Raw genomic sequence first — 57,671 nt, forward strand, 5'->3', positions numbered from 1 at the left:
CAGTCAAGCGACAAGGTCTGCACCATGCTGCGCAACTGTCGCCAGGCCAATATCGAAATTTTGAAAAAGCGGCTCGAACGCGGCATTCGCGACGGCGACATAGCCATGTCGGTCAACTGCGAAGCGGTGGCAACCTTTTACGCAACGGTACAGAACGGCATGTCCATTCTTGCGCGCGACGGTGGAACGCGCGCAGACCTTACAGCAGCGGCGCAGGGCGCCATGGCGGCATGGGACAAACTTGTTCCCGGCCAAGCATGATCAGGCGACGAGCCTTAACCCCGGAGCATCATCAAGATAATCCGCCACGATGGACGCTACTTCCGCACTTGCGATGATGCGGCGATGGCCAAGGCCGTCGGCCCAGCGCACCGTGACATGGGAGCCAGCTTTGCCAACCATTTCCGCGCAAATGGCGGGAACTTCCTTATCGTCATGCGCATGAACGACCAGCGTCGGTATCGTCATGCGGCGCAGGAGCACATCGGTATCGAAATCCGTGATCGGACGCGCCGCGATGTAGCGGACCTGCTCCTTCATGGCGTTGCGCGCATCGCGGCCAAGCCCGAGCACTTTGCCGAAACCGTCGAAAACGCCCGCCATCGAGTGCGGAGAGGCAATCGTCACCAGCTTTGCCGGGCGGTGTGACCGGTAGCAACCGACGGAACCCGCCGCCGCATTGATGATGACCGCGCCGCCGAACGAATGGCCTATCATCGCGTCGAACGGGCCGTACTGCCGCCACGCAACATCGACGGCGGCGATTGCCTGTATCATGTTGAGCGTGTGGCCCGCGGATGCACCATGTCCCGGCAGGTCGAGGGAAACGACCCGTTCGCCGCGTGCGACAAGCTCGCGAATGATCGTCATCATGTCGGCAGTGCGCGATCCCCATCCATGGACGACGAGCGAGGTCCTCCCCGCCGGAACCTTCGGCTCGAACAGATAAGTCGCGATCAACCCGCGATCGATAATCAGATCGAGCCGCTTTGCCTGGCCGAGTTCCGTGTTCGCTTGTTGAAGGCGCGCCGCATAGGCCTTCGTCTTCGGCTTGCGGCTTGGCGTCCGACAGAAAATCCTGAATGCCGCGCGGCCCGCCTTCTCGGCATCAATGCGTCCGAGCACACCCAGGCCGAATCGCGTAACCTGCAAAGAGAACGATGTCATGACAGGGCCTCAATTATGTTCAATCCTGAACAAATAATTGTACAAGAATGAACAAAATGCAAGACGAGACTCAAAAACTGCCGTGGGATAATCCCCGCTTCAAGAACTGGATTGCCGTCGCGCGCGCCGGCAAGGCGGTGGAACGCGCCCTCGCCCAAGGGCTGTCGACCTTCGATCTGAAGATCGCGGACCTCGATGTACTGATGAATATCTATCGCCATCCCGGCGAATCCCAGCACGATCTTGCGCGCCGCATTCTTGTCGGGCGTTCAAACATCACCATGCTGCTGCCAAAGCTGGAAAAGCGTGGCTTGCTGGTGCGCGAAGGCGATCCTGCTGACAAGCGTGTGATGCGCCTGACCCTGACCGCCAAGGGCGAAAAGCTGCTGGGACACGCGCTGACGGTCTATACGGAACTGATCGACCGCGTCATGGCGCAGTCGACAGCCGCGCAATGCAACGCGATGGGCGACGTGATGCGCCGCATCTGCGAAATGCTGGAGAAAGAATAGGTCAGCGGTCCCGCTTGAGCCCCTTCCCGGCAAGCTCATCGAGATAGGTTTGCCACAACGTCTCCTTCTCGGAGCCGAGCTTGTGGAGATAGGTCCACGAAAACAGGCCGGTGTCGTGCATGTCGTCGAAAGTTATTCGAACGGCGTAATTGCCGACCGGCTCGACCTTCATGATTTCAACATTGCGCTTGCCGCCAACCGTCACGCGCTGTTCCGGCGAATGGCCCTGCACTTCTGCCGAAGGTGACAGCACACGCAGCAATTCGGCGGTCAGCTCGAATTTCTGGCCATCATCGAATGCCACCGTCAGCAGCCTGCGGTCGTGCGAAACGCGCAATTCGGTCGGCCAGACTTCGCTCATAACCATTCTCCAGCTTGGATATTCGCCAGCTTTGATAGGCCCCGCGTTAAAATATCGCAATAGGCGCGATCATTATTGAAAGAGCTTCGTGCGCGCGAAACTGGACAATGAAGTCCGCAGGTCCTATCTCTAGGGAAACGATGCGGACATTCTTCCGCAGCAAGCGGAAACAACGGCTTATGATACACACAAACCAAGCCCAGCCACTTGTTTCCCCGACTGGACCCATGATCGATCCTTTCGGGCGCGCCGTTACCTATCTTCGCGTTTCGGTTACGGATCGCTGCGATTTCCGCTGCACCTACTGCATGGCGGAACATATGACGTTCCTGCCCAAGAAGGATTTGCTGACGCTCGAGGAACTGGACCGGCTTTGCACCGCCTTCATCGACAAGGGTGTGCGGAAACTGCGACTGACCGGCGGCGAGCCTCTGGTGCGCAAGAACATCATGCACCTGATCCGGCAGCTTTCGCGCCATCTGAAATCAGGTGCGCTGGATGAACTGACCCTCACCACGAACGGATCGCAGCTTTCACGCTTTGCCGACGAACTGGCGGAGTGCGGGATACGCCGTATCAATGTCTCGCTGGATACGCTCGACCCTGAAAAATTCCATCAGATCACCCGTTGGGGCGATCTGCCCCGCGTTCTTGAGGGGATTGAGGCTGCACAGCGTGCGGGTATCCGCGTCAAGATAAACGCGGTCGCACTGAAGGATTTCAACGAACATGAAATTCCTGAACTGATCCGCTGGGCGCATGGCCGCGGCATGGACATGACCCTCATCGAAACAATGCCGATGGGCGAGATCGAGTTCGACCGCACCGACCAGTATCTGCCGCTGTCGCAGGTAAGGGAAGACCTGTCGCGGCAGTTCACGCTATCGGACATCCCGTACCGCACGGGCGGCCCTGCCCGCTACGTCACGATTGCCGAGACAGGCGGGCGGCTTGGTTTCATCACGCCGATGACCCATAATTTCTGCGAAAGCTGCAATCGTGTCCGGCTGACCTGCACCGGGATGCTCTATATGTGCCTCGGCCAGAACGACGATGCGGATCTGCGCAAGGCCCTGCGGGAAAGCGAAAGCGACCTGCTGCTCGGCCAGGCGATTGACGAAGCAATTTCGCGCAAGCCGAAAGGGCACGATTTCATCATCGACCGCGATCATAATCGCCCGGCGGTTGCACGCCACATGAGCCTTACCGGCGGTTGAGCCGCCTATACTTGAAAAGCACAAATCACCCGAAATAATTGTCGCGAGATCGACTTTAAAACGGTATGCAATCCAAGGCTCAGGCCTAAACCGGATTCTGTATCGTGCCGCAATCAGCGAATTTTCGTGCAAGTATTTTCATGCTTCTCGCCATGGGGACCTTCACCATCGGCGATACGATCACAAAATATCTCCTGACCGAGATGAACAGCGGGCAGTATATGCTGGTCCGCGGCATATTCGCGACGGCGCTGATCGGTTTGCTGGCATGGCGCCACGGCGCGTTGCGCAATCTTTCGCTGGAGAGGATGACAATCCTGCGTGTTGTGGGTGAAGTCGTCGCCACGATCACCTATATTTACTCCCTCGGTCATCTCTCACAGGCCTTCTGTTCCGCCGTCTTTCAGGCAACGCCGCTTGTCGTGACGCTCGGAGCGGCGCTCTTCCTGAAGGAAAAAGTGGGCTGGCGTCGCTGGTGCTGTATCCTTGTCGGATTGGTAGGCGTTCTCATCATCATCCGGCCTGGAACGGATGGCGCGGCCAGCCTGGCCGCTGTCGCCGTCCTTCTCGCCAGCGTGTGCTTTGCCGCCACACGAGATATCGCGACACGCCGGGTGCCGGCGCATGTGCCAACTCTCTTTCTGTCGACATTGACCGCAGGCGCGATAACACTGACGGGTGGCGCGCTGACAGTTCCGATGGGCGGATGGCAGCCACTCGGGATGACCGCCGTCGTCGCCATGGCCATTGCCGCCGTTCTGCTTCTCGTTGGTTATCACTTCATCATTCTGGCGATGCGCGAAGGCGAAGTTTCGTTCGTTTCACCGTTTCGCTATTCGAGCCTGCTCTGGGCGATCGGCCTCAGCACTTTGATCTTCGGTGAAGCGCCTGACATATATACGATCATCGGATCGGTTCTGGTGGTCGGAAGCGGCGTCTACATGGTCTATCGCGAAAACGTATTGAAGAAGCGCGAACGCAACAAGAGCACGCTCGCGACGATCCCGACAGGCGTGGAACCGTCATGATTGCAGGGGCCATCATCGCCGGGGGGCTTTCCAGCCGCATGCAGGAAGGTGGCGTTGCGGGCGACAAGTTCCTTCAGCCACTCAACGGCGAGCGCTCGATCATTGCCCATGTCATCACGCGCATCAGCCCGCAGGTCGAAACTCTCGTTGTCAATGCGAACAGCGATGATCCCCGTCTGGCCAATCTCGGCGTACCGATCCTGAAAGACCTGCCTTCAAAACATGGCGGTCCACTTGTCGGCATCCTGTCGGCTTTGATCCATGCGCGGGGGGCTTCCCTTTTACTAACAACGGCAGCCGATACGCCGTTCCTGCCTCGCGATCTCGCCGGACGCCTGCTTTCGCGTCGAAATGAAAGCGGAGCGCGCATCGTTCTCGCCAGTTCCCTTGACCGGGTGCATCCGATTTTCGGCCTGTGGGAAACGGGACTGGCGGATGAACTGTCCGCTTGGCTCTCCGAAACGAACAGGGCGAGCGTGCTTGCGTTCGCTGAGCATATAGGTTTTGAGACCGTCGATTTTCCGCTTGCCTTCGCTGGCGATAGTCCGGAAACATATGATCCGTTCTTCAACATCAATCGGCCCGACGATCTTGTCGCGGCCCGAAAACTGGCTGAGTCGATGGAATGAACCAGAAGCTTTTCGGCATTACCGGCTGGAAAAACTCCGGCAAGACAACAATGACCGAACGCCTGGTGACATGCCTTACCGCCCGCGGATACCGTATCGCCACGATCAAGCATGCCCATCACAATTTCGACATCGACCATGAAGGAACTGATTCCTGGCGGCATCGAAAGGCGGGAGCGGCGGAAGTCGCCATAGTCTCGTCGCAGCGCTACGCGATCATGCATGAGAGCATGGGCGAAGATGAGCCCTCCCTGCGTGAGATTGCCGCCAAACTGGCGCCCTGCGATCTTGTCCTGGTCGAAGGCTATAAGCGCGAAACACACAAGAAAATCGAGCTGCGTCGGCAGGGAAGCCATGACGGGCCCGCGCTTTCTGGCGACGATCCGACCATCGTCGCCATCGCCAGCGACCAGCCCCAACCCGACGAAGCAGTGCCCGTGTTCGACATCAATGATATCGAGAAAATAGCCGATTTTATCGAACGCGAGATGGCGCTTTGAGCAACTCCCTAAATTTTATGGTCAAAATAGCGATTTCCATTATAACGAGACAAAAACATGCAGAAAATGCAGACGAATTCACTCTCAAGAGACACAATTTAATTACACGGACCATCTTGCCAATCGTCTAAAAATGGTGGGAATATCGCCGACAGACCTGATGGTGGAGATGGAAGCGCGAAAAAATATTGCGCATGATCGGCTCAACCATCTATTGGTAGGGATAGGGGGAATCCACTGCCAAACGTGCAATCTAAAGTTACACGGTCGTGAGTGCCCCTTAAGCGGCTGAACCAGAAGAAATAATCAGGGAACCAGCCAAAACAAACGAGAGGACTGAAAATGCGCGTATTGAAGCGTATCGCCACTGCAGCATCGGTCGCAGCACTGGCAATCACAATCGGCAGCATGGCTGCTGGCGTTGCCAATGCAGAAGAACCACTCAAGCTCAAGATCGGCACCGAAGGCGCCTATCCTCCCTTCAACTTCATCAATCCGGACGGCACCCTCTCGGGCTTCGACGTCGATATCGCCAAGGCGCTCTGCGAGGAGATGAAAGCCGAGTGCGAATTCGTTACCCAGGAATGGGACGGCGCTATTCCTGCGCTTCAGGCAGGCAAGTTCGACGCCTTCATCGCATCCATGTCCATCACGGACGAGCGCAAGAAGCAGGTCGACTTCTCCAATAAATATTACAACACGCCTCCCGGCATTGCGGCTCCCAAAGACACCGACATCAAGGGTGTGACCAAGGAAGACCTCGCAGGCAAGACCATCGGCGTGCAGGTTTCCACCACGCACTCCAACTATTCTGAAAAGACCTTCACCGACAGCACGATCAAGGCCTATCCGACGGCGGAAGAATATCGCCTCGATCTCGCCAATGGCCGTCTCGATGCCGTTAACGACGACAGCGTGACGCTGGCCCAGTGGCTGAAGTCCCCAGATGGGGCTTGCTGCAAGATGGTCGGTACGTTCCCGCCAGTTATCGAAATCCATGGTCCGGGCGCTGGCGTGGCCTTCAAGAAGGGCCGCCCCGAACTGGTTGAAAAGTTCAACGCAGCCATCAAGGCCATCCGCGCGAACGGCAAATACAAGGAAGTCAATGACAAGTACTTCGACTTCGATGCTTATGGCGCTGAAAACTAATCCAAATTGATAGACATGCGCCGGTTTGCGTTTTGGCAAACCGGCGCAAAACATTTGTACGGGCATGCCGCACAAGCCTCGCCGGGTTGATGCCCGCAAGGCGATAAAAAACACAGGCAGTTGCCTTCAGGAAAAAGAATAGGCGCATGGAACATTACGCCACTTTGTTGAGTTTCGGCCCGGACGGTTGGGGGGCAAGCATTGCCTGGGGCCTTCTGGTTACCGTCTCGCTGGCCCTCGCAACACTTCCCGTCGGTCTCGCACTTGGATTTCTGGTTGCCGTCGGCAAACAGTCCAGCGAACCCTCGATACGGCTGGCAGCAAACATCTACACGACGATCTTTCGTGGTTTGCCTGAACTTCTGACCCTCTTTCTCGTCTATTTCGGCGCATCGCTGGGACTGCAGCGGCTCTTGAGCCTGTTCGGCGTCGAAGCCAATGTCGAAATCAACGCGTTCGGCGCGGGTATGGTCGCGCTGGGCTTCGTCTTCTCATCCTATTCGAGCGAAGTCTTCCTCTCGGCATTCCGCGCCATCCCGCGCGGGCAATATGAAGGCGGTTATGCCGTCGGCCTGTCGCACTGGCAGACCATGCGCAAGGTCATCCTGCCGCAGCTGATCCGCATCGCCCTGCCCGGTCTGGCCAATCTGTGGCTGGTGCTTCTCAAGGATACATCGCTGGTTTCCGTCATCACCCTGTCGGATATCCTGCGGCAGACTTCCATCGCGGCGCGCGTGACCAAGGAACCGTTTCTGTTCTTCGGCATAGCCTGCCTGCTCTATCTGGTTCTCGCAATCATCTCGTCCTACTTCATCGACCGCATTGCCCGCTGGGCCGATGCAGGCGCCAACCGTTCGCGAGGTGCATGACATGAGTCAGACGGTTTCCAACACGACAGTCCCGGTGATGGCCCCGCCGCCAGTGGTAAAGCAATGGACGCGGATGCGCGTCGCAGGCCACGTCATCGTCGCTTTATGGTTCCTTCTCTTCGCCGGCCTTGCGATCTATCTCTATAACGCATGGCGCGTCGATCTGTTTGAAACCTACGGGCCGCGCTACTGGTCCGGTCTTCTGATCACGCTGAAGCTGGTCGCTGTCTCCATCATCATAGGCGCCCTGCTTTCGCTGCCGATCACGGCCGCGCGCATGTCCAACAATCGATGGCTTCGCGGACTTGCCTTCGGCTATGTCTATTTCTTCCGGGGCACACCACTGCTCGCGCAGACATTCCTTATCTATTACGGTTTTGGCACCTTCCGTCCGTTTCTCGAAAGCATCGGGCTTTGGGTGTTTTTCCGCGACGCGTGGAATTGCGCGATTCTGGCGTTTTCGCTCAATACGGCGGCTTATCAGGCTGAAATCCTGCGCGGCGCCATCCAGAGCGTGGCGCTCGGCCAATGGGAAGGCGCCGCGGCTCTTGGCATTTCAAAGCGTGTGACCTTCTGGAAGGTCATTCTTCCGCAGGCGCTTATCGTGGCGTTGCGCCCTTACGGCAACGAAATCATCCTGATGATCAAGGGATCGGCCATTGTCGCCATCATCACCGTGCTGGACCTGATGGGCGAAACGCGCCGCGCCTATTCGCGGACCTTCGATTTCCAGACCTATCTCTGGGCAGCGGTCATCTATCTGGTGATCGTCGAGTGTCTGCGGCACGTTTGGGATTTTCTCGAACGACGGCTGACACGTCATCTTGTTCGCTAGAGATCACTAAATAGGCATAAGCCAAAATATCGTCCCCGGAAGTCTTGCGACTTTCGGGGACGATCTGTTTAGAATGCATTTTTCGACAGTAATGCAACAGGCTGAGTCATGCTGAAAATCTGGGGTCGTATCAATTCCACGAATGTGAAGAAGGCGCTCTGGATAGCGCGTGAACTTAATCTCGACTATGAGCAGATCGACGTGGGCGGCCAGTTTGGTGGCCTGAAAGACCCCACTTATCTTGCGCGCAATCCGAACGGGCTGATTCCGCTACTGGAAGACGGCGAGACTGTGTTGTGGGAATCCAATACCATCACCCGTTACCTTGCGGCAGTCTATGGCAAGGGAACGTTCTGGATCGAAGACCCGGCCAGGCGCGCGCAGGCTGAAAAGTGGATGGATTGGGCCTCCACCTCCCTCGCCTCCAATTTCAGCGATGTCATCAAGCATCTGATCCGGTTGCCGGAAGCGGAACGCGATCCGGCCATTCTGGAACGCGGTCTTCAGGGGCTGGCTCATTCGATGCAGATTGCCAATGACGGCCTCAAGGACGCCGCCTGGTTTTCGGGCGACAATTTCGGCATTGGTGACATTCCCATCGGTTGCTATGCCTATGCGTGGTTCGAGTTCCCAATTGAGCGCCCCTCTCTCCCACGGCTCGAAGACTGGTATGACCGTTTGAAACAGCGTCCGGCCTATCAGGCGGCCGTTATGACGCCTCTCACCTGATTGCTTACATCTATCCAGAGGAATGAACGAATGACGACACCCGCTAAAGTCGCCTTTCTGGGTTTGGGCGTCATGGGCTATCCCATGGCCGGACATCTCAAGAACAAGGGCGGTCACGACGTCACGGTTTATAACCGCACGACGGCCAAGGCCGAAAAATGGGCAAGGGAATTCGGCGGCAGCTTTGCTGCCACGCCCGCCGAAGCCGTTCGCGATGCGGATTTTGTTTTCGCCTGTGTCGGCAATGACGATGATCTTCGTTCCGTCACCATCGGCCCGGATGGCGCATTCTCGACCATGAGGAAGGATGCGATCTTCATCGACAACACCACGGCCTCCGCGGAGGTTGCCCGCGAACTGGACGCCGAAGCGCAAAAGCGCGGCTTTCACTTCATCGATGCGCCTGTCTCCGGCGGGCAGGCAGGTGCCGAAAACGGTGTGCTGACGGTCATGGTTGGAGCGCCGGAGGCTGTTTTTGAGCGCGCCAGGCCAGTAATCGATGCTTATGCGCGCATGGTCGGCCTCATGGGTCCGGTCGGCTCGGGCCAGCTTGCAAAGATGGTCAACCAGATTTGCATTGCCGGTCTCGTTCAAGGGCTGGCGGAAGGCATCCATTTCGGCAAGAAGGCTGGTCTCGATATCGAAAAGCTGATCTCGGTAATCTCCAAGGGGGCAGCGGGCTCCTGGCAGATGGAGAACCGTTCCGGCACCATGAACCAGGGCAAATATGATTTCGGTTTTGCAGTCGACTGGATGCGCAAGGACCTTGGCATCTGCCTTGAGGAAGCAGACCGCAATGGCGCGCTTCTGCCGGTTACGGCTCTCGTGGACCAGTTTTACAAGGAAGTGCAGAAGATCGGAGGCAACCGCTGGGATACGTCTTCGCTGCTTGCGCGGCTTGAACGGTCCTGAGCCCAAGCGGCATCCAACAAAAAGCCCGGCAACGCCGGGCTTTTTTCGTGTCTTATATGTCGAGCTTAGAACTTGACCTTCGCAGTGAGTGACAGGGCACCAACGAAATCATTTCCGAACTCGCCCTTGGAGCCTGTGGCATTGCGCGTACCACCAATAACGGTATCGTCCAGTTCACCCGAGGAAAGCCAGCCGGCAGCACCCGCCAGACGGACCTCAAACTGATCGTTTGGCTTGTAGTTCGTGCCGAGACCGAAGAGCCAGATGTCTGTCTGTGAAGTCAGGCCCGTGCTGGTGCCACGATCCCAGGTAACGGTCGCAGCAGCCGACCATTGGTCGTTGAACTTGTGACCGACGCCACCGCTAACCGTCCAACCGTCCTGATAGTAAAGGTTCAGGCTGGTGATTTTCGTTCCCTGACGAACGACCCTGCTATCCGCGGAATTAAAGTCCACAGAAGTAATGCTCGACCAGTCGGTCCACTTGACCGAACCGAAAGCAAGCCAGTCTGGAGCGATACCGGTCTGGAACCTGAATTCCACCGACTGAGGTGTAGAAACGTCGCTTTCAACGTTGATCGGTATACCGCGACCTGTCAACCGATCGAGCGCCAGATTGTCGATGGTGCCTTCGAGGTTATATTTGACTTCCGACTGATAAACGAGCGTTGCGCGCATCGCATATTCAGGGATTTCGTAAGCGGCACCAAGACGCCAACCCACCGACTGATCTTCAACATCCAGAGACGCTACGCGGAACGAGCCGCCAAAGGCTGAACCCGGAGGTATCATTCGGGTCTGTTCGCCCTTGAGCTCCTGATAGCTCACGCCACCCAGAATACGAAAATAGCTCTTCTCTCCAGCTGCAAACCGATAGGAGCAGTTTACACCATAATCGTTGGAGGAGATTTTCTGTTCAATCGCGGTGAACATTCGCACGGTATCGACGCCGACATCCGTCTCGATACCCCAAGGCTGGCGATATTGAGCCGCACAAGCAAGATCATTGGTAAGGTCGAACTTCGCCGAAACTTTTGGAACCCAATAGCTCTTCGCTTCATCGACTTCAGTCTCGTAAGGGCGACGGGTAATCGGATTGATACCGCCTGTCGAGGCGCCGACCAAAGAGCCGCCAATATTCTTCAACTTGCGCTGAGGAGCCACAAAAGTGCCGGTCGCCTCGACGGCATTGCCTTGTTCAAAGAGAATATCGAAATCCTGCGAGCCGCGCTCGAAGCCGCCCGCATTGGCAGCGACCGCGCTTCCGAGGAAAGCTGCGACCATCCCTGCCATTTTCACGCGCTGTACACTCATAAATGTCCTCCCACACAGCAACGGTATTAACGTTGACGAAAACGTAAATCAGGAAGGATTCAGCCCGCAAGATGCATTAATTTGGATTAGCGTTATGGAACTTTCAACGCATATGCGGAAAATGGCTAAAACACCGATCATATTGTCGTTTCATTAGTAAAATTAGACCAAGCACATGGCAAAACATGCCTGAATCGGCCAATTTTCGGCCGCTTTTTCGCCTTGTTGCGAAAGCGCAACATTGCTCAAAAACAATCGAAACGCCAGTTCGATCACTCCCTCTGCCGCTTGAAACGCGCCGAATTACGACTAACGCGCAACAAAACACCCGACAGCGGAGGCTGCCGGGTGTTTGATTCGACCGAAATCTGTTTTCTTACGTCAGGTCAATTCAGCCTGCATCACGGATGCGTGACTCGGCCGTTGCCACACGCTGCGCGGCTTCCTTCAGTTCCGCAAGCCGCTCACGCTCCGCTTCAACGACTTCTTCACGCGCATTCGCAACGAATTTCTCGTTGGAAAGCTTTTTCTCGATGCGGTCCATTTCGGCGGCAATCTTGCCAGCTTCCTTGGCGAGGCGTGCGGCTTCCGCCTTCAGGTCGATCAGATTGCCAAGCGGGATGCAGATTGTCGCTTCACCCAGCAGCATCTGTGCCGAACCTTTTGGAGCCTGTGCCTCGAACGAAACATTCTCGACACGCGCAAGACGCTTGATCGCAGCATCGTGACGGGCAAAGCGGTCGATACTTGCCGCATTCGCATCCAGAACGACAACAGGAGCGATCGCCCCAGCAGGCACATTCATTTCTGCGCGAACCGAACGAATCCCGGTGACGAGATCAACCAGCCAGTTGATGTCAGCCGCTGCTTCCTCGTCCTCGAACGACAGTTCCGGCCAGGCTGCAAGCGCCAGCACCGTATCGCGCTTCTGCCCCTCGCCTGCGGTCAGGGTCCAGAGTTCCTCCGTCATGAAAGGCATGAACGGGTGCAGAAGCTTGTAGATCTGATCGAGGCAATAGGCTGCAGTAGCCTGGGCTTCAGCCTTCGCAGCTTCATCGTCGCCCATGAAGATCGGCTTCAGCAGTTCCAGATACCAATCGCAGAACTGGTTCCAGACAAAACGATAGGCAGCGCCCGCTGATTCATTGAAGCGATAGTTGTCGATGCCCTCGGTCACGGCGCGCGTGGCCTTGGTCAGTTCCGTCAGTATCCAGCGATTGACGGCAAGCCTGGCGTTTTCCGGCTTGAAACCGGCGTCGAGCTTCACGCCATTCATCTGCGCAAAGCGCGTCGCATTCCAGAGCTTGGTGCCGAAATTGCGATAGCCTGCAATACGAGCCGGATCGAGCTTAACGTCACGCCCCTGAGCGGCCATGATCGCAAGGGTGAACCGCAGCGCGTCGGCGCCGTATTCATCCATCAGCTCCAGCGGATCGATGACATTGCCCTTCGATTTCGACATCTTCGCGCCATGCTTGTCGCGAACCAGGGCATGCAGATAAACCGTGTGGAACGGGATTTCCTCCATGAAATGGAGACCCATCATCATCATGCGGGCAACCCAGAAGAACAGGATATCGAACCCGGTAACCAGAACGCTTGTTGGATAATAGGTTGCGAGTTCCGGCGTCTTGTCCGGCCAGCCGAGTGTGGAGAACGGCCACAGCGCAGACGAAAACCACGTGTCGAGAACGTCGGTATCACGCTCGAGCGCAACATCTTCGCCATAGTGGGCGCGCGCGGAGGCCTTCGCCTCTTCTTCGCTCTTTTCGACAAAGCATTTGCCGTCGGGGCCATACCAGGCTGGAATCTGGTGTCCCCACCAAAGCTGGCGCGAGACGCACCACGGCTGGATGTTTTCCATCCAGTCGAAATAGGTCTTTTCCCAGTTCTTAGGAACGATCTGCGTGGTGCCGTCGCGAACGGCCGCCATTGCAGGCTTGGCAAGTTCGGCAGCGTTCACATACCACTGGTCGGTGAGATAGGGTTCGATCGGCACGCCACCGCGGTCACCGTGCGGAACGGCGTGCGTGTGGTCCTCGATCTTTTCCAGATAGCCGCGCTCGTCCATCAATTCGACGATGCGCTTGCGAACCGCAAAGCGATCCTGCCCATCCAGCTCGTTGATGAGCGCCTTCAGTTCGGGCGTCAGCTCAAGGCCTTCCAGGAAGTCATTGTTGCCCTTGAGCGTAACTGCGGCCTCGGGCGTCAGGATATTGATGGCGCGCAGATCGTTGCGCTTGCCGACCTCAAAATCGTTGAAGTCATGCGCAGGCGTAATCTTGACCACGCCAGAACCGGCTTCCGGATCGGCATAATCGTCGGCAACGATCGGAATGTGGCGACCGACGAGCGGGAGTACCACGTCGTTTCCGACCAGAGCATGGTAACGCCCGTCCTTCGGGTTGACCGCGACAGCGGTGTCGCCCAGCATGGTTTCCGGCCGCGTCGTCGCCACGACGATGTAAGTGTGCGGGTTTTCCGGGTCGAACGGGACGTTCTCAAGCGGATAACGGAAATGCCACAGATGGCCTTTCGTCTCGCGAGACTCGACCTCAATGTCGGAAATCGCCGTCAGCAGCTTCGGGTCCCAGTTGACCAGGCGCTTGTCGCGATAGATGAGGCCCTGCTTGTAGAGCGAGACGAAAACGTCCAGAACCGCGCGCGAAAGCCCTTCATCCATGGTGAAGCGCTCGCGCGACCAGTCACACGAGGCACCAAGGCGGCGCAGCTGGTTGGAAATCATGCCGCCCGATTCAGCCTTCCACTGCCAGATGCGTTCGATGAACTTCTCGCGGCCCATGGCATGACGGTTTGGTTCCTGCCGTTCAGCCAGCTGGCGCTCGACAACCATCTGGGTTGCAATGCCTGCGTGGTCCATGCCGGGCTGCCACAGCACATTCTTGCCGCGCATGCGTTCGAAGCGAACCATGATGTCCTGGATCGTGTTGTTGAGCGCGTGGCCCATATGCAGCGATCCGGTGACGTTCGGCGGCGGAATAACCACGGCAAACGGATCGGCTCCCGGCTTCGCGCCTGCACCCGCCTTGAATGCACCCGCTTCTTCCCAGCGTTCAGCAATTTTCGGCTCTATCGCCGCGGCGTCATAGGTCTTCTCAAGCATGGAATTATCCGGTCTTTATGCGCGATGAATGAATTGAAGGCTCAATAGCAACTAACAGCTGACAAATCACTTTAAAAGTGACAGCGCCGCCGTCGGTCATTCTAAAAGTGAAAACCCGCCTGCTGCGCAGACGGGTAAGATTTCCACAACTCGGGACGGTACGCTTATCGCTCGCCGCGTACCACGCGTTCGATCTCTTCGCGCACAAGCCGCTCAACGAGCGTCGGCAAATTGTTGTCGAGCCAGTCCTGCAGCATCGGGCGCAGCAGTTCCGCAGCAATATCATCGAACGAGCGGCGCGGTTCGGCCCGGACTGCATGATTCAAATCCTGAAACGCAGCAGCTACCTGACGTTCAGCAATCTGCGACAACATATGGGCAGAAGGCTGCGGCTTTGCAACGGCTTCTGTAACCGGGGCGGCAGCCTTGGGCTGAACAGGAACTTCCTGTTCGATTTCCGCATCGGGTTCCGGTTCCAGCAAGGTATCGACCGCCTTTGCGATCTCCGCTTCAACCGAAAGGTCCATTTCTTCCAGCGAAATATCTGTTGCGGCGGGCTGTTGCGGATGTGCCAGAGCCTCGGGGTTGGAATGATCGTCATTCTCGGCGTTGAGAACAACTTCATCCTCGTCCTCGGCCTCGATTGCCGGTTCGGGCGCCGGTGACACCGGCTCGCTGATCGGGCCGCGCAATGTCGGTTCGTCCTGGAACACATTGCGCATCATTGCGGGCCTCTCCGGCTGCGCAACGGGTTGCTCGGTGACCGGACGACGAAACTCGGCAACCTCTCCGCGAACCTGAGATGCCATGGGCGCGGGCTGGCGGGTGACATCGCTGTCTTCGATGATCCTGCGGATGGACGCGAGAATCTCTTCCATCGACGGTTCACGTGCTGCGCTGGATGTCTGTGCCATGGCTAATCCGCTTTCCTGTATTGCGACATTGTCTGCAAAAGACAGAGAATCAATGGATTAAGGGTAGCGGACGATCCCCCGTTTGAGAATCCCCACGCAGGACACGTGCTCTCAAACTCACAGCTTTATGGATTTGTTAAGGATTGACGAAGCCGCAAGAATCCCGATCGCCGGCAAAATAAAAGGCACCCGAAGGTGCCTTTCAATTCTCATTCAACACAAATGATCAGCGACCGTCCGGCGTGCGCAGGCCGAACCACTTGTCCTTGACGGCGTTGTAGTGCTCTTCCGGCTTGTACTCGGCAACCTGCAGCCCCATCTGGGTGGCGGTCATGCGACCGGTCGCGCTCAGGAGCGCATAGCTGGCAACAACGACGTTACGCTCGGATTCGACCAGAGCGATCTGCGCCGTGATGAGATCGTTTTGCGCATTCAACACGTCGAGCGTGGTGCGCTGCCCCACCTTACGTTCCTCGATGACGCCATCGAGAGCAAGCTGTGCGGCAGAAATGCCGTCCCGATTTGCCTTGACCGACGCACGGGCAGCTTCAAGCTGCGACCAAGCCGAGCCTATCGCTTGACGAACCTGATCGCGAACCACGTCGACTTCGATACGCGCCTGACCAAGCTGCTCCTTGGACTGGCGGACCTGTGCCGAAGTACGGCCACCGGTATAGATCGGAATGCTCACACCAACGCCGATCGAAGCCGAATTACCGTCGGTCTGCGAACCGCCCTCACCGGCATAAGTATCGAGGCGGCTGGCGCTTGCCGTAAGCCCGACGGAAGGAAGCAGAGCGCCTTCCTTAGCCTTTACGTTATATCCGGCAGCGTTGACGGCGTACTGCGTCGCGAGGATGCCCGGATGGCCAGCAATTGCAATGGAGAAGGCCTGATCCGGAGAGGCCGGCAGATTCTTGGCAGCCGCAGCCGCTGCAAGCTTGTCCGGCTGAACGCCGATCACCTGCACGTAGGCTGCTTCTGCCGACTTGACATCCGCACGTGCAGAATTGAGCGCAGCAACCGCATTCGAGCGGCTGGCGTCTGCCTGGGCAACGTCGGTGCGCGTGCCCTCGCCCACGTCGAGGCGAGCGCGGGCTGCACGAACCTGTTCGTTCAGGGCTGCAAGGTTGCGTTCACGCAGGGCCGCGATCTGGCGAGCTCGATAGACATCCATATAGGCGGTCACCGCCTCATAGAGTCTGTTCTGCTCTTCATTGCGGAGGTTCTCGCGCTGGGCAAAGACCTGTGTCTCGGCGGCGGCGACATTGTTCTTGGTTTGAAATCCATCGAACAGCATCTGATTCAGCTCAATGCCGAATGTGCCTGTCGTACGATATCCCCGGCTTGAAGGGGTCTTGCCGCGCCCTACGTTATAAGAACCCGTAATCTGCGGGCGATAACCGGACTTGGCAATCGCCACGCCTTCATCCGTAACGCGGACGCCTGCGCGGGAGTAGTTCAGGTTAGCATTGTTCTTGTAGGCCTTGACGAGAGCGCCGGTCAACGTCTCCGAGAACGCCGCCTGCCCCGTTAAAATGGTGCCAGACAACAATGCTGCGGCCGCTACCAGTCCTTTGCACGTTTTGAACACCGGGTACCTCATTATAAGAACAAACGAATCCAACTATCGAACCGATTGGTTCGGGCAAATCCTAATAACCTCTAAATTCGGTTATTTCCATTGCCCCCGCCAGAGCTTGCACAAACAAATTCCACAGCGTTGCAGAATTGTATCATCCGCTAAAATTAAAACTCGAACTGCGGAATCCGTTCAAAGCCCGGTAGCGGACGAACCGCAGTGTTGAACACACCGCGTCCCGATGCAACACCATTTTCTTTAACGTAAATCCGCGCAACTCCCGCATTCCCGCGCCCTTCAACGGCAACGAGACGTCCGCCGTCCCTCAACTGGGCGAGAAGTGCGTCCGGGATGAAGTCGACAGCGCCCTCAATGACGATCACGTCATAAGGTGCTTCCGAAGGATAGCCTGCCTGCAGTTCGCCCGAAACGATCACAACATTGTCATAGCCCAATTCTGCGAGACGGGCAGTGGCGGCAGCCGACAATACGGAATCACTTTCGAGGCCGATGACCGAACCGGCCAGCTTGGAAAGGATGGCGGCAGAATATCCGGTGCCGCAGCCGACATCGAGAACGACGTCCGTGTTCTTGATGTTTGCGAGCTGCACCAGCTTGGCGAAAGGCGAAGGCTCCATCAGATAGCGGGGCTGCTTGCCTTCGCTTTCGAGAAGCTGGTCTTCGTCAATATAGGCAAGGACCTGCCGGGCCGCCGGAACGAACGCCTCACGCGGGACGGTCAGGAAAGCATCGATCACTGCCAGATCGGTTACGTCCGTCGTGCGGATCTGGTTGTCGACCATCTTTGTGCGAAGATCCTGGAAATCGGCTGCCATAGCCCTAAACCCTTCCTTATCGCGAAGTGCGATGTTTCATGCCATTGGAGCGCCCTGCATCCTGCCGGAGCACCATAAACGAGATTTGCCGTTGATGTGGCAAAAATCGCGGGTCCAGTCAATGAAACACAGCATTTGCGGCATTTATGCTCACTGTTACCGATAACAGCGCCGGTAGGTTTACCGGGCGCGCCCAAGGTCACTCCATATGAGTGCTACGGTGCGTCGGGACATGGAAATGCCGGAAAGCCCTCCGCTTCCCGGCATCTGTTCTCGACGCACAGCCTAGCCGGAACTGCATCATGCTTCCGGGGATGGCTCTATCTTCTGCAGCGCATTGAAACAAGCGCTGCCGAAATCACATTATTGAGCGTTTGCCGCTGGAAACCCGGCAGCAGCCAGGGCGGAGAGCACTCTATCCTGGGGAACGTTGCCGCCGAACTCGACTTCCTTCTTTTCGAGGTCGATCTCGATGGGCGCCGTCGCATCAAGTCCGCGCAAGGCGGCTGTAACACTATCGGCGCAACCGCCACATTTCATCTTGGGAATGGAAAACTTCATCAAATCAGTCACTCCTTCTAGGGATGGCCATAAGATGGAGCTTCCCATCGTGGCAAGGTCAAGGGCCTTTTTGCCATTTCGATTCAAGGCGCTTCGCAGGTCTCCGGCACGCTTTTTTCCAGTTCAAGCGGGGACTTGGTGAGCGAGCCAGTCATGATCTGCATCGGCTTGAAGGGCGGGTCCTCCTGCATGGCCGGATTTGTAAGGTGAATCGTATAGCAGCCTGTAAAGACTTCCTTCTTGCCATCCGTCGTTTCCGCTTCGATGGCCACCGGCTGGCTCCAGTAAATCTGCCCCGCCCCCGGGTCGGGATCGGTCTTCCGCAACGCCACCTTCACGCTCTTGGTGTTTTCATAACCTTTCAGGAAGGTCTTGAAGTCCGGTTCCCGTCCCTCTTCGGAATAGTAGCCATAGGCTCGCGCATATTCCTTGCGGTTGATCGCATTGTAATAGGATTCGATGAGCGCCTGTGGAGTGGAACGATCGTCGCGATAGTCTGGAACCGTCACGCCTCCGGCGGCATCCTGCGTCTGTTCGGAGGGCTTGGTTTCCTGAACTGGCTCGGGAGCATTATCGTGCTTTTCCTGGACGTTTCTCGGCGTTTCTTCAGGCGCGCCCTTCGGCGGATTCTGCGCCAGGGCGCCTCCGGCTGCAAAGCCTGCTACCCCTGCACCCAGAAGGCCGATCACGGCAGCCAGCATGAGAGGTTTCATCCGGTCATTCGACATACGCTTCTCCTCTTCCGAGCAATATTTTGCAGAGCGCTTCGGGACGCTCCCGATTTGGTGTATTGCAGTAATGATGTTACAACACTAACTATAGTGAAAACGTGGCAATCGCAGAGGAAACTCAGCCTGTTGCGACAAGACTGGACGATTCTCCGTCCATAAGCCAGCACGATACCGGAAGAGAGAAAATGGGCCGTTTCGCAGTCATGACGCTAACCGACAAAGCAGCTGATCGCGTCCGCGAGATCATCGCATCGCGGGACGGCGCCCTGGGTATCCGGGTAGGCGTGAAAAAGGGCGGCTGCGCCGGGATGGAATATACCATCGATCTCGTTACCGAAGCCAAGGCTGGCGACGATGTCATCGAAAAGGATGGTGCGAGGGTTTACATCGCGCCGGAGGCCGTTCTTTTCCTACTCGGCACCCAGATGGACTTCGAGGTGACGACCCTGCGCACGGGTTTTGTCTTCAACAATCCGAACCAGACCTCGGCTTGCGGATGCGGTGAGTCTGTTGAAATCAAAGCCGCTTCCCCGGAAAGCCTGCGCCAGATGCAGGGTGCAGCCTGACGCCAGACAAAGGTCCGCCTGCCGATGGATGACGAAGTTCTCCGCGATCTGTTGCAGGACTTTGGTCCCGTCACCATCCGCCGCATGTTCGGCGGCAAGGGCATCTATCATCAGGGCCTGATTTTTGCGCTCGTCGTTCGCGACGAGCTGCTCTTCAAGGCTGACGATGCAACCATTCCTCAATTTATTGACGCTGGCGCGACCCAATGGACCTACGAAGGACGCAAAGGCGGCGAACCTGTCGCCATGCCTTACTGGAGCGTGCCAAGTGAAGCTTTCGATGATCCGAAGTGATGACGCGCTGGGCCCGCCTCGCCTATAACGCGGCCTTGCGAAGCGAAAAAACCAAGCCCAAAAAGAAATCGGCTGCAAAGCGCTCGCTTGCAGCCGATTGAACATTCTCAGTTTTCTTCCATCAGATTCCGGTGGGAATCAGCATGAAGGCAGGGATATCGTTGCCGAAGCCAACAGGCGACGGGCCGTCATCGTCACGATCACGACGGCGCTTCTGTTCATGCTGCGGCTTGCCGCGGCGCTCGTCATTGGAAGCGCGGATCGCATCGCGGCGGTCACTGGTTTCAATGACCGGCTGGGGCTGCTCGGCAGGATCAACGATTTCCGCAGGCTTGGCCTTCGCCTTTTCCTTGCCCTTGGCGTCCTTGCCTTTGCCGCGCGCATTCTTGCCCTTGCGCTGATCGTCCGCCTCGTCGGAGGCCGGCAAGGTGGACAGATCACCGTCCAGCCATTCGATCTTTTCACCGATCATGTCTTCGATAGCAGCCAGATATTTCGTATCCGAAGGCGTCACGATGGTGAAGGCCTTGCCGGAACGGCCCGCGCGACCGGTGCGGCCGATGCGGTGAACATAGTCTTCCGAATGGATCGGAATATCAAAATTGAAAACGTGGCTCACATCAGGAATATCGAGACCACGGGCAGCCACGTCGGACGCGACCAGCAACTGCAGTTTGCCGTCCTTGAAATTGGACAGCATGGTCATGCGTGCGCGCTGATCCATGTCCCCATGCAGGGCTCCGGCGTTGAATTCATGCCGCGTCAGCGAGCGGAACAGCTCCGATACGTCCTTCTTGCGGTTGCAGAAGATAATTGCGTTCTTGAGCGTATCGCCTTCGGCGCGGATGAGATCGCGCAGCACCGCGCGCTTGTCCCAATCCTTCTTGGTGGATTTCACCAGGCGCTGGGTGACGGTCTTGGCCGTCGATGAAGCCTTTGCGACCTCGACGCGCGTGGGAGAATGCAGGAACTGTTCGGTCAGCTTGGTGATTTCAGGCGGCATGGTGGCCGAGAAGAAAAGCGTCTGACGCGTGAACGGGATGAGCTTGCAGATGCGCTCGATGTCTGGAATGAAGCCCATGTCGAGCATGCGGTCGGCTTCATCGATGACGAGAATTTCGACACCGGTCAGCAGCAGCTTGCCGCGCTCGAAATGGTCGAGCAGGCGGCCCGGCGTCGCGATGAGGACGTCAGCGCCGCGCTCCAGCTTGCGTTCCTGGTCATCGAACGAAACGCCGCCAATCAGAAGAGCCACATTCAGCCGCTGATTGATGCCGTATTTGGCGAAGTTTTCCTCGACCTGCGCGGCGAGTTCACGGGTCGGCTCAAGAATGAGCGTGCGAGGCATGCGCGCCCGCGCCCGGCCCTTTTCCAGAAGCGTCAGCATGGGAAGCACGAAAGAGGCCGTCTTTCCGGTTCCCGTCTGCGCTATGCCCAGAACATCCTTGCGTTCAAGGGCTGGAGGAATGGCTCCGGCCTGGATGGGCGTGGGCGCAGTATATCCTGCCGCTTCAACAGCGGCGAGCACTTTCGGGGAAAGACCGAGTTCGGCAAATGTCGTCAATGGAGGCGCAGCTCTCTGGTTTGGAAATGGTTTCCACCCATCCTGTCATTGCAGCCGCGTCATCGGGCGCAGGAACCAAGGCAGAATAAGGCGTCTGCAACGCAATATGCGTTTTCTTGCAGCATCGCCTACGTCTACAGCGTGCAAAAGTCAACTAAAATACCATCGAAAGATATCAAATTGCTTCAATCATGCTGCAACAATCGAAATCAACGTCGAACATGAACAAATTTATTCAAATTATCAAAAGCTAAAAAGCAATCGGCACAGCTCAGGTCGCGCGCCCTTTTCCTGCCAGAGCTAGTGCCTGAACTGTTCCGTCAGGATGCGTTCATCCCATGAATGATTGCGATCGAAAAGAATGGCGACCTGGCTGTTCGGCGCTTCCCGCACCGTGACGGAGCGAACCGATTTGACTTCATTATTATCCGCGACTGCATTGACGGGACGCTTTTCGGTTTCCAGCAGATCCATTCGAACGGTTACATGCTTAGGCAGCAGCGCCCCGCCCCACCGACGCGGGCGAAACGGGCTTACCGGGGTCAACGCCAGAAGCGGCGCCTCAAGCGGCAGGATCGGGCCTTGCGCCGAGAGATTGTAGGCGGTGGAGCCCGCTGGCGTCGCAACCATCACACCATCACAAACAAGTTCATCGAGCCGCACTTTGCCGTCTATCGTTATCCTGATCTTGGCGGCCTGATAGGACTGGCGGAACAGAGAAACTTCGTTGATCGCCAGTGCTTCGAACGATTGTCCGGATTCCGTTTCTGCGACCATGACAAGCGGGCGAATGGTTTCCATCTGAGCGGCCAGAATACGGGCTGGCAGATCATCCACGCTGAACTCGTTCATGAGAAAGCCGACCGACCCGCGATTCATGCCATAGATCGGCGTGCCGCTGCTCATGAAGTCGCGCAGGGCCTGCAACATGGTTCCATCACCGCCAAGCGCGACAATGATGTCGGCATCTTCCGCTGCCACATGACCGTAGCGAGCCACCAGGTCCTTTTGTGCCAGCAGTGATTCTTCGGTTCCTGATGACAGAAAATGCAGCGCGAGCGATTTATCTTCCATGTTTACAGTCCCGAATCCGGCCCAACTCTGACAAGTTTGCCACTGTTTTCCCAACCCGCTATTGGCTATCACATGAAAAACCCGGTTGCCATGACCTGCTTGCGACGAATTTTCGTTTTACAGTCGCTGCATTTGTGCTAATCGGGCGCAAGTGCCCTTATAGCTCAGTTGGTAGAGCACCTGATTTGTAATCAGGGGGTCGGGAGTTCGAGTCTCTCTGGGGGCACCACTTTATCCCTTTAAAATCATTGGAAGCTCTTGCGCTGTAAGGCTTTTCCCCCATATTGACGTCACAAATCACGTCATAAAATGGGTGTGGGAATGGCAGGCAAAGTCAGACATTTCAAGGAACGCAACGGGCGCTATTCGGCCGCGTTCGCATCAAGATAATCATACCTTCCACGGACAAGAATTTAGTGCACTGGATGCGCTGGCGCGGCAAACACTCAGGCGATAGCAACCTCCTTGATCTTGCAAGGTGTGGATGCAAACTGGGCGTCGTCTCGAACATGGTATCTTTACCTTGGCGTGATTACGCCAGATAGGTTTGCAGCTGTTGAGATATATGGCGCACCCCACAACGAATTGAAGGTGGCAGTATAATGGCCCTCAACCCTACCCTCCGCCGGTTGATCGCCGACGCGCAAGCCAAGTATGCAGATCGTCCCACATGCGACGCCGATGACGACCGCGAATCCCTCTCGAACTTCATTGGAAACACGCTCGAACGCATCCACGCCACACCCGGCACGGAACTGGTAGATTATCAGCAGGAAGCGAAAAACCTGCTGGAACAGGTGGAAGCTTGGACTATTGCGCGTCATCCGGACGGCAGTTTGATACTTGCTGGTCCTGCTGACGATGTGAAGCGACTATTTTGATTGGCGTATTAAAATAACGTGGTATGAAGCCCGCCCGTGCTTTTAATCGGGCGGGCTTCTAGTTTATTCATTACTCATCTTTGAGCGGTTAGGAAAAACCCGCCGCAACGCAAATGCAAGCAGAACAGGGGCGAGAGCAACAACAAGCGGATGTGAGGAATACTGAAAGACCTCATCCCACAACAGTTCGAATGTATCCATGGATAACCTCAACGGATAGCTTAAGACGGATTATGAGAAAGTTCCTCGGCAGATCTCCTGCTCACCGAAAGCCCCCTTTCTTAAACCCATTAGGCGAGAGAAAAGGGCCTACAGCTTACAGTTGCGGGGCCAGCTACAGCTCTAGCCCATACATGGGCGTCACCGCATTCCCGTCTTAGCTACAATTCTTGCGAATCGGCATAACCTAGAACAGATTTTATATTTATGCATTGCGTTGATGTCGTCAATAGTTACTTGTAAGCGAGTTAACGACAAAGGGTAGCGAGAGTTTAATTCTAGAGGCCAACGGTAAGCGCACGGCTTTAATGCAATAAGAAGTCGCCAAAAAGTTTAGCGACTTCCTAAAGTTCAATCAGGCAACTGACACGTCTTCGGGATGTTGAAAGACTGGCGCTTCACCCATCAAGCGAAGGGCTGCCTCATTTAGTAGCGATATCCGTTGCTGCAAGAACGAAGGATAGTCGAGTTCCTCAAATCGATCTGGGCAAAGAGCCTCTTTTATATAGGTAGAAATATTATCGTTTCGGAACTCGTTGATGTATTGTGCTGGAGACTTATCCCGAATAGCGTTGTTGTCGGATCGCGTCAGGAAGCATATGTTAGCTAGAACATTTATGTGAGAAGTATTTTCGCCTTCTCTCTCCAAGTGTTTCCTGGGAAAGATGTGGTGATATTCGTGTTTGCTAGCTTTCTTAAGGATTTTAGACGTATCAATTTTAGCTCCGCTCACGAAAGAGTGAGGCTTCATTGAGTTTAATAGCAGAATAAGCGTTTTAGAATTAGCATTCCCTGCCGAAAAATTTCCCATGAAGAAAACCGAATTTTCCGCTTTAGGCATACGGAAGTCATGATTTTCATCCACTTTTAGTTTTCGGAACTCAATAATGTCGTGAGCTTGTCGCTCGTTCACGTCTGACGAAAACCTTCGGGTGAAAAGAGACCGCCAAAACCATTGGGTGATTATTCGCTTCTGCTTATCAGAATAAGCATGCCCCTCCGGTTTTTCTGTCGCAAAGAAAACACTCAACGGAACCATAATCGCGGGAAATGGGAGCAGTTTATATTGTTGAACGTCTAGTTCCCTCTTCAAAAAATCAATAGCGCCTACAATGCCTCGTTCGATCTCCGAAAATCTTTGCCTGATTTCTTCGCCCCGTAGTCCGATGATATCTTTCGGTGTTGTTCTGCCAAGTATAACTCCCGAACAAATCTTAAGTTGTAAATCTTGATCGTTGCAGAGATCTTCATATCCATGTTCAGCAATTTGGTCTTGCAAAGTGTCAAATTTCTCTACAAGGTCAAAATCATCGGACCAACTCCATGCTGTTAGCAGCTCAAAAATTTCGAGTTGGGTTCCCGCTCGGTTGATACGTTCGAAAACTATCGCGACCTTGTTGCGGTCACCAGATTCAAACGTTTCGTTGGGGATCAAATATTCTTTAAATCTATCTTGTAGATTTACAACCTTGTCGAGCTTTTCTTTGGGTAAATTTAACGTTGAATCTCTATAGGCGCTTGCGTCAAATAACGTTTTAACTGGAAAATGTCGATTGACATCAGCCTCAGAACTTTTCATGCAGATAAAAAGGGATTCCTGTATGTCTTCATGCGCCTCCATGTCATAGTATACATCGACAAAATCATCGTTGTCTGGAGTAAGATCTGTTTGGAATACGCTAAATAAACTTGTAATTCTTTGTTGACCGTCTAAAACATAATTTACGGGATAGTCCTTTTGTGGTTCCGGGAGTGTAAACGAACCAAGTTTTTTCTCTGTATTTAACCTATTGTCTGTCTTCCAAAGAATTATTGTTCCTATTGGAAATCCTTTGTAGATACTGTCAAGCAAAAACGCAACCTGATCTGCTTCCCACACGTATTCGCGCTGGAACGCTGGTATTCGGATATCCCCAATCGAAATTCGATTGATCAGTTTACGAATTGTAAGTGGCTCGCCCATAATTCACCCCCAAAAAAGTAAGTTAGTATCTGGGAGCCGATTCCACGTGCGATAGTCAACCGAATATTTCTTCCCTCCATATGATACTCAGCTTAAACTTCAGACGTCACAAAATTTAGTCCGTCACAACGTCACAAAATGCTTTTTTTAGCGCACACTAATAATATATTTATTTCAATAAATTATAAGGTATCATTAAATGAAAATGACAATTCGAGTCTCCCTGGGGGTACCAACATATCCTCATAATCGGAAGATTGTGCTTTTGTTACAATGACATAAGCTGGCAATAACACCTCCCAATTAGATCTTCACCTTAATCATTACTGCGCGCCGCAAGGCGGAGTGTTGATTGTGGAACATCCTCCACAGCTGGCCACATTTTTGATTTCTGGATTCGAGTGCGCCTTCGCTTCGAGCTTGATTACTGCCGGATACACAAGGCCTCCGCGTAGGATTTCCGCGCAATTTCGCTTACTTGACATTGCCCAACTTTAACCACAGTAATACTGCATACTTCTTTATTATATTTCTATTCTCTAAAGTATTTAAATACACCTATAATAGAGATTTATAAATGGAAAAAGTTAGCATCATTATTGCGACCATTACGCGTAATAGACCCAAAATGATTGCAAATCTTTATTTGTCTTTATGCGATATGGACTTTCCGGATTCTTTGAAAATAGAATTTCTGGTTATCGAAAATAATACGGTCAGCACCTTGGATGGCTGGCTTGCCGAAATGAGGCCGAAAATTTACCCATACCCGGTGCTTTATTTGCTCGAAACAAGCATCGGCATTTCGTCTGCACGTAATCGCGCCCTTGAATTTGCTGAACAGGCGGGAGCGGATTTTCTTGTTTTTGTAGACGATGACGAGACTGTCGCAACCGACTGGCTGAAGCAACTGCTGGCCGAGCAGCAGCGCATGGATCTCGATATCCTTGGCTCCCCGGTACGGCCAAGGCCGTTCAATCCGCAACTGAATATCTGGCAAAACCTGATCTGGTCCGGCGTTGAGAAGAACAGCGTCAAAGCTGAACTGCGTGCGCGTCAGAAGTGGCAGGAAAACAAGGCCGACGCCATCAAGGTTGCAACTGGCAGCTGGATGGGAAGGCTCGATTTCTTTCGAAGAACCGGGTTACGGTTTGATTCGCAATTGGGTCTGACGGGCGGAGAAGACTGGAACCTGTGGCTTAAAGCCAAAAAACTTGGCGCCAGGACCGGCTGGGCGCCCGACGCGATTGTCTATGAAACCGTCCCCTGCTGCAGGATAAGCTTTTCTTACCATTTCCGCCGGAACCGGGACCATAATGCGAGTGAATTCGCACTCCAATACAGAGTGAACCGCTGGCGGGCAATACAGCAGTTCCCAGCCAGGTTTCTTAGCCGATTATGGAAACTGCTGAGCGCAACCTTTACCCTGCCCTTCAAGGGGGGACAGGGACTGGTTTCATTCGCTATGGCATTGGGGGGCGTTGCCGGGCTGCTTCAGGCGTGCTGGGGCAAGCAATCCCTGCATTATTCGAAGACAACTGGCTTTTGAAAGCGTTCCTCCCGGAGCCGGCTCTCGACTTCGGGAGGAAGAGAGACTGATTTCAGTACCAGCCGACGGCTACCTGAGCCTCTTCGGACATACGGTCCGCGGTCCATGGCGGATCGAACGTCATGGTGACTTCCACCATTGACACACCTTCGACCGCGCCGACGGCATTCTCGACCCAGCCCGGCATCTCGCCCGCCACAGGGCAGCCGGGAGCCGTCAGCGTCATCTCGATCTTCACGGTGCGATCATCTTCGATGTCGATCTTGTAGACGAGGCCCAGCTCGTAGATATCGGCTGGAATCTCCGGATCATAGACCGTTTTCAAGGCCGCAATGATGTCGTCCGTCATGCGCAGGAGTTCTTCCTGCGGGATGGCGGAGGCAGAAAAGGCGGTTCGATCCTCAGTTTTCTGTTCCATGTCGGTCATCCGAAAAACTTCCTTGCCTTTTCCAAGGCTTCCGCCAATGCATCCACTTCAGCGCGGGTATTGTACAGGGCGAAGGATGCACGGCATGTAGATGTAACGCCGAAGCGTTTCAAGAGCGGCTGCGCGCAATGCGTTCCTGCACGCACCGCGACCCCTGCCCGGTCGATCACCATCGACACGTCATGCGCATGAATTCCTTCAAGCGCAAACGAGATGATGGCTCCCTTGCCCGGCGCATTGCCAAAAATGCGCAAGCTGTTGATGCGTCCAAGCTGTTCGTGAGCGTAATCACGCAAGTCCTCCTCGTGAGCGAGGATCGCGTGACGGCCGATCTTTTCCATATATTCAAGTGCTGCACCAAGACCGATAGCCTGAACTATCGGAGGCGTGCCTGCCTCGAAACGGTGCGGCGGATGATTATAGGTGACGTATTCTTCCGTCACCTCTTCGATCATTTCACCGCCGCCCTGGAAAGGACGCATCTTCTCGAGCATTTCCGAACGGCCATAGAGCACACCGATGCCGGATGGGCCGTAAACCTTGTGGCCGGTAAAGACATACCAATCGCAGCCGAGATCCTGCACATCGACAGGAAGGTGCACAGCGCCCTGGCTTCCATCGACCAGAACGGGAATACCGCGCGCATGGGCGAGTTCCACGATTTGTCTGATCGGCGTAACTGTTCCAAGCGCATTCGACATATGCGTGATCGCGACCAGCCTGGTGCGTTCCGTCAGGCGCTTCTCGAACTCTTCGATGTGGAAGGTGCCTTCGTCGTCCACCGGCGCGAATACGAGCTTCGCCCCCTGTCTTTCGCGAATGAAATGCCACGGAACGATATTGGAGTGATGCTCCATGATCGACAGCAGAATTTCATCACCCTCGCCGATATTCGGCATGCCATAGCCATAGGCGACCGTGTTGATCGCCTCGGTCGCGTTTTTCGTGAAGACGATTTCGTCAACCGAACCGGCGTTCAGGAAGCGGCGCACCGTCTCACGCGATTTTTCATAGGCATCGGTTGCCGCATTCGACAAAAAATGCAGCCCGCGATGAACATTGGCATATTCGTTGGAATAAGCGTGAGCAACCGCGTCGATGACGCTCTGCGGTTTCTGCGCCGATGCGCCATTGTCGAGATAGACGAGCGGCTTGCCGTGCACTTCGCGCGAAAGGATCGGAAAATCCCGGCGGATCGCTTCGACGTCATAGCGCGCTAAAAGCGGATTCTTATGGTCCATGATCGTTCCTCTTGCCGTTTCGGCAGGAAAAGGCGGAGCGCATATTCACACGCTCCGCCTCAATCAATCAGGCATGGCTGGCGAGCCAGTTGGACAGCACTTCTTCCAGTGCCTCAACCAGCGTTTCGTCTTCCAGCTCTTCGATAATCTCGGCAATGAAAGCCTTGATCAGCAGGCCACGAGCCTCGTTTTCCGGAATGCCTCGGGCCATCAAGTAAAACAGATAGTCCTTCGACAATTCGGTAACCGTCGCACCATGGCCACAGGCCACGTCATCGGCAAAGATTTCGAGTTCCGGCTTGGCATCGAACTCGCCTTCGTCCGACAGCAGCAGCGTGTTGCAGGCCATGCGGGCGTCGGTCTTCTGGGCGATCTGCGCAACGCGGATCATCCCCTGGAAGACGCCGCGCGCGCGGTCCTTGACCACATTGCGGACGATCTCGGTCGAACGGGTGTTCTCCACCAGATGGCCGACCGTCATGGTCACGTCGGTATGGCTGTCATCGGCCAGCAGGTTGAGGCCGCGAAGTTCGAAGTCGGAATCTTCTCCGGCCACGTTGACGTGCACTTCCTGACGCACGAGCTTACCGCCCGCATTGATGATGTAAAGCGTCAGGCGGGAACCCTTGCCCATGGTCGCATTGAACTGCGAGAGCTGCGTTGCCTGACCGAAATCTCGCAGGATAACCCAGAGAATTTCAGCGCCATCGCCAACGGTTACATGGTTGACAGAAGTGGAGAAGGCATCGCCCTCACCGCCATTCTGGCGTTCCACGATCGTGGCCTTGACATTGGCACCAATGCGAACCGGGAAACGTGTGTGTCCCTGGCCGGCCTTCTGGATATTCTGGAGTTCCAGCGGAGCTTCCAGTTCGGTGCCATCGGCAATCGAAACCATCCAGCCATCACTGACATAGGCAGCGTTGATCTGGCCAATCGTATCGTCGAAACCCCGTGACCGGAGCTGGGTGACGAGCGAGCCGTCAGCCAGGGCTTCGCGGACCGGCGTCAGCGACACGCCTTGGGGTGCATTCGCAGCAAGAGCAACGCCATTGCTCGCAGCGACAATCGATGAACCGGCAATGAGCGCGGGCAATGCCTGCGTTCCCGCTGAGGTGTCGAATGGGGCCACGCCTTTCAGAAGCGTACGGAAATCCGTGTAGTGCCAGCTTTCAACGCGACGGGACGGAATGCCGTTTTCCTTGAGCGATTCAAGGGCCGCATCACGTGCAACGACAACGTCGCCATTGCCCGGCAGGTCGCCCATGCGGTCGGCAAAGCTGTCGATCAGCGCAGTTTCAGCCGGCGTTCGCGGCTTGGCAGCCGGGGCGGTCTGGATATTCATGATCCATCCCTCCTCAGGCAGCTTCGCCGATTACGTCGGCATAACCATTTTCTTCAAGATGCAACGCAAGGCTCTTGTCCCCGGACTTGATGACCTGGCCCTTGTACAGAACGTGCACGCTGTCCGGAACGATATGCTCGAGCAGGCGCTGATAGTGCGTAATGACGACCACGGCGCGATCTGGCGAACGCAGCGCGTTCACGCCTTCCGAAACGATCTTCAGCGCATCGATGTCGAGACCGGAATCGGTTTCGTCGAGGACGCAAAGACTTGGCTCCAGAAGCTGCATCTGCAGAATTTCAGCGCGCTTCTTTTCGCCGCCCGAGAAGCCGACGTTAAGCGGGCGCTTGAGCATGTTCATGTCGATGTTGAGGCCGCCAGCGGCGTCCTTCACGCGCTTGATGAATTCAGGAATCTTCAGTTCCGGCTCGCCACGCGCCTTGCGCTGGCTGTTCATCGCAACCTTCAGGAATTCCATCGTGGCGACGCCCGGAATTTCCATCGGGTACTGGAAAGCCAGGAAGATGCCCTTGGCAGCGCGTTCGGCCGGGTCGAGTTCGAGGATCGACTCGCCGTTATAGAGAATGTCGCCTTCCGTCACTTCATAGTCCTCGCGACCGGCGAGGATATAGGAAAGCGTGGACTTGCCCGAACCGTTCGGCCCCATGATTGCAGCAACTTCACCCTTGTTCACGGTGAGGTTCAGGCCACGGATGATCTCTGTATCCGTGTCGGCGATCTTTGCATGGAGGTTCTTGATCTCAAGCATGAATGTAAACCTTGTTCTAATGCCAGGAAAAGGCTGGCCAGAAAATCTGATGCGAGATGGAATGGGCGCGTCGGTCAACCGACGCTGCCCTCAAGCGAAATGCCGATAAGCTTCTGGGCTTCGACGGCGAATTCCATCGGCAGTTCCTGAATGACTTCCTTCACGAAGCCATTGACGATGAGAGCGATTGCCTCCTCTTCCGGAATGCCGCGCTGCATCACATAGAACAGCTGGTCTTCCGAAATCTTGGAGGTGGTTGCCTCGTGTTCGAACTGCGCCGTGGCGTTCTTCGCCTCGATATACGGCACCGTATGCGCGCCGCAATCATTGCCAATCAGGAGCGAGTCGCACTGGGTAAAATTACGGGCATTCTCAGCCTTGCGATGGGCCGAAACCTGTCCGCGATAGGTGTTGTTCGACTTGCCGGCCGAAATACCCTTGGAGATGATGCGGCTCGACGTGTTCTTGCCGAGGTGCAGCATCTTGGTGCCGGAGTCGATCTGCTGATGGCCGTTGGAAACGGCAATCGAATAGAACTCACCGCGCGAATTGTCGCCACGCAGAATGCAGGACGGATATTTCCACGTAATTGCGGAACCGGTTTCTACCTGGGTCCACGAAATCTTGGAATTATCGCCACGGCAATCGCCACGCTTGGTAACGAAGTTATAGATGCCGCCCTTGCCATCCTTGTCGCCGGGGAACCAGTTCTGGACCGTCGAGTACTTGATTTCGGCGTTTTCGAGCGCAATCAGTTCAACGACAGCCGCGTGCAGCTGGTTTTCGTCGCGCTGAGGTGCGGTGCAACCTTCGAGATAAGAAACATACGCGCCTTCATCGGCGATGATGAGCGTCCGTTCGAACTGACCGGTGTTCTTTTCGTTGATGCGGAAATAGGTCGAAAGCTCCATCGGGCAGCGAACGCCCTTCGGAACATAGACAAACGAACCGTCCGTGAAGACAGCCGAATTCAGCGTCGCATAATAGTTGTCAGAAACGGGAACCACAGAAGCCAGATACTTCTGCACCAGTTCGGGATGCTCGCGGATCGCTTCGGAAATCGAGCAGAAAATCACGCCAGCCTTGGCGAGTTCTTCCTTGAAGGTCGTGACGACCGAAACGCTGTCGAACACGGCATCAACGGCCACGCGGCCCGACGCATAGACATTATCGGACGGATTGCCGTCGATTTCGCTCGGCTCGCCCTGCTTGCGCACGCCAGCAAGAATTTCCTGCTCGCGCAGCGGAATGCCAAGCTTTTCATAGGTCTTCAGCAATTCCGGATCGACTTCATCGAGCGACTTCGGACCGGACTGGTTTTTCGGCGCCGCATAGTAATATGCGTCCTGGAAATCGATCTTCGGATAATCGACACGAGCCCAGGTCGGCTCTTCCATGGTGAGCCAGCGTTCATAGGCCTTCAAACGCCATTCCAGCATCCATTCCGGCTCATTTTTCTTGGCGGAAATGAAGCGGATGATATCTTCGTTAAGGCCCTTGGGGGCCTTCTCAGCTTCGATCGTCGTCTCGAAGCCATACTTGTACTGGTCCACGTCAAGGCCGCGGACCTGATCAATGGTCTCCTGCACTGCAGGCATCGGCGTTCTCCATCCTCGTCGGGGTCAAGGCCCGACAGTTGCAAACGTCAAGGCGATAATAGTCTTGATTACCGTCTCGATATAGTGTGCGTGGCCCTTCTTTAAAACCTCTCTAAACTGAATTTCAAGCGCCGGGTGCAAATTTGCCCGAAAAAATGCCGATTAAAACAATCAACTTATAAAACTCCCCCGTGAAACCGCGCTTGCAGGTAACATACGTCCCCGGGGCGGAACTTCAATTTCGGCTTGGATCAGGCTCTTTTCGCGCGGCGCTCGACAATTTTGCGGAACACTTCGAGAAACGCATCTACCTGATCGGACGTTGCCGTCGGCTCCAGCGAGACGCGGACCGCCCCAAGACTGTCTCCATATCCCATTGCAGACAGCACATGACTGGGACCGACTTTGCCAGACGAGCAGGCCGAACCCGCTGAAAGAGCGACCCCGCCAAGATCAAATGCGATCTGCACGGTTTCGGCCTTCTGTCCTTCAAGGGAAAAGAATGTCGTGTTCGGCAGTCTATCGACCGATTGGCCATAGATCACCGCGTCTGGAGCAATTGCGGTCAGCCCTGCTTCCAGCCTGTCCCGCATTGCCGGAGACCAGCCATCCCCGTCCAGCCGCGCTTTGGCGACATCAGCCGCAGCCCCAAAACCGGCAATCAGCGGCAGGGCTTCGGTTCCCGCTCTATGCCCCTTCTCCTGCCCCCCACCGCGAACAAGCGCGCGCGGCATCATGAGATCGGAAATGGCAATGATGGCGCCGACACCTTTCGGTCCGCCGATCTTGTGTGAGGAGATTATGAGATAATCACCACAATTATCTGAAATGTCTAATTTAATACGTCCAGCGGCTTGCACGGCATCGACGATGTAAATGCCGCCAGCAGCTTTCACGATAGCGGCAATTTCGGCAACGGGCTGGATGATCCCCGTTTCATTATTGGCAGCCTGTATTGCCACGAGCGGCAGCCCGGCGCTTTTGTCGTGACGGCCGAGGGCAGCCTTCAGGGAATCAAGCTCCACTATGCCGTTTGCGTCGACCGGCAGGACAGTGACATCCTGCGGGGCAAACTGGCCACCGGACAGCATGCATGGGTGCTCCGTCCCGCTCACATAGAGATGCGACAGGCGGACCGGCGACCGCCCCATCATGTAGTGCGGCGTCAGCAGCGTCGAAGAGGCTTCTGTTGCACCTGATGTAAAGAAAACATGGTCCGGCCTGGCATTGACGAGCGCGGCAACGCTGCGACGCGCTGCTTCAACGAGCGCGCGTGCGGCCCGGCCTTCACGATGCACGGAGGATGGATTTCCGGTAATGCCGAGTGCGTTGACGACCGCATCCCGCGCCTCTTCAATCAACGGAGCACTGGCATTATAGTCCAGATAGAGCCTCTTGCCGCTCCCGTTCACCGTACCTATCTCCTAAACAAAATTCTGGAAGCGCAATTTTCTTGAATTTTCAATCAAGAAAAGCCTATTAAGCCCCCATAGGAACTGAAACTCGCTTTCAGTCTGTCGAAATTTCAAACCGGTTCTAGAAGCGGCGTCCAGCAACGTCAAGTTTCGCCGTCCAGATCCGGTCTTCCCGTTACGAGCGGAGTACACATGCCAGAAGTCATTTTCAACGGCCCTGCCGGACGCCTCGAAGGTCGCTATCAGCCTTCCAAAGAAAAGAATGCTCCAATCGCGCTCATCCTTCATCCGCACCCGCAGTTCGGCGGCACGATGAACAACAAGATCGTCTATGATCTTTTCTACATGTTCCAGCAGCGCGGCTTCACCACGTTGCGCTTCAACTTCCGCGGTATTGGACGCAGCCAGGGCGAATTCGACCACGGTGCGGGCGAACTGTCGGATGCGGCAAGCGCTCTCGACTGGGTGCAGGCGCTTCACCCCGACTCCAAGACGTGCTGGGTCGCCGGTTACTCGTTCGGCGCGTGGATCGGCATGCAGCTTCTGATGCGCCGCCCGGAAATCGAAGGTTTCATTTCGGTCGCCCCGCAGCCGAATACCTATGATTTCTCCTTCCTGGCGCCCTGCCCGTCGTCCGGCCTCATCATCCATGGCGATAACGACAAGGTCGCGCCGCCGAAGGACGTGCAGGCTCTGGTCGACAAGCTGAAGACCCAGAAGGGCATCACCATCACCCAGACCACGATTCCGGGAGCAAACCACTTCTTCACCGGTCAGGGCGATGAACTCATCGAGGATTGCGCCGAATATCTTGATCGCCGTCTGGCTGGCGAACTGGTTGAAGCGCGTCCTAAGCGCCTTCGCTAATAAACAATCCGGCAAGTCGTTTTCCAGATTTGCAGCGTCTCATCCGGCGGGTCTCCCGCCGGATTTTTCATGCGATGCTACCATCGCCGCCAAATGATTCGTCCTTTCACATCCATCTCACGAGCGTGACATGCCGGTTTATGCTATCCTCGCTATCGCCATCGTGTCCGAAGTCATCGGAACGCTCAGCCTCAAGGCGTCCGAAGGCTTTACCCGGCTGGGACCATCCATGATCGTCATCGTCGCTTATGGACTGGCCTTCTATTTTCTTTCCCTGACGCTGAAGAGCATCCCCGTCGGTATCGCCTATGCGGTCTGGTCTGGAATAGGCGTGACGCTCGTGGCCCTGATCGGGTGGCTGCTGTTCGGCCAGAAGCTCGACCTCGCCGCCGTGCTTGGCATGGGATTGATCATTGCAGGTGTCATTGTGCTCAATCTGTTTTCAAGCACCGCACAACACTGAGGCCAACGCCAGTTCCCCCCAATAGATGAAGCCAAATTACCGGTTTGCAATCCGCCAATTCGGGAGTTTCCTTGTTATTGGCGGTTGATTGGTGCTAAAGGCGGACTTATCACATGGGTGTAAGCAGCCGCTTGCGACCAGTTTCAACTTCGCCTTATCAGTCAGGGAAAAGGAATGTCCGGTTTCAAATCCGATTTTCTTCGCACGCTTTCCGAGCGTGGCTTCATTCATCAGATTTCCGATGAAAGTGGCCTCGACGAATTGTTGGCCAAGGAAACCGTGACGGCCTATATCGGCTTCGACCCCACGGCTCCGAGCCTTCATGCAGGCGGACTGATCCAGATCATGATGCTGCACTGGCTCCAGCAGACCGGCCACAGGCCCGTCGCGCTTATGGGCGGCGGCACTGGCATGGTTGGCGACCCGTCCTTCAAGGACGAAGCCCGTAAGCTGATGACAGAGGACACGATTGCCGAGAACATCGCCGGCATCAAGCGTGTCTTCGCCAACTACCTTACCTTTGGCGATGGTCCGACCGATGCCCTGATGGTCAACAATGCCGACTGGCTGCGCAACATCAACTATCTGGAATTCCTGCGCGATGTCGGCCGTCATTTCTCGGTCAATCGCATGCTTTCGTTCGATTCGGTGAAGACGCGCCTTGATCGTGAGCAGTCGCTCTCATTTCTCGAATTCAACTACATGATCCTTCAGGCCTATGATTTCGTGGAACTGAACAAGCGCCACGACATTCGCCTCCAGATGGGCGGTTCGGATCAGTGGGGCAATATCATCAACGGTATCGATCTCGGTCACCGTATGGGAACGCCACAGCTCTATGCCCTCACCTCGCCGCTGTTGACGACGGCATCCGGCCAGAAGATGGGCAAGTCGCTTGGCGGCGCCATCTGGCTGAACGCCGAAATGTTGAGTGCCTATGATTTCTGGCAATACTGGCGCAACACGGAAGATGCGGACGTGGAGCGGTTCCTGAAGCTCTACACGACACTTCCGCTGGACGAGATCGCCAAGCTGGCCGCTCTTGAAGGTGTTGAAATCAACGAGGCGAAGAAAATCCTCGCGACGGAAGTAACTGCCATGCTGCATGGTCGTGACGCAGCCGAGGAAGCCGCGGAAACGGCGCGCAAGACCTTCGAGGATGGCGAACTGTCGGAAAACCTCCCGACAGTCGGCGTTCACAAGGCAACGTTGAACAGTGGCATCGGTGTTCTGGCATTGATGGTTCTCGCTGAACTGTGCACGACTAATGGCGAAGCCCGTCGCCATGTTGAAGGCGGCGCGGTGCGCATCAATGACGAGCCGGTCAGCGACCCCCGCATGATGGTCGACGCTGGTGCCCTGAATGATCAAGGCGTCATCAAGCTGTCGCTGGGCAAGAAGCGTCACGTGCTGATCCGTCCTGCATGAGCCGGACTATCATGGAATGAACAAAGCCGGGCCTTGCGCCCGGCTTTGTTGTGAGGGGCATCGTGAAAGCTTGTAGGCGGATCACCGTTCGTTATATCCGAGCAATTGCTTGGTACGTGCTTCTATGACTTCCGCCCGGCAAGCTGGAAACGAAAGCACCTGTCCTTCACGTCCCCAATCGCCATTCGCGTAGAATTTGCAGGACGCTTCCTTGTAGCTGTTCCAAAGGCGCTGTTCGGCCAGCAAATCAGTCTTTGTCTGCCCATCAGCCTGACCGTAGGTCTTCTTCCATGCCGCGTTCAGCGCATTGTCGGCCCGCTTCACCCACGCGCCGCCACACTCCGCCCAAGCGGAGTTTGTGCCATCGGATTGCTGAATGCATTTGTCGTAGAGAGAGTCCGCATTCGCATGCACCGCCGGCAGCAAGAAAGCCAGTGTCAGAAAGAGACGTTTCATCGTGCGCAACCTCGTTCAGATCGGTCGTTTTGCGTTAGAACTCGAATATGGAGCGGAATATGCCGGGAGCGATGACTGAAATCGGGTTGACGATCACCTGGGGCTGCTTGGCGCTGCCAGCAAGCTTGTAGGTGATTCCAATCAAGCCACGGTCGCGTCCGTTGCCGAGCAGCGCACCCACGATAGGAAGTTCGCCGAACAGCCGGTTGACACCGTAAGCGGGCATGAATGTGCCGGTGATGGACATGTTGCCTTGCTGGTCATAGAGCGTTCCCTGGAAGGTCGTACCGACGGCGGGTCCTCGCACAACTCCCTTCGCCAGGTTCAGGTAGCCATTGCCCTTTTCGATCAGCGAGAAACCGCGCTCCACGTCGACACGTGATACGTCGATATCGCGTTTTACGGCCTGATTGAGACTTGTGCCCCCATCCGAGGGTGGACTGGAAACGATCTTGGCCAGACGCGGTTCGTTGATAATGGCAAAGTTGCGTGCGTCGATCTGGCCGCGCAAAGGACCGTTGCCCTGTGCTGCAAGCCCGACCGTGATCTTGCCGCCGCGCATCTTGTCATAGAAGTCGAAAAAGCGAAGAACCGCGCCAGCATCGTTCGACTGAAGCGAAATAGAGCGCGCATCGCCCTGATCGTTGTTCGTCGCCACGAATGATTCACCGGATGATGTAACAGCGTTGACCGATACGCCCGAAACCTTGCTGCCAGCACTTTCATAGGAAACATTGACGTTGCGCAGCGTTTCGCCGTTAAAGCCCCCGACCTCGTCGATCTGGGCGCTTACAACCACGCGTGGGTTGCTGGATTTGCTGCCGCTTCCGCTTTTTCCCCCAAGGTCCGAGACCTGTTTGATCAGGGCGCGCGCATCGAATTGCGAGCCGCGAACATTGACACGATAGCTGTTGCCGCTCTTCGTCGCCTTGACCGCGAGGCTATCGTTTCTGTTCAGGCGTATCTCGCTGAAATTCGCGGACTGGAAGTCGCCTTTCGCGATCGAGAGATCGCCCTTGGCGCCGAAGGCATCCCCGGAAAAAACAAGATTATGGATGTCCATCTTGCTTTTGTCGTCAGGGCTCTGGACCAAATCGAAGGTGGCTTTCGCGGGTATGCCCGCACCCTTGCGCCATCCGAGCCAGGGAAGGTCAATCTGGGTCTTGCCAAGGTCCGCCGAAACACGGCGCTTCCCGCCGTCCTCCATTCCGAGGTCAACCGACATCGGGCCCGAAAAGATGGAGTTCAGCCCCGGAAAGACCGCGTTCCGGGTCTTGTCGTCAATATCCAGCCGGACCTTCTGCTCGCGCTTGACCGGACCGGACCGATCGACCGGCTCGACCAGATTGATCTTTGCAGGAACACCGTCGAGCATCGCATCGGCGGTGATATTGGCGGCTGACTGATCGACCTTGATGCTGCCCGTCGCATCGCTGACGGACGAGCCCGCTATCGGCTTCGAAATATTGAGACCAGTAAAGCCAATATCGGCATTCCAGCGAAGCGTGCCGGGCGGCGGGTCCTTGGACACGGCAAAGTTTACTTTGACGCGCGATTTCACATCGCCAGTCACATCGCCGGGCTGAAAAGGCACACTCTTCAGGACGTCGATGGGCTTGTTCCCGGCTATTTCGGCAATGGCCGCCGCTTCGCCGGAGACACCGAGATCCAATTCGGCGATAACCGGGCGTTGCGGTCCCCACGGAATGATGAGCGTACCGTCCGACACATCAACCTTGCGGTTGTTCGGCGTATAGGCCACGCCTTTCAAAAGCTTGATCGTCGTATAGGCCCCTCGGACCGATATTTCACCCTCGGCGTCCCGCACGGGGGGCAGTTCTCCCACCACATCAAAGCGTGTGTCGACGACCCTGAAATCCGCCTTGATTTCATCGCCCGTCAATGGCGGCGGAAGGCCCGGCCCGTTGAAACGGCCGCCGGCAAGCGAAATATCGATGCGGCTATCCTTGAGCGTTCCGCCGAAAAGGTTTTTGAGCACCCATTCTCGGGCACCGTCCGCAACATCGATGGGCCAGAGATGCTTGGCGTCGGCCACAGGCATCTGGGGAATGCGCAGCAAGAAGATCATTTCCGGCGAACCGGCCCCGAAAGCCATGCTTCCCTGACCAAAGAGCTGTCCGTTCTCCGTCTGCACATCGAGATTTGCAAACTGGATGCGTTGCTGATCAGCCATGTAGCGTCCCGCTATCCGCGTTGCGAAGGATAGCGGCGGATCGGTCGATTCCGACGGCATGCTCGTCGCCGAAGTGGTGAGCACCTCAAAGCGATATGCAGGCCCGCCCGTATTGTTTTCGGTTTCCGGCTCTGGTCCAAAAGCACCGTTGAACTGTGCCTGCAAACCGCCGAGCTGCAGGCGGGATGACTTGATCTCGATTTTACGGCTTCCAACCGCATGCTCAAGATTAAGGCGAACACCCCCGCGCACGTCCTCGACCTTGCCAAGTTGCATATCCAGATCATCAATGGCGAGTTCAGTCGCGAGACGTTCGGGCTTGTCGCCATCTCCAGCTGACCCCATCAGGGACAAGCGAGCCGATGCCTCAAGTTCGAAATGGGCCGGATTGACACGGTTGCCGTTTATGAGGGGAGCAACTTCCGGCGGAGAACCCAGTGCAATGGGAATGTCGCGGATGTTCAGCTCAAAGCCTGCCAGGCTGTTATCGCCTGCATGTTGATCAATCTTGCCATCCAGCGCAATTTTCTTGCCCTTCCAGATGACACTACCGGTGATGCCGATCTTCCCGCCTTCTTCGATCAGGCGGGCCTCCTCGATGTCCAAAACCTGCTGCTCATCGCCAACCTTGAATGCGACGGTGCTGTTGAAAATGCCGATGACATGCGTGTCCTGCGCGCGCAAAAGCTCCAGGCTGCGGCGCATGGCAGCAAAAAGCTCGCCTGAAACCGCGTCGAAATCGAGAATGCCGTTTTGATCGTAAGGCAGCGACTTCCAGAAACCCGGCCCCTCCGTTTCCGGCATTTCAAAGGACACACCATCCACTTCAAGCTGGGCGACGCGCACCTTGCCGGTCAAAAGCGGCAGCGGCGCCAATCCGAGACGCACCGATTTGATTCCGCTGATTTCCACACCCTGCTTTGGATCGGCGATCGACACATCCCGGGCCTCTAGCGCCACATGGCTGTCCTGATCCAGCGACAGCGCCGCGCTACCGATGGAGGCCGATGCGCCTTCTCCGAGAATATGCGTCAGGCTTTTCTGCGCTTCGTCACGCAAAAGATTGCTGTCAACGCCGCTGCGAAGGATGACAAAACCGGCGCCCGTGATGAGAACCAGAAGAATGCAGACCGATAAAACTGCATGGGAACAGCGCGACAGAAATGAGCGGCTCGAACGTGCCGGGCCGGGCAAAGAGCCTCCCTCGCCATCAGCGGCGAGACGCTCGATTCTTTTCATCTCCCGCTTGCTGAAGCGGATCTTCTGCGGTTTCTCTGTCAACAACCCAGCCAGAAAAAGAGTGCCATGCCAAACGATCCCTTAGAATTTACTTTATTAAGTGATCGTAATCACCTGTTTTATAAGCAGTTCGTCACTTGTGCGACATGCATGAACTGGCAGCCTTGAGCATATCAACTACCGTCACGATGACGCCGTGAATGGTTGCACAAGCCTTGCCCGAATGCGATAGCTCAGACTGTAACAGGTGGTTTCCATCCTAATCCATAAAAGAAAGGCGCAGATATGGCTCATCCCCAAGTTGGCGATCCGGCACCCGATTTCACTCTGCCTTCGGATAATGGCGAAATCTCCCTGTCATCCCTAAGGGGCAAGCCGGTGGTCATCTACTTTTATCCGAAAGACGACACTTCCGGCTGCACCAAGGAAGCGATTGCCTTCTCCCAACTGAAGCCGGAATTCGACAAGATTGGGGTTCGCGTCATTGGCCTTTCTCCCGACAGCGCGACGAAACACGCGAAATTTCGCAAGAAGCACGACCTGACCGTCGATCTTGCCGCGGATGAAGACCGGGTAGCACTTGAAGCCTATGGCGTATGGGTGGAAAAAAGCATGTATGGCCGCAAATATATGGGCGTGGAACGCACGACGTTCCTGATCGATGCGCAAGGAAAAATCGCTCAGGTCTGGAACAAGGTGAAAGTAGACGGTCATGCCGATGTGGTTCTCGAGGCTGCACGCGCGCTTTGAACGATGACAAACAAGCCATCTTACGAACAGACGCTGCGTGGCAATGCCATCCGCGCCATATCCGCCAGCGATCTTGACGAAAAGGTCCGGCTGACACGAGAAACTGCCGCCCGCTGGTTTGGCCGCACATTGTCGGTTCGCAGTCCGCTCGATCCGCCTTTGCCCGAGCGTCCCGGACGGCCTGAAAAGCCGGAACTCGTACCTCCGCGGATGTTGAAGAAGCGATCGCTCAACACGGAACACGGGCGCATCGCCTTGATGCATGCCCTCGCCCATATCGAGCTGAACGCCATCGATCTTGCGCTGGACATTGTTGCCCGTTTCGCCGCCAAACCGATACCACGCAGTTTCTTCGACGGCTGGATGAAAGTCGCCGATGATGAAGCCCGGCATTTCACACTGCTGCGTGATCGCCTCAAGTCGTTGGGTGCGGATTACGGTGACATGCCCGCCCATGATGGGCTCTGGCAATCCGCCCACCAGACCCGCAACGATCTCGAAGCCCGTCTCGCCGTCGTGCCGCTTATTCTCGAGGCTCGCGGGCTCGATGTGACCCCATCCTTGCTGGAGAAAATGATCGAGACTGGCGATCATGACACGGCTGCAATTCTGGACGTCATCTACAATGACGAGAAAACGCATGTCGCCGTCGGCGCCAAATGGTTTCGTTTTTTCTGTGCCCGGAACAGAATCGACCCGGTCGCGAGATTTCAGGAGCTGGTGCGTGCAAATTTCCGCGGCGACCTGAAGCCGCCCTTCAACGAACTGGCACGTGCCGAAGCGGGCTTGACCCCGTCCTTCTATCGTTCGCTGTCCCCGGTATCCATCTAGCCCTTATCCCGCCGGTCCCTTCGGTAAAAACAAACCTCGTCGCACGGCCCGCGCAAGCTCCGAATGTAAAGGTCTGTTAACCCTAATAAGTTGTAATCAGGTAAGGGAATCGAGAAGGGGCATGCGGCTGGCATGACTGGGAATCAGGCGAAAACATCCACGAAAAAGGTGTTCGGAGAGCGCAAGGAACCGCCTGTCCTGATTATTGCGCGCGGCGAAAAGATCAGCCATTTCACGTTGCGCCCCTGGATGACAGTTCTTGGCGGCGCGGTGTTTCTCGCTCTCTCGGCAGGATATCTTGGCGCGACGGCTTATCTGGTGCTTCGCGATGATCTCATGAGTGCCGGCATCGCGCGCCATGCCCGCAACCAGCAGCTTTATGAAGACCGCATTTCAGCGCTTCGCACCGAAGTTGACCGTATCACCAGCCGGCAGATGCTGGATCAGCAGGTGATGGAGAACAAGGTTGCTGAACTGATGCAGCGTCAGCAGACATTGAGCGCACGTGACGGCAAACTTGCGCCACTGCTGGAACGGGCTTCGCAATTGCAGCCAATGCCGGAAATGCCTGCGGAAACGGCGCCGGATATTGAGCAGCACAGCCAGTATATCCCCAATGAAGCCCTTGCCGGGCGCGATTTCCCCGGCATCGATCCGATCATCACCGGTCCTGTGCCCGGAAAATTGCCGGCTGGAAAGCCTGATCGCCGTGCGGATGCGGGTTCGGTGGGATTGCGCCTTTCTGGCGGGATTTCGGGTGAATCAACGCTTGAAACTTCCGACAAGATACTTGCCACCATCACCCATAACCTTCATCGCATCGAAAGCGAGCAGAATGGCAAGGTTCGGGTGCTGGCCGATGCCGCCTACGAAAAAGCAGACAGCATTCTCGACACTTTGAACGCCGCCGGATTGCGTATCGAAACGCCCGGCAACGCATCTGTGGCGATGGGCGGACCGCTTATCCCGGTTTCGTCGCCCGGCACAGTCGTTAATGATTTCGACATGCAGTTGCGGAATCTCGATAGCGCGCTTGACCGGCTCGATCAGGTCCGCAAGCGTGTGAGCGCCCTTCCCCTTGCCAATCCGGCTCCAGGGAACCCCTTAACCAGCCTGTTCGGCGTGCGCCGTGATCCGTTTCTCGGTACGGCTGCTTTTCATTCCGGCATCGATTTTCGCGCAGCCTACGGCCAGACCGTAAAGTCCACCGCAGCGGGCAAGGTCGTGAAGGCGGGCCGCTTCGGCGGGTATGGCAATATGGTCGAGATCGATCATGGTAACGGCTTCTCGACCCGTTTTGCGCATCTAAGCCGGGTCCTTGTACGCGACGGGCAGCAGGTTGCCGCCGGAGTTGTTGTCGGCGAAGCGGGAAGCTCCGGACGTTCGACCGGCAGCCACCTGCATTATGAAGTCCGTGAAAACGGACGTGCAGTCAATCCGGTCAATTTTCTCAAGGTCGGAAAACAGATCGAGCCGTTACTCTGAGTTTCTGCAACGAAAAACCCGGCCGAAGCCGGGTTTTGTTTTCTATGCCGTGCAGATAGTGAGCAATCAATCGATATCGTCAATCAGTTCACCACCGCCCTGAATGCGGTTCGCGAGTGCGGCTTCCATGAACGGCGTGACGGAACCATCCAGCACTTCCTGCGGGTTGGTGCTTTCCACACCGGTGCGCAGGTCCTTGACCAGCTGGTAAGGTTGCAGGACGTAGGAGCGAATCTGGTGTCCCCAACCGATATCGGTCTTAGTAGCATTCGCAGCATCCGTCGCCGCTTCGCGCTTTTTCAGTTCCTCTTCATAGAGGCGAGCGCGCAGCATCGACCATGCCTTTTCGCGGTTCTTGTGCTGTGAGCGTTCCGCCTGGCACTGCACCACGATCCCGGTCGCAATATGCGTGATACGCACTGCCGAGTCGGTCGTGTTGACGTGCTGGCCGCCAGCACCCGAAGCGCGGTAGGTATCGATGCGAACATCTGCTTCTGTGACCTGCACGTCGATATTGTCATCGATGACAGGATATACCCAGATGCTGGCGAAGGACGTATGGCGACGGGCGTTGGAGTCATAAGGCGAAATACGGACCAGACGATGGACGCCCGATTCGGTCTTCATCATGCCATATGAGTTGTGCCCCTTGACGAGAATGGTCGCGGACTTGATGCCCGCTTCTTCGCCTTCATGCACTTCCATCACTTCGACCTTGCGGCCATTGCGTTCCGCCCAGCGCGTATACATGCGCAGCAGCATCGACGCCCAGTCCTGGCTTTCGGTGCCACCGGCACCGGCGTGCACTTCGACATAGGTGTCGTTCGCATCGGCTTCGCCCGACAGAAGCATATCGATCTGGCGACGGTCGATCTCTTCCTTCAGTTCGCGGATGGTGTTTTCCGCATCCTGAATGATCGACTTGTCATTTTCTTCCTCGCCCATGGCGATCAGTTCGATGCTGTCGTTCAGCGTCTGGGTCAGATGATTGATGCCATTGATGCTGTCTTCCAGCTGCTGGCGCTCGCGCATCAGCTTCTGGGCTTCCTGGGCATCATTCCAGAGTGTGGGATCTTCAGCTTTCTGGTTGAGATAGCCGAGACGTTTTATCGCCTGATCCCAGTCAAAGATGCCTCCTCAGCAGGCTTATGGCCTGCTGGATTTCGTCAACCAGCGTCTCGATTTCCGCGCGCATGGGCAAATCGTTCCTTCAATATCATTCTATTCAATTGAGAAGCTGAGCCGGTCGTTACGAGGCCCAGACTTTCGGGCATGGACAGACAGTCCAGGCGCCGCGGACCATAGTGAGCACGCGGCGCAGTGTAAAGGGTAAAGGCCCGTTTTTCCCGGTCAGTAAAGTCCGCCCGAACCTGAGTTGATAGCGCGGGTTGCCTGCGGCGACTGCGGCGCAACCGGAGAACCTTCGCGGAAGGAATCCATGCCAATGACCGAATAGCTGTCGGATGGTCCCGTGCCCGGCTTGAAAGCTTCCATGATCACATTCGGATCGCCCTGATTGGCACGCATACCGGTTTTCCGGTTGATAGCGATGACCGTCATGCCCTCAGGCACGCGGAAATCCACTTTCGGTGTTCCGGCCAGAGCCTGCTCCATGAAGGACTTGAACACAGGCGCTGCGAGACCGCCGCCCGTATTGCCGCGGCCAAGCGGTGTGGGCGTATCATAGCCCATGAACACGCCGACTACGAGATCGGGCGTGAAACCAACGAACCAGGCGTCCTTCTCATCGTTGGTCGTACCGGTCTTGCCAGCCATCGGGCGGTCGAGGCTCTTCAAAATCTGCGCCGTGCCGCGCTGAACGACGCCTTCCATCATCGAGGTGATCTGATAAGCGGTCATGGGATCTAGTACCTGATCACGATTATCGATCAGCGTCGGCTCGTCCTGATTGGCCCAATCCTGTGCATTGCAGCCTTCGCACTGGCGCGCATCGTGCTTGAACACGGTCTTGCCGTAGCGATCCTGAATGCGGTCGATCATCGACGGCGTTATGCTCTGGCCGCCATTCGCCATGATGGAATAGGCCGTCACCATGCGCAGAACGGTCGTTTCACCGGCACCAAGCGCCATGGAGAGAACGGGCAGCATCTTGTCGTAGATGCCAAAGCGTTCCGCATATTCAGCGACGAGCTTCATGCCCATGTCCTGCGCGAGACGCACGGTCATGACGTTACGCGACTGTTCGATACCGTAGCGTAGCGTGGACGGGCCCGAGAACTTGCCCGAATAGTTCTTCGGTGCCCAGACGCCCAGCGTACCGCCCTGATTGACTTCCAGCGGGCCGTCCAGAACCACGGAAGCCGGCGTATAGCCATTATCGAGGGCCGCAGCGTAGACGAACGGCTTGAACGACGAACCGGGCTGGCGATAGGCCTGCGTTGCGCGGTTGAACTCCGATTCCGCGTAGGAAAAGCCGCCGACCATGGCCAGAACACGGCCTGTGTGCGGGTCCATGGCAACGAGCGCACCTTCAAGCTTCGGCGGCTGTTGGAGACGGAAGCGGGATTCGCCGGACTTGGAGACATAGATAATGTCGCCCGCTTTCAGCACGCCTTCCGGTGATTTGGCGCTGGTGCGCTTGCCACCGATATTCACGATGCGCATCGCCCACTTCATATCATCGGCCGCGATGAATGCGCGCTTGCGCTCCTTGCTGCGCGAGCCCGATGCCTCAAGCGGCGGCTGCAGACCGATATCTGCGCCAGCGGCGGAAACATTGAGCACGATCGCAAGCTGCCACTCGGGCACATCCGTATAGGACTGCATGTCACCAAATGCCGTACCCCAGTCGTTGCCGAGTTCGACATTCTTCATGGGGCCACGCCAGCCGCGAGCTTCGTCATAACGCAGCAGCGCAGCCTGCAAGGACTTGCGCGCCTCGACCTGAAGGGTCGGGTTCAGCGTGGTGCGAACGGAAAGGCCACCTTCGTAAAGCGCATCGACACCATATTTCTGGATGATCTGGCGGCGAACTTCTTCTGTGAAATATTCCGAGGCAAACACGTAATGGGCGTCCGAACGTTCCTTCACGCCCAGCGGCTGCTTTTTGGCTTCGGTGGCTTCTTCCGCGGTGATGTAGCCGTTTTCGCTCATCCGGTCGATGACCCAGTTGCGGCGCTCGATAGCGCGCTCTGGCTGGCGGAAGGGGTGATAATTGTTCGGGCCCTTCGGCAAGGCGGCAAGATATGCGCTTTCGGCGATGGAAAGTTCGCCGACCGATTTGTCGAAATAAGTCAGAGCCGCGCTGGCAATACCGTAGGAACCAAGACCGAAGAAGATTTCGTTGAGGTAAAGCTCGAGAATACGGTCCTTGGAATAGGCCTGCTCGATGCGCATCGCGAGAATGGCTTCCTTGATCTTGCGATCATAGGTCTGCTTCGACGTCAGGAGGAAGTTCTTTGCAACCTGCTGCGTGATTGTGGACGCGCCTACCGGACGGCGACCTGACCCCATATTCTTGACGTTCGTCAACATGGCGCGGGCAAGGCCTGCGAAATCAAGACCATGATGCTCATAGAAGGTCTTGTCTTCAGCCGAAACGAAAGCGGCCTTCACGCGGTTCGGCACCGCCTGAATGGGAATATAAAGACGGCGCTCACGGGCAAACTCCGCCATGAGGCTACCATCCGAGGCATGAACGCGCGTCATTACAGGCGGCTCGTATTTTGCGAGCACCTCGTAATCTGGCAGATCCTTCGTGAGACTTCCGACGTAAAGGGCGACGCCACCTGCCACGAGGAGCATCAGCACCGTTCCGATCCCGAAGAAATATCCGATAAGCCTTACCATAAATGCGGAATCCTGCCTTCAGATTATTCACATGATAAGGGTCAAAGCACGAACAGCCAACCCTTTAACCCAATTATGCCATGAGGCAATCACTGGCTTAGTGACCAGCAAATGAGTCAAAGGCAAGATGGTTTACGTGTTTTTACCAATTTAACGCTGCTGCTTTCGCCTGCATGACGAAAATCCGTTAAACTGTTGCAAGCCTGCATCTTATAAGATGTAGCGCATTTAAGAGACATCGCCACAGTTCTCCACATTTCAGGGTCCCTACCCTTTGCTGAGGCTTGCGGGATGTTTCAGCGCTTCAAACGCCTTGATCGCAATCGCAAGCCTGTCCGCGAGCTTCTTGCGCCACTCGGGGTTGCTGATAAGCTTTTCGTCCTCGGCATTGGACAAATATCCGATTTCGATCAGCACTGATGGCACGTCCGGCGCGCGCAGTACCTGAAAACCGGCAAAGCGATGCGGATTGTTGATGAGGTTCACCTGCCCTTGCAGGGAGTGAATCACCTTTTCGGCAAAGCTCAGCGAAAATGTGTGCGTTTCACGCCTGGTCAGGTCGAGAAGAATGTCGGTAACCTCGGGCTGCTCCTCGGGCGCCGCACCGGCAAGGGTATCCGACTTGTTTTCCCGCTCAGCCATGGCGCGCGCTACAGAGTCCGATGCCTTGTCGGAAATCGTATAAACCGTCGCGCCGCGAATATCGTGCTGGTTGATTGTATCGGCATGGATGGAGATGAACAAATCCGCTTCATGCTGGCGGGCGATCCTCACCCTTTCGGAAAGCCGCAGAAAAGTGTCGTCCTCGCGCGTCATGAGAACCTTGATGTTCTTGTCCTGCGCCAGACGATCTCTGAGTTCCTTCCCGAACGCGAGTGTCAGGTCTTTTTCCTTGATGCCGCTAAGGCTCTCCGCGCCACTGTCAATTCCACCGTGGCCGGGGTCGATCATGATCGTGAACGGGCGAGCCGTCCCATTCTGCGACGCGGCCTGGACCGGCTTTTCATCGCGATCGGTGGAGCTGGTTATTTCCTTGCGGCCCTGCAACTCATCCGCAAATTCCCGGTCCGAGGTCGCAACGATGTCGGCCACAAGGCGATAGCCTGATGCGCTTTCGTTTTTCAGAACGCGCAAATCCTCAACCTTGAACGGACCGCGGAGTGTCAGGATGAGGCGCGAACGCCCCTTGCCCACGAGGCCGTAGCGAACGCGAGACACGAGCCCCCGGGGCTCCAGACTCTTTTCATCGAAACCGAAGCGTGTTTCAGGCAGATCGACGACAAGCCGATGCGGATTGTCGAGAAGCAGGGTCGACAGCTTGGGTTCCCTGTCGAACATGACGACGATGCGCGTCCGCAAATCGTCGCCCGCCATCCGGAAAGTCAGCGCAGCCAGCGGCGAAGTCACGCGATCGGCCGCATAGACGGAGGCGGACTGGACCAGCAGAACCGACAAAAGGGCCAACAACGCCAGAAGGCATCGCAAATTCAGCAATCGTGTCATCGCGTTTTCAGCGCTTCGAAAATGCATCGGCTGCCACAATCAGGAACATCATTTGGATGACTGGTATCAATAATCGCGATACCGGCACGTTTGTCCTGCACCCTCTCGCTCGAATACCCATTGAAACACTCGTACAGAACTACAGTTAATGAAGGATTTCCAGCCGTATTTCGACCTTGAATCGGGCCTATACTCAGCTTTCGGCGAAATTGCGATGCGAAAGTCAAATGATATTCGCACTTGTCATCGTTCAAACGACGCCATAAAAGCTATGGAAGGTTTTGGGTGAACTATCAGAATCGTTTGCCGGTTCTCTAAACAAACCGCAAGGAATGGTAGCGAAAACAGCGGCATATTCATTCGTCGCCCCCAATAACCGGCACAGAATTCAGCGGAGATGTGGCTCCCCCGCCCTCCGTTTCCATCGGCCGACTGCGCATCTTTACGTGCTGTCGCCAACGCTCGAAAAGAGCAAAGAGGTCGGCCCGGCTTTCCCGGGTCATATATGAGGTCGTTTCGTTCGGAACAGCTATGGGTCAAGCAAGACTGACCATTGCGAGCCTGAAGACCGTGATCGCCACGAGGCCATCGCGCGCGGAGGCAGCAGCTTTTGTTCCGACGAACCCAGAACCATCCGGCAGATGCAACGCAATGAGCACGACAGCCCGCAGGGTTTCGTCCGGCGCACGCGTTTTGCGTCTTCGCGCCGGCAGGAAAGACAATAATGTCCAACAAAATGCTTATAGATGCCTCCCACCCGGAGGAGACCCGGGTCATCGTTACTCGGGGCAACAAGATTGAAGAATTCGACTTCGAGTCGGAACATAAGAAGCAGCTGAAAGGCAATATCTACCTCGCACGCGTAACCCGCGTCGAACCTTCGCTTCAGGCTGCGTTCGTGGAATATGGCGGCAACCGTCATGGCTTCCTCGCATTTTCGGAAATTCATCCCGACTACTACCAGATCCCGGTAGCTGATCGCCTTGCGTTGCTTGAGGCCGAAGCCAAAGCCGCACGTGCGGAAGACGACGAAGACGAGCCGCGCGCCAAGAGTGAGCGGAGCGAGCGGAATGATCGGAATGACAGGTCTCGCCGTAACCGGCGTCGCGGACGCCGTGACGGCCAAAACGGTGACGCGCAGGCCAATGCGTCCGACAACGGATTGCCGGCGGCTGAGCCGGTTGGTCCGGCATTTGAAAATTACGTGCCCGGCACACCGGTCATGGCCCTCTCGCAAAAAAGCGATGTGATCTCAGAAGCCCTCGATAACGGCGACGAAGATGATATCGAACATGAAGAGGACATGGTCGAATCCGTTGGTTCGGAAGACGCGCTTGAAGAGCTTCCGACGCATGCGCGCACCAATCGCCGCCAGTACAATATTCAGGAAGTGATCAAGCGTCGCCAGATTCTTCTGGTTCAGGTCGTCAAGGAAGAGCGCGGCAACAAGGGCGCGGCTCTCACCACCTATCTCTCGCTTGCCGGACGCTATTCGGTTCTGATGCCGAACACCGCGCGCGGCGGCGGCATTTCGCGCAAGATCACCAACCCTCAGGACCGCAAGCGCCTCAAGGAGATCGTAAAGGAACTCGAAGTGCCGCAGGGCATGGGTGTGATCCTGCGCACGGCTGGTGCAAACCGGACCAAGGCCGAAGTCAAGCGCGACTACGAATATCTGATGCGTCTTTGGGAAAATGTGCGCACGCTGACGCTGCAATCGACGGCGCCTGCCCTCGTCTATGAGGAAGGCAGCCTGATCAAGCGTTCGATCCGTGACCTTTACAACAAGGACATTTCGGAAATCCTCGTTTCCGGCGAAAACGGCTACCGCGAGGCCAAAGACTTCATGCGCATGCTCATGCCGAGCCATGCCAAGGTCGTCCAGCCTTACCGTGAGCAGGTGCCAATCTTCACACGCAACGGCGTGGAAGCCCAGCTCGACCGCATGCTGCTGCCGCAGGTCACGCTCAAATCGGGCGGCTACCTGATCATCAACCAGACGGAAGCGCTGGTTGCCATCGACGTCAACTCGGGTCGCTCGACAAGAGAGCATTCCATCGAGGACACGGCGCTCCAGACCAATCTGGAAGCTGCCGAAGAGGTTGCGCGCCAGCTGCGCCTGCGCGACCTTGCCGGCCTGATCGTCGTCGACTTCATCGACATGGAAGAAAAGCGCAACAATCGCGCTGTCGAAAAGAAGATGAAGGACTGCCTGAAGGATGATCGCGCCCGCATTCAGGTGGGCCGCATCTCGCATTTCGGCCTTCTGGAAATGTCGCGCCAGCGTATCCGTGCATCCGTGCTCGAAAGCACGATGCAAGTCTGCCCGCATTGCGGCGGCACCGGCCATATCCGCTCGGATTCCTCCATGGCGCTGCACATCATTCGCGGCATCGAGGATTATCTGCTGCGTCATTCCGGTTTCGACATTCACGTCCGCACACCGGCTTCGTCGGCGCTTTATGTCCTCAACCACAAGCGACAGCTTCTGGCTGATCTGGAAGGACGCTTTGGTGTAGCGATCAGCATTGACGCCGATGAGAGCGTCGGCCACCAGCATTTCGTCATCGACAAGGGTGCGCCGTCCACACGGCCTATCACCCAGCCGCCGGTGCAGCCGATGGCCTATATCGAGGACGATATCGAAGATCCGGAAATCCCGGTCGATGAGGACGAAGCGGAAGAAGAAACGAAGGCTGATGTTCAGGCTTCTGAAGAGCGCGGTGAAGAAGGTGACCGCAAGCGCCGTCGTCGTCGCCGTCGTCGCGGCGGTCGTGATCGCGAGGGCCAGGAGCAGTCCGCGAAGTCCGATTCCGTCTCTGAAGAATCGTCTGACGAAGACGATGATGCAGATGAGTCTCAGCAGACATCTTCCAATGCTTCCTTGAGCGAGGAAGATCGTCGCAAGAAGCGCCGCCGCGGTCGCCGGGGCGGTCGCAAGAATCGTCGCGACGATGAACCGCGTGCGCGCAAGGTTCCTGATCCCGAGTTTGTCGGTTACACGCCGGTCCTGCCGGTAAAGATCGAGGAAACAGTAGTCGAAGAAATAGCAGCCGTAGCGGTCGAACCAGCTGCAGAAGCCGTGGAAACGCCTGCTCCAGCGGTAGAACCGGTGGCCGAAGAGAAGCCAGCCAAGCCTGCACGCAAGCCCCGCGCCCGCAAGTCTGCCAAGACTGAAGATGCGGCTGAAGAGGTTGTTGTAGCCGAGGCAGAGGAAAAGCCTGCGAAGCCCGCCCGCAAAACCCGCACTCGCAAGAAGGCGGTCGAAGAGACTCCTGCCGAACCGGTAGCGGTTGAAGCCAACGACGAACCCGAAGCAGAAGCGGAAAAGCCCAAGCGGCGTACCCGCCGAGCAGCGGCAAAGCCAGCGGCCGAAGTCGAAGACACCGTAGCGGTTGAAGCTGACGTGGCGACGATTGCCGAACCGGAGAAGAACGCGGAACCTGTTGTGACCTCAAGCGAAAGCGAAGAGCAGAAGCCCAAGCGCGCCGGCTGGTGGCAGAAGAAGGGCTTCTTCTGAGAACCGCTTCAGGATTGAAATGAAAAAACCGGCGGAAACGCCGGTTTTTCTTTGCTTTAGAGCGGTTCCTGCTCTGACAGAGTCGCCGGAACCGCTTTAACTATTTGTTTTATCGCATTATCCAACGCATCGAAGCGAGTTAAGAAATCAGTCCAGTGAACTGATTTCCCCGCGTAGACGTTTCACACTTTTGCTGGAAATGCTCCAGAAGCTTGGTTTTCCAAGGCCCGAGCCGGGGTTCAGGCCCTCTGCTGTGGCAACCAGTCTTCAAGCCGGCGAACAGCCTCTTCCATTTCCTCGATCTTGCCCGCATAGGAAAAGCGCATCGTCCGATGGCCGTCCAGCGGGTCGAAATCGCGTCCCGGTGTTGCTGCAATATTGATTTCGGCGATCATCCGGCGGGCAAATTCCATACTGTCGTTGGTGAAACGCGATACATCGCAATAAGCATAAAAGGCCCCATCCATCGGCGCAGCAAGGCTGAGGCCGATACGTGGGAGATGATCCAGCAGGATCAGCCGGTTCTGGCGATAGCGATCCTTCACCCGTTCAAGTTCCGCCGTTGCATGGAAGGCTTCGATGGCGGCGCGCTGCGAAAGCTCCGGCGCGGAGATATAAAGGCTCTGGCTCAGCCGCTCGATGGCGCGCGTATCGCTTTCGGGCAAAACCATCCAGCCGATACGCCAGCCGGTCATGCAGTAATATTTGGAGAACGAGTTGATGACGGTCACATCGTTGGAAATCTCCAACGCGGTGACATCATCCGTCTCGTAGGAAAGCCGGTGATAGATTTCATCCGAGATCACCCGGATACCCAGATCGCGAGCCGTTTCGATGATCGCCTTGAGTTCCGGCTTGTCGATGACAGCGCCGGTAGGATTAGCCGGGCTTGCAAACAGAACGCCCTTCAAAGGTTTCTCGGCATGCGCCGCCGCAAGCGCTTCGGCGGTCAATGACGCCGAGGTTCCATTGCCAGTCGGTATTTCCACGACCTCAAGGCCAAGCGCCGTCAATATATTGCGGTAGGCGGGATAGCCAGGGCGTGTAATGGCAACCCGGTCGCCCGGATCGAAATAGACGACAAAGGCCAGATTGAAGGCAGCCGATGAGCCAGTGGTTACGGCAATGCGTTCCGGCGAGACCGAAATCCCGTAGTGATCGGCATAATGCGCAGCAATCGCCTCCCGCAGTTCAATCAGCCCCAGAGCGTCCGTATAGCCGATGCGCCCGTCCTTCAAGGCGCGTTCGGCAGCTTGCCGGACGGCGGCAGGTGCGGGATCGGCTGGCTGGCCTACCGCCATGGAAATGATCGGATGCCCGGCTGCACGACGGCGGTTGGCCTCTGCCAGAACGTCCATGGCGTGAAAGGGCTCAACTGCGCTGCGGCTGGAAAGAGTGACCACCATTACTTCCAAAAAATTGCGAATGTCGCTTTCTGAACCCGCCGTATAATCGCCGGATTGCTAAAGCAACAGCACCTTTCGAGAAAATACGACCAAATAGATTATCCCAACCTCCGCCTATCGGTGATTGAAAGCAAAGGCTATAAGATTCGCGCCGGTTTGAAGAAGGAAGAGCAGCACGATGGGGATGATGACTTCACCTTTCCCAGCCAGAAGATTTTCTTTCCATAGGATGGTCAGACGTTCGGTCGCTGTAATGGCCGCGGCGTCCATAGCCGTCACCAGTGCCCTGCCCGCATTCGCGCAGTCGCGCGGGGGTGGCGTTCCCATCGTTCGAGACGCGGAAATCGAGGCCCTTGTTGCCGATTATGCCGCGCCGATCCTCAAGGCGGCCGGACTGGGCGGCCGCGGCGTTCGCGTCATCCTGGTCAATTCGCCGAGTTTCAATGCCTTCGTTGATGGACGCCGTATTTTCATCAACACAGGCGCAATCATGCAGGCGGAAACACCCAATGAAATCATCGGTGTGATCGCGCACGAATCGGGCCACTTGGCCGGCGGCCATCAGGAGCGCCTGCGCGAACAATTGAGCCGGGCTCGCAATATGGCGATCATCGGCATGCTGCTGGGCGTTGGCGCGGGTGTGGCCGGTGCCGCAAGCGGTAGCGGCAACGCGGCAGGCGCCGGCGCGGGCATCGCAATGGGTTCGGGCGAAATGGCCATGCGCAGTGTGCTCAACTATCAGCGCACCGAGGAAATGACCGCCGATCGCCTCGCCGTGAACTATCTTAATGCCACCGGGCAATCCACCAAGGGAATGCTCGATACTTTCGAGCGCTTTGCATCGGCCTTGTCGCTTACCGGCACACAGATCGATCAGTACCGCATCAGCCACCCATTGCCGCGTGAGCGCATTGCCAATCTGGAAGAGCTTGCGAGAAAGAGCCCCTATTTCAACAAAGCCGATTCACCGGCCCTGCAGTTGCGTCACGATATGGCGCGCGCGAAGATCGCCGCTTATTCGGGCAATATGGGCGCCCTTCAACGCATGTTCCGCAATAATCCCGGCGGCCTCCCTGCCCGTTATGGCAATGCCATCACGACATTCCTGAACGGCTCGGCCCGCGCCGCACTGCCCAAGTTCGACGCCTTGGTCAAGGAGCAGCCGAAGAGCCCATATTTCCAGGAAATGCGCGGCGAAGTCCTGCTGAAAGCAAACGATGCTTCGGGAGCGGCAAAGGCTTTCCAGAAGGCCGTTTCGCTCGATCCGCGTAAATCGCCGCTGTTGCGCATGAGCTATGGGCGCGCCCTTATGCTCACCGGCGCCAAGGCGAACATGCCAACGGCGATCAAGGAGATCAAGGCCGGCATCGCATCCGATCCGGAGTTTCCGGGCGGCTATGCCTATCTCGCACAGGCATACGGCCAGCAAGGCGACATGGCGCTCGCAGACCTCGCCACAGCCGACATGAACTATTATTCTGGCAAGCTTCAGCAGGCCCAGATATTCGCCATCCGCGCGCAAAAGCAGATGAAGCCCCGCTCTCCGGAGTGGCTTCGTGCGCAGGACATCATCAATGCCAAGAAAAGCAAGTAAGGCGACAATTTACGCCTGACGCCGATATTCAAGACAGATTGGAATTTGGAATGAAGAACGCAGTTTCCATAACAGTTGCCAGTGGCATTGCGGGCATTGCCGCCCTTGCATTGGGTTATTACGCGGGAACCGCCCGGCAAGCTCCGGCGCCCGCCCCCGTGGAAACCCCTGCCGCGGCGCCTGTGGTGATGAACCAGCAGGCCATCGAGAACGTCGTGCGCAATTATCTGATCCAGAATCCGGAACTGATGCTGGAAGTGCAAAGTGCGCTTGAAACCAAGCAGGCACGTGCAGCCCAGGAACAGATCAAGCAGGTATTGGCCGCCAATCGCAGCTCCCTTTACGATCCGAAGCATGATGCGGTCTTCGGTAATCCGGACGGCGACGTGACTGTTTACGAGTTCTTCGACTACAATTGCGGTTACTGCAAGCGGGCCCTGCCCGACATGGAAGCGATCCTGAAAACCGACAAGAATGTGCGGTTCGTCATGAAGGAATTTCCAATCCTCGGACCGGATTCCGCCAAGGCGCATGTCGTGGCACAGGCGTTCAGAGCGTTGATGCCGGAAAAATATGCTGAGTTCCACGAAGTACTGTTGGGCGCGCAAGAGCGCGCTACGGAAGAATCCGCCATCGCCGATGCCGTGAAACTGGGAGCCGATGAAACACAGCTGCGCGAAAAAATGAAGGACCCGGCCATTACCGGCGCATTCCAGCAGACCTATCAGTTGGCTCAGCAGCTGAACATCACCGGCACGCCATCCTACATCATCGGCGATGAACTGGTTCCCGGCGCGATCGGCGTGGATGGGCTGGTCGAGAGAATCGCCGCAGCGCGCGCCGGCGCGAAAAACTAGGCAGCGGGTTCGCGGCTTGACGGATCACATTTGTGAAACAGTTTAAGCTGCGGCATTCGACAGCTGTATCAGATGAAGAGAATTACCGTGTTGCCTGCCTTATTTTGCAAAGAATAGCGGGAAAAACCGGTTCGGCAAAACATCTGCAATGATTTAGAGGGTTTCGGCTTGCGTCCAAGCCCTCTATATGGAATGCGAAGTATACCGAAATTTCGTGGTAGTGCGTTATCAGTCGCGGACGGATATGGCAAAAACGGTTTTTGTTTTGAACGGCCCCAATCTCAACCTTCTCGGCAAACGAGAACCGGGGATATACGGTGTTGCAACGCTCGAGGATATCGAAGCGAGTTGCAAGCGTGAGGCTGAACAGCTCGGACTTGATGTCGATTTCCGTCAGTCCAATTACGAAGGCGATCTGGTGACCTGGATTCAGGAAGCGGGCGATAAAGACGCCTATGTCCTCATCAATCCGGCCGCCTATAGCCACACTTCGGTTGCTATTCATGATGCGATCCGCTCGGCCAAGGTAAAGGCTGTGGAAGTGCATCTTTCGAACATACATGCGCGTGAGGCTTTCCGGCATCACTCCTATGTATCCGCAGTCGCCAAAGGCGTTATTTGCGGCTTTGGCGCGGAAGGATACCTGCTCGGTCTGCGCGCGCTTGCGGCAATTGCCAAAGAAGAAGAAAACAACGGGCAAAGCGTTAAAGGGGCCTGATATGTCCAGCAAAAACTCCGTCATCGACAAGGAAACCATCCGCGACCTGGCGGATATCCTCAATGAAACCGACCTGACCGACATTGAAGTCGAGCACGGCGACCTGCGTATCCGCGTTTCACGCAAGGTTACGGTTCAGGCCGCAGCGACTGTTATGCCTGCCGCAGCGCCTGTTGCAGCCGCTCCTGCGCCGGTTGCAGCCGCCGCCGAACCGACAAAGGCCGATCTGTCGAAGAACGCCGTTCCGTCACCGATGGTTGGCACCGCTTATCTCGCTCCCGCTCCGGGCGCCCGCAACTTCATCGAGGTTGGCGCGCAGGTGAAGGAAGGCCAGACGCTCCTCATCATCGAAGCCATGAAGACGATGAACCAGATTCCGGCCCCGCGCGCCGGCACTGTGAAGGCCATCCTCATCGAAGACGCTCAGCCGGTTGAATTCGGTGAGCCGCTCGTCGTAATCGAATAAGATAGCAGATTACGGCTTATTCAATGAACGGGCAGCAAAGCGCAATGTTTCAAAAGATACTCATAGCCAATCGTGGCGAAATCGCTCTTCGCGTGCTCAGGGCTTGCAAGGAACTGGGCATCAAGACCGTCGCCGTCCACTCCACGGCCGACGCCGACGCGATGCATGTGCGCCTGGCAGACGAAAGTGTGTGCATCGGCCCGCCGCCGT

Annotated in this window: 51 protein-coding genes, 1 tRNA gene, 1 pseudogene and 1 riboswitch (2 of these 54 running past the window's edge); of the genes and pseudogenes, 28 read left to right on the forward strand and 25 right to left on the reverse strand. The window is 56.3% G+C overall.

What is annotated here, in order from left to right; all coding sequences use genetic code 11:
* Positions 1-261: the end of a TetR/AcrR family transcriptional regulator gene (locus JNC63_RS04530; RefSeq protein ID WP_063882588.1), read on the forward strand. 351 nt of this gene lie to the left of the window's left edge; only the last 261 of its 612 coding nucleotides appear in the window; its start codon lies off the left edge, out of view; the stop codon is at positions 259-261.
* Here the strand turns inward: JNC63_RS04530 and JNC63_RS04535 are convergent, their stop codons facing one another.
* On the reverse strand, positions 262-1,167 hold the full coding sequence (locus tag JNC63_RS04535; RefSeq protein ID WP_063882589.1) for an alpha/beta fold hydrolase: 906 nt from the start codon (positions 1,165-1,167) through the stop codon (positions 262-264). It abuts the gene before it with no gap.
* 47 nt (positions 1,168-1,214) lie between these two features.
* Between JNC63_RS04535 and JNC63_RS04540 the strand changes: the two genes are divergently transcribed.
* Positions 1,215-1,679 carry a MarR family winged helix-turn-helix transcriptional regulator gene (locus JNC63_RS04540; protein WP_006466740.1) on the forward strand — a complete coding sequence of 155 codons (465 nt, stop codon included), beginning with the start codon at positions 1,215-1,217 and terminating at the stop codon, positions 1,677-1,679.
* A 1-nt stretch (position 1,680) separates the two neighbouring features.
* Here the strand turns inward: JNC63_RS04540 and JNC63_RS04545 are convergent, their stop codons facing one another.
* Positions 1,681-2,040 (reverse strand): gamma-butyrobetaine hydroxylase family protein, encoded by a 360-nt coding sequence (locus JNC63_RS04545; RefSeq protein WP_022568836.1) that lies wholly within the window; start codon positions 2,038-2,040, stop codon positions 1,681-1,683.
* 179 nt (positions 2,041-2,219) lie between these two features.
* On the opposite strand from JNC63_RS04545, the gene moaA reads away from it, so the two are divergent.
* The 9 genes from moaA to JNC63_RS04590 all read left to right on the forward strand — a co-directional run bounded on the left by moaA (position 2,220) and on the right by JNC63_RS04590 (position 9,908).
* A complete protein-coding gene (moaA, locus tag JNC63_RS04550) occupies positions 2,220-3,257 on the forward strand; it encodes a GTP 3',8-cyclase MoaA (protein WP_077684254.1) in 1,038 nt (345 codons plus the stop codon).
* 140 nt (positions 3,258-3,397) lie between these two features.
* Positions 3,398-4,285, forward strand: a complete 888-nt coding sequence (locus JNC63_RS04555; RefSeq protein WP_051556945.1) for a DMT family transporter — start codon at positions 3,398-3,400, stop codon at positions 4,283-4,285.
* Positions 4,282-4,914 carry a molybdenum cofactor guanylyltransferase gene (gene mobA, locus JNC63_RS04560; protein WP_043716438.1) on the forward strand — a complete coding sequence of 211 codons (633 nt, stop codon included), beginning with the start codon at positions 4,282-4,284 and terminating at the stop codon, positions 4,912-4,914. The genes JNC63_RS04555 and mobA overlap by 4 nt, the downstream gene beginning before the upstream one ends.
* The gene (mobB, locus tag JNC63_RS04565; protein ID WP_025091454.1) at positions 4,911-5,414 is read left to right on the forward strand and encodes a molybdopterin-guanine dinucleotide biosynthesis protein B; all 504 of its coding nucleotides are present in this window, start codon (positions 4,911-4,913) and stop codon (positions 5,412-5,414) included. The genes mobA and mobB overlap by 4 nt, the downstream gene beginning before the upstream one ends.
* A gap of 342 nt (positions 5,415-5,756) precedes the next feature.
* Entirely contained in the window at positions 5,757-6,563 is an 807-nt protein-coding gene (locus JNC63_RS04570; protein WP_006466734.1) for an ABC transporter substrate-binding protein, read from the forward strand.
* A gap of 146 nt (positions 6,564-6,709) precedes the next feature.
* Positions 6,710-7,432: an ABC transporter permease gene (locus JNC63_RS04575; protein WP_006466733.1), complete on the forward strand. Its 723-nt coding sequence runs from the start codon at positions 6,710-6,712 to the stop codon at positions 7,430-7,432.
* 1 nt (position 7,433) lies between these two features.
* Positions 7,434-8,267 (forward strand): ABC transporter permease, encoded by an 834-nt coding sequence (locus tag JNC63_RS04580; RefSeq protein ID WP_025091453.1) that lies wholly within the window; start codon positions 7,434-7,436, stop codon positions 8,265-8,267.
* Positions 8,268-8,375: 108 nt separating this feature from the next.
* Entirely contained in the window at positions 8,376-8,996 is a 621-nt protein-coding gene (locus tag JNC63_RS04585) for a glutathione S-transferase family protein (RefSeq protein WP_025091452.1), read from the forward strand.
* Between the two features lie 30 nt (positions 8,997-9,026).
* The gene (locus JNC63_RS04590) at positions 9,027-9,908 is read left to right on the forward strand and encodes an NAD(P)-dependent oxidoreductase (RefSeq protein ID WP_025091451.1); all 882 of its coding nucleotides are present in this window, start codon (positions 9,027-9,029) and stop codon (positions 9,906-9,908) included.
* A 65-nt stretch (positions 9,909-9,973) separates the two neighbouring features.
* On the opposite strand, the gene JNC63_RS04595 is transcribed toward JNC63_RS04590, so the two are convergent.
* The 7 genes from JNC63_RS04595 to JNC63_RS04625 all read right to left on the reverse strand — a co-directional run bounded on the left by JNC63_RS04595 (position 9,974) and on the right by JNC63_RS04625 (position 18,966).
* Positions 9,974-11,221, reverse strand: a complete 1,248-nt coding sequence (locus JNC63_RS04595) for an OmpP1/FadL family transporter (protein ID WP_247880618.1) — start codon at positions 11,219-11,221, stop codon at positions 9,974-9,976.
* Positions 11,222-11,612: 391 nt separating this feature from the next.
* Positions 11,613-14,345, reverse strand: a complete 2,733-nt coding sequence (locus JNC63_RS04600; protein WP_025091449.1) for a valine--tRNA ligase — start codon at positions 14,343-14,345, stop codon at positions 11,613-11,615.
* A gap of 164 nt (positions 14,346-14,509) precedes the next feature.
* Entirely contained in the window at positions 14,510-15,259 is a 750-nt protein-coding gene (locus JNC63_RS04605) for a PopZ family protein (RefSeq protein ID WP_025091448.1), read from the reverse strand.
* 226 nt (positions 15,260-15,485) lie between these two features.
* The gene (locus tag JNC63_RS04610) at positions 15,486-16,865 is read right to left on the reverse strand and encodes a TolC family outer membrane protein (protein WP_043716433.1); all 1,380 of its coding nucleotides are present in this window, start codon (positions 16,863-16,865) and stop codon (positions 15,486-15,488) included.
* A 143-nt stretch (positions 16,866-17,008) separates the two neighbouring features.
* Positions 17,009-17,677, reverse strand: a complete 669-nt coding sequence (locus JNC63_RS04615; RefSeq protein WP_025091446.1) for a protein-L-isoaspartate O-methyltransferase family protein — start codon at positions 17,675-17,677, stop codon at positions 17,009-17,011.
* A 363-nt stretch (positions 17,678-18,040) separates the two neighbouring features.
* Entirely contained in the window at positions 18,041-18,241 is a 201-nt protein-coding gene (locus JNC63_RS04620) for a heavy-metal-associated domain-containing protein (protein WP_006472152.1), read from the reverse strand.
* A gap of 80 nt (positions 18,242-18,321) precedes the next feature.
* Positions 18,322-18,966 (reverse strand): hypothetical protein, encoded by a 645-nt coding sequence (locus JNC63_RS04625; RefSeq protein WP_025091445.1) that lies wholly within the window; start codon positions 18,964-18,966, stop codon positions 18,322-18,324.
* Between the two features lie 188 nt (positions 18,967-19,154).
* Between JNC63_RS04625 and sufA the strand changes: the two genes are divergently transcribed.
* Positions 19,155-19,535 (forward strand): Fe-S cluster assembly scaffold SufA, encoded by a 381-nt coding sequence (gene sufA / locus JNC63_RS04630; RefSeq protein ID WP_006472150.1) that lies wholly within the window; start codon positions 19,155-19,157, stop codon positions 19,533-19,535.
* 24 nt (positions 19,536-19,559) lie between these two features.
* Positions 19,560-19,930 (forward strand): annotated as a pseudogene (locus tag JNC63_RS04635) (TfoX/Sxy family protein).
* A 20-nt stretch (positions 19,931-19,950) separates the two neighbouring features.
* Here the strand turns inward: JNC63_RS04635 and JNC63_RS04640 are convergent.
* Positions 19,951-21,393, reverse strand: a complete 1,443-nt coding sequence (locus JNC63_RS04640) for a DEAD/DEAH box helicase (protein WP_063882591.1) — start codon at positions 21,391-21,393, stop codon at positions 19,951-19,953.
* Between the two features lie 300 nt (positions 21,394-21,693).
* Positions 21,694-22,467, reverse strand: a complete 774-nt coding sequence (locus tag JNC63_RS04645; protein ID WP_021585095.1) for an NAD kinase — start codon at positions 22,465-22,467, stop codon at positions 21,694-21,696.
* A 153-nt stretch (positions 22,468-22,620) separates the two neighbouring features.
* On the opposite strand from JNC63_RS04645, the gene JNC63_RS04650 reads away from it, so the two are divergent.
* Positions 22,621-22,696: transfer RNA gene (locus JNC63_RS04650), tRNA-Thr, on the forward strand.
* 373 nt (positions 22,697-23,069) lie between these two features.
* Positions 23,070-23,348 carry a hypothetical protein gene (locus JNC63_RS04655; protein ID WP_063882595.1) on the forward strand — a complete coding sequence of 93 codons (279 nt, stop codon included), beginning with the start codon at positions 23,070-23,072 and terminating at the stop codon, positions 23,346-23,348.
* Positions 23,349-23,579: 231 nt separating this feature from the next.
* Positions 23,580-23,773, reverse strand: a riboswitch (cobalamin riboswitch).
* Between the two features lie 149 nt (positions 23,774-23,922).
* Here the strand turns inward: JNC63_RS04655 and JNC63_RS04660 are convergent.
* The gene (locus JNC63_RS04660; protein WP_063882597.1) at positions 23,923-25,530 is read right to left on the reverse strand and encodes a GmrSD restriction endonuclease domain-containing protein; all 1,608 of its coding nucleotides are present in this window, start codon (positions 25,528-25,530) and stop codon (positions 23,923-23,925) included.
* 577 nt (positions 25,531-26,107) lie between these two features.
* Between JNC63_RS04660 and JNC63_RS04665 the strand changes: the two genes are divergently transcribed.
* Entirely contained in the window at positions 26,108-27,079 is a 972-nt protein-coding gene (locus JNC63_RS04665; protein WP_063882599.1) for a glycosyltransferase family 2 protein, read from the forward strand.
* A gap of 52 nt (positions 27,080-27,131) precedes the next feature.
* Here JNC63_RS04665 and JNC63_RS04670 read toward each other — a convergent pair whose 3' ends face one another.
* The 6 genes from JNC63_RS04670 to JNC63_RS04695 form a co-directional block, all read right to left on the reverse strand.
* The gene (locus JNC63_RS04670) at positions 27,132-27,506 is read right to left on the reverse strand and encodes an SUF system Fe-S cluster assembly protein (RefSeq protein WP_006466712.1); all 375 of its coding nucleotides are present in this window, start codon (positions 27,504-27,506) and stop codon (positions 27,132-27,134) included.
* Positions 27,503-28,747: a cysteine desulfurase gene (locus JNC63_RS04675; protein ID WP_063882601.1), complete on the reverse strand. Its 1,245-nt coding sequence runs from the start codon at positions 28,745-28,747 to the stop codon at positions 27,503-27,505. The genes JNC63_RS04670 and JNC63_RS04675 overlap by 4 nt, the downstream gene beginning before the upstream one ends.
* Before the next feature lie 67 nt (positions 28,748-28,814).
* A complete protein-coding gene (sufD, locus tag JNC63_RS04680; protein WP_006466710.1) occupies positions 28,815-30,092 on the reverse strand; it encodes a Fe-S cluster assembly protein SufD in 1,278 nt (425 codons plus the stop codon).
* Between the two features lie 13 nt (positions 30,093-30,105).
* Positions 30,106-30,861, reverse strand: coding sequence for a Fe-S cluster assembly ATPase SufC (sufC, locus tag JNC63_RS04685; RefSeq protein ID WP_006466709.1), 756 nt, complete (start codon positions 30,859-30,861; stop codon positions 30,106-30,108).
* Positions 30,862-30,935: 74 nt separating this feature from the next.
* Positions 30,936-32,459, reverse strand: a complete 1,524-nt coding sequence (gene sufB, locus JNC63_RS04690) for a Fe-S cluster assembly protein SufB (protein ID WP_006466708.1) — start codon at positions 32,457-32,459, stop codon at positions 30,936-30,938.
* A gap of 251 nt (positions 32,460-32,710) precedes the next feature.
* Entirely contained in the window at positions 32,711-33,871 is a 1,161-nt protein-coding gene (locus JNC63_RS04695; RefSeq protein WP_063882603.1) for a cysteine desulfurase family protein, read from the reverse strand.
* Between the two features lie 195 nt (positions 33,872-34,066).
* On the opposite strand from JNC63_RS04695, the gene JNC63_RS04700 reads away from it, so the two are divergent.
* From JNC63_RS04700 to tyrS, 3 genes are all read left to right on the forward strand, one after another.
* Complete coding sequence (locus tag JNC63_RS04700) at positions 34,067-34,741, forward strand: alpha/beta hydrolase (RefSeq protein WP_006472141.1); 675 nt, start codon at positions 34,067-34,069, stop codon at positions 34,739-34,741.
* A 130-nt stretch (positions 34,742-34,871) separates the two neighbouring features.
* Positions 34,872-35,204, forward strand: a complete 333-nt coding sequence (locus tag JNC63_RS04705; protein ID WP_006466705.1) for a DMT family transporter — start codon at positions 34,872-34,874, stop codon at positions 35,202-35,204.
* Between the two features lie 174 nt (positions 35,205-35,378).
* Positions 35,379-36,632, forward strand: coding sequence for a tyrosine--tRNA ligase (tyrS, locus tag JNC63_RS04710; protein ID WP_006472140.1), 1,254 nt, complete (start codon positions 35,379-35,381; stop codon positions 36,630-36,632).
* An 81-nt stretch (positions 36,633-36,713) separates the two neighbouring features.
* Here the strand turns inward: tyrS and JNC63_RS04715 are convergent, their stop codons facing one another.
* Both JNC63_RS04715 and JNC63_RS04720 read right to left on the reverse strand, forming a co-directional pair.
* Positions 36,714-37,088, reverse strand: coding sequence for a lysozyme inhibitor LprI family protein (locus tag JNC63_RS04715; RefSeq protein WP_006472139.1), 375 nt, complete (start codon positions 37,086-37,088; stop codon positions 36,714-36,716).
* Between the two features lie 34 nt (positions 37,089-37,122).
* Positions 37,123-40,521: an AsmA family protein gene (locus JNC63_RS04720; RefSeq protein WP_063882730.1), complete on the reverse strand. Its 3,399-nt coding sequence runs from the start codon at positions 40,519-40,521 to the stop codon at positions 37,123-37,125.
* Between the two features lie 285 nt (positions 40,522-40,806).
* Between JNC63_RS04720 and bcp the strand changes: the two genes are divergently transcribed.
* The 3 genes from bcp (at position 40,807) to JNC63_RS04735 (ending at position 43,587) form a co-directional block, all read left to right on the forward strand.
* A complete protein-coding gene (gene bcp / locus JNC63_RS04725) occupies positions 40,807-41,271 on the forward strand; it encodes a thioredoxin-dependent thiol peroxidase (RefSeq protein WP_006472137.1) in 465 nt (154 codons plus the stop codon).
* A 3-nt stretch (positions 41,272-41,274) separates the two neighbouring features.
* Complete coding sequence (locus JNC63_RS04730) at positions 41,275-42,102, forward strand: ferritin-like domain-containing protein (protein WP_006472136.1); 828 nt, start codon at positions 41,275-41,277, stop codon at positions 42,100-42,102.
* A gap of 132 nt (positions 42,103-42,234) precedes the next feature.
* Positions 42,235-43,587, forward strand: coding sequence for a M23 family metallopeptidase (locus JNC63_RS04735; RefSeq protein ID WP_006472135.1), 1,353 nt, complete (start codon positions 42,235-42,237; stop codon positions 43,585-43,587).
* Positions 43,588-43,653: 66 nt separating this feature from the next.
* On the opposite strand, the gene prfB is transcribed toward JNC63_RS04735, so the two are convergent.
* The 4 genes from prfB to JNC63_RS04755 form a co-directional block, all read right to left on the reverse strand.
* A protein-coding gene (prfB, locus tag JNC63_RS04740) for a peptide chain release factor 2 (protein WP_100229499.1) occupies positions 43,654-44,782 on the reverse strand; the annotation gives its coding sequence in 2 pieces (ribosomal slippage) (positions 43,654-44,712 and positions 44,714-44,782; 1,128 coding nt in all).
* Between the two features lie 155 nt (positions 44,783-44,937).
* Complete coding sequence (locus JNC63_RS04745; RefSeq protein ID WP_006472133.1) at positions 44,938-47,397, reverse strand: penicillin-binding protein 1A; 2,460 nt, start codon at positions 47,395-47,397, stop codon at positions 44,938-44,940.
* A 267-nt stretch (positions 47,398-47,664) separates the two neighbouring features.
* Entirely contained in the window at positions 47,665-48,900 is a 1,236-nt protein-coding gene (locus JNC63_RS04750) for an N-acetylmuramoyl-L-alanine amidase (RefSeq protein WP_006472132.1), read from the reverse strand.
* 536 nt (positions 48,901-49,436) lie between these two features.
* The gene (locus tag JNC63_RS04755) at positions 49,437-49,622 is read right to left on the reverse strand and encodes a hypothetical protein (RefSeq protein WP_006472131.1); all 186 of its coding nucleotides are present in this window, start codon (positions 49,620-49,622) and stop codon (positions 49,437-49,439) included.
* Positions 49,623-49,624: 2 nt separating this feature from the next.
* On the opposite strand from JNC63_RS04755, the gene JNC63_RS04760 reads away from it, so the two are divergent.
* On the forward strand, positions 49,625-52,420 hold the full coding sequence (locus JNC63_RS04760; protein ID WP_006472130.1) for an Rne/Rng family ribonuclease: 2,796 nt from the start codon (positions 49,625-49,627) through the stop codon (positions 52,418-52,420).
* 239 nt (positions 52,421-52,659) lie between these two features.
* Here the strand turns inward: JNC63_RS04760 and JNC63_RS04765 are convergent, their stop codons facing one another.
* Positions 52,660-53,823, reverse strand: a complete 1,164-nt coding sequence (locus tag JNC63_RS04765) for a pyridoxal phosphate-dependent aminotransferase (protein ID WP_006472129.1) — start codon at positions 53,821-53,823, stop codon at positions 52,660-52,662.
* A 181-nt stretch (positions 53,824-54,004) separates the two neighbouring features.
* On the opposite strand from JNC63_RS04765, the gene JNC63_RS04770 reads away from it, so the two are divergent.
* The 5 genes from JNC63_RS04770 to accC all read left to right on the forward strand — a co-directional run.
* A complete protein-coding gene (locus JNC63_RS04770; RefSeq protein WP_006472128.1) occupies positions 54,005-55,420 on the forward strand; it encodes a M48 family metalloprotease in 1,416 nt (471 codons plus the stop codon).
* Positions 55,421-55,470: 50 nt separating this feature from the next.
* Entirely contained in the window at positions 55,471-56,277 is an 807-nt protein-coding gene (locus JNC63_RS04775; protein WP_006472127.1) for a DsbA family protein, read from the forward strand.
* A 244-nt stretch (positions 56,278-56,521) separates the two neighbouring features.
* Positions 56,522-56,995 (forward strand): type II 3-dehydroquinate dehydratase, encoded by a 474-nt coding sequence (gene aroQ, locus JNC63_RS04780; RefSeq protein WP_006472126.1) that lies wholly within the window; start codon positions 56,522-56,524, stop codon positions 56,993-56,995.
* Position 56,996: 1 nt separating this feature from the next.
* Positions 56,997-57,461, forward strand: a complete 465-nt coding sequence (gene accB, locus JNC63_RS04785; protein ID WP_006466687.1) for an acetyl-CoA carboxylase biotin carboxyl carrier protein — start codon at positions 56,997-56,999, stop codon at positions 57,459-57,461.
* Between the two features lie 44 nt (positions 57,462-57,505).
* On the forward strand, positions 57,506-57,671 hold the beginning of the coding sequence (gene accC / locus JNC63_RS04790) for an acetyl-CoA carboxylase biotin carboxylase subunit (RefSeq protein ID WP_006472125.1). It continues 1,193 nt past the right edge of the window; 166 of the gene's 1,359 nt are visible here — the first part of the coding sequence; the start codon lies at positions 57,506-57,508; its stop codon lies off the right edge, out of view.

This window comes from Brucella ciceri, assembly GCF_041930145.1.
GTDB classification, from domain to species: Bacteria; Pseudomonadota; Alphaproteobacteria; order Rhizobiales; family Rhizobiaceae; genus Brucella; species Brucella intermedia.

Bases quoted from the DNA above. Each gene is read 5' to 3' on its own strand.
- JNC63_RS04535 (WP_063882589.1), bottom strand. From the start codon at position 1,167: ATGACATCGTTCTCTTTGCAGGTTACGCGATTCGGCCTGGGTGTGCTC.
- JNC63_RS04540 (WP_006466740.1), top strand. From the start codon at position 1,215: ATGAACAAAATGCAAGACGAGACTCAAAAACTGCCGTGGGATAATCCC.
- JNC63_RS04545 (WP_022568836.1), bottom strand. From the start codon at position 2,040: ATGAGCGAAGTCTGGCCGACCGAATTGCGCGTTTCGCACGACCGCAGG.
- moaA (WP_077684254.1), top strand. From the start codon at position 2,220: ATGATACACACAAACCAAGCCCAGCCACTTGTTTCCCCGACTGGACCC.
- JNC63_RS04555 (WP_051556945.1), top strand. From the start codon at position 3,398: ATGCTTCTCGCCATGGGGACCTTCACCATCGGCGATACGATCACAAAA.
- mobA (WP_043716438.1), top strand. From the start codon at position 4,282: ATGATTGCAGGGGCCATCATCGCCGGGGGGCTTTCCAGCCGCATGCAG.
- mobB (WP_025091454.1), top strand. From the start codon at position 4,911: ATGAACCAGAAGCTTTTCGGCATTACCGGCTGGAAAAACTCCGGCAAG.
- JNC63_RS04570 (WP_006466734.1), top strand. From the start codon at position 5,757: ATGCGCGTATTGAAGCGTATCGCCACTGCAGCATCGGTCGCAGCACTG.
- JNC63_RS04575 (WP_006466733.1), top strand. From the start codon at position 6,710: ATGGAACATTACGCCACTTTGTTGAGTTTCGGCCCGGACGGTTGGGGG.
- JNC63_RS04580 (WP_025091453.1), top strand. From the start codon at position 7,434: ATGAGTCAGACGGTTTCCAACACGACAGTCCCGGTGATGGCCCCGCCG.
- JNC63_RS04585 (WP_025091452.1), top strand. From the start codon at position 8,376: ATGCTGAAAATCTGGGGTCGTATCAATTCCACGAATGTGAAGAAGGCG.
- JNC63_RS04590 (WP_025091451.1), top strand. From the start codon at position 9,027: ATGACGACACCCGCTAAAGTCGCCTTTCTGGGTTTGGGCGTCATGGGC.
- JNC63_RS04595 (WP_247880618.1), bottom strand. From the start codon at position 11,221: ATGAGTGTACAGCGCGTGAAAATGGCAGGGATGGTCGCAGCTTTCCTC.
- JNC63_RS04600 (WP_025091449.1), bottom strand. From the start codon at position 14,345: ATGCTTGAGAAGACCTATGACGCCGCGGCGATAGAGCCGAAAATTGCT.
- JNC63_RS04605 (WP_025091448.1), bottom strand. From the start codon at position 15,259: ATGGCACAGACATCCAGCGCAGCACGTGAACCGTCGATGGAAGAGATT.
- JNC63_RS04610 (WP_043716433.1), bottom strand. From the start codon at position 16,865: ATGAGGTACCCGGTGTTCAAAACGTGCAAAGGACTGGTAGCGGCCGCA.
- JNC63_RS04615 (WP_025091446.1), bottom strand. From the start codon at position 17,677: ATGGCAGCCGATTTCCAGGATCTTCGCACAAAGATGGTCGACAACCAG.
- JNC63_RS04625 (WP_025091445.1), bottom strand. From the start codon at position 18,966: ATGTCGAATGACCGGATGAAACCTCTCATGCTGGCTGCCGTGATCGGC.
- sufA (WP_006472150.1), top strand. From the start codon at position 19,155: ATGGGCCGTTTCGCAGTCATGACGCTAACCGACAAAGCAGCTGATCGC.
- JNC63_RS04645 (WP_021585095.1), bottom strand. From the start codon at position 22,467: ATGGAAGATAAATCGCTCGCGCTGCATTTTCTGTCATCAGGAACCGAA.
- JNC63_RS04655 (WP_063882595.1), top strand. From the start codon at position 23,070: ATGGCCCTCAACCCTACCCTCCGCCGGTTGATCGCCGACGCGCAAGCC.
- JNC63_RS04660 (WP_063882597.1), bottom strand. From the start codon at position 25,530: ATGGGCGAGCCACTTACAATTCGTAAACTGATCAATCGAATTTCGATT.
- JNC63_RS04665 (WP_063882599.1), top strand. From the start codon at position 26,108: ATGGAAAAAGTTAGCATCATTATTGCGACCATTACGCGTAATAGACCC.
- JNC63_RS04670 (WP_006466712.1), bottom strand. From the start codon at position 27,506: ATGACCGACATGGAACAGAAAACTGAGGATCGAACCGCCTTTTCTGCC.
- JNC63_RS04675 (WP_063882601.1), bottom strand. From the start codon at position 28,747: ATGGACCATAAGAATCCGCTTTTAGCGCGCTATGACGTCGAAGCGATC.
- sufD (WP_006466710.1), bottom strand. From the start codon at position 30,092: ATGAATATCCAGACCGCCCCGGCTGCCAAGCCGCGAACGCCGGCTGAA.
- sufC (WP_006466709.1), bottom strand. From the start codon at position 30,861: ATGCTTGAGATCAAGAACCTCCATGCAAAGATCGCCGACACGGATACA.
- sufB (WP_006466708.1), bottom strand. From the start codon at position 32,459: ATGCCTGCAGTGCAGGAGACCATTGATCAGGTCCGCGGCCTTGACGTG.
- JNC63_RS04700 (WP_006472141.1), top strand. From the start codon at position 34,067: ATGCCAGAAGTCATTTTCAACGGCCCTGCCGGACGCCTCGAAGGTCGC.
- JNC63_RS04705 (WP_006466705.1), top strand. From the start codon at position 34,872: ATGCCGGTTTATGCTATCCTCGCTATCGCCATCGTGTCCGAAGTCATC.
- tyrS (WP_006472140.1), top strand. From the start codon at position 35,379: ATGTCCGGTTTCAAATCCGATTTTCTTCGCACGCTTTCCGAGCGTGGC.
- JNC63_RS04715 (WP_006472139.1), bottom strand. From the start codon at position 37,088: ATGAAACGTCTCTTTCTGACACTGGCTTTCTTGCTGCCGGCGGTGCAT.
- JNC63_RS04720 (WP_063882730.1), bottom strand. From the start codon at position 40,521: ATGAAAAGAATCGAGCGTCTCGCCGCTGATGGCGAGGGAGGCTCTTTG.
- bcp (WP_006472137.1), top strand. From the start codon at position 40,807: ATGGCTCATCCCCAAGTTGGCGATCCGGCACCCGATTTCACTCTGCCT.
- JNC63_RS04730 (WP_006472136.1), top strand. From the start codon at position 41,275: ATGACAAACAAGCCATCTTACGAACAGACGCTGCGTGGCAATGCCATC.
- JNC63_RS04735 (WP_006472135.1), top strand. From the start codon at position 42,235: ATGACTGGGAATCAGGCGAAAACATCCACGAAAAAGGTGTTCGGAGAG.
- JNC63_RS04745 (WP_006472133.1), bottom strand. From the start codon at position 47,397: ATGGTAAGGCTTATCGGATATTTCTTCGGGATCGGAACGGTGCTGATG.
- JNC63_RS04750 (WP_006472132.1), bottom strand. From the start codon at position 48,900: ATGACACGATTGCTGAATTTGCGATGCCTTCTGGCGTTGTTGGCCCTT.
- JNC63_RS04760 (WP_006472130.1), top strand. From the start codon at position 49,625: ATGTCCAACAAAATGCTTATAGATGCCTCCCACCCGGAGGAGACCCGG.
- JNC63_RS04770 (WP_006472128.1), top strand. From the start codon at position 54,005: ATGGGGATGATGACTTCACCTTTCCCAGCCAGAAGATTTTCTTTCCAT.
- JNC63_RS04775 (WP_006472127.1), top strand. From the start codon at position 55,471: ATGAAGAACGCAGTTTCCATAACAGTTGCCAGTGGCATTGCGGGCATT.
- aroQ (WP_006472126.1), top strand. From the start codon at position 56,522: ATGGCAAAAACGGTTTTTGTTTTGAACGGCCCCAATCTCAACCTTCTC.
- accB (WP_006466687.1), top strand. From the start codon at position 56,997: ATGTCCAGCAAAAACTCCGTCATCGACAAGGAAACCATCCGCGACCTG.